At 72.2% G+C, this 56,920-nt stretch carries 43 protein-coding genes, 1 tRNA gene and 1 riboswitch (1 of these 45 running past the window's edge); of the genes, 16 read left to right on the forward strand and 28 right to left on the reverse strand.

From position 1 onward, the window contains the following. From NLX94_RS36670 to hutU, 5 genes are all read right to left on the reverse strand, one after another. Nucleotides 1-626, reverse strand: partial view of an LPXTG cell wall anchor domain-containing protein gene (locus NLX94_RS36670; RefSeq protein ID WP_254387605.1) — the 5' portion only. It extends 52 nt beyond the left edge of the window; the window shows 626 of its 678 coding nt (coding positions 1-626); the start codon lies at nt 624-626; its stop codon lies off the left edge, out of view. A 177-nt stretch (nt 627-803) separates the two neighbouring features. Beyond that, nucleotides 804-1,982 carry an imidazolonepropionase gene (gene hutI / locus NLX94_RS36675; RefSeq protein WP_254387606.1) on the reverse strand — a complete coding sequence of 393 codons (1,179 nt, stop codon included), beginning with the start codon at nt 1,980-1,982 and terminating at the stop codon, nt 804-806. Between the two features lie 48 nt (nt 1,983-2,030). Next, nucleotides 2,031-3,404, reverse strand: a complete 1,374-nt coding sequence (locus NLX94_RS36680) for a formimidoylglutamate deiminase (RefSeq protein ID WP_254387607.1) — start codon at nt 3,402-3,404, stop codon at nt 2,031-2,033. Continuing rightward, entirely contained in the window at nt 3,395-4,585 is a 1,191-nt protein-coding gene (locus NLX94_RS36685; protein ID WP_254387608.1) for an allantoate amidohydrolase, read from the reverse strand. The genes NLX94_RS36680 and NLX94_RS36685 overlap by 10 nt, the downstream gene beginning before the upstream one ends. A 104-nt stretch (nt 4,586-4,689) precedes the next feature. Continuing rightward, entirely contained in the window at nt 4,690-6,354 is a 1,665-nt protein-coding gene (gene hutU / locus NLX94_RS36690) for a urocanate hydratase (RefSeq protein ID WP_254387609.1), read from the reverse strand. Nucleotides 6,355-6,458: 104 nt separating this feature from the next. On the opposite strand from hutU, the gene NLX94_RS36695 reads away from it, so the two are divergent. Further along, a complete protein-coding gene (locus tag NLX94_RS36695; protein ID WP_254387610.1) occupies nt 6,459-7,823 on the forward strand; it encodes a diaminopimelate decarboxylase in 1,365 nt (454 codons plus the stop codon). A 433-nt stretch (nt 7,824-8,256) separates the two neighbouring features. On the opposite strand, the gene NLX94_RS36700 is transcribed toward NLX94_RS36695, so the two are convergent. Continuing rightward, nucleotides 8,257-9,099 carry a MurR/RpiR family transcriptional regulator gene (locus NLX94_RS36700; protein WP_254387611.1) on the reverse strand — a complete coding sequence of 281 codons (843 nt, stop codon included), beginning with the start codon at nt 9,097-9,099 and terminating at the stop codon, nt 8,257-8,259. A gap of 289 nt (nt 9,100-9,388) precedes the next feature. Here NLX94_RS36700 and NLX94_RS36705 point away from each other — a divergent pair, with 289 nt between their 5' ends. Next, entirely contained in the window at nt 9,389-10,720 is a 1,332-nt protein-coding gene (locus NLX94_RS36705) for an MFS transporter (RefSeq protein ID WP_374684066.1), read from the forward strand. 9 nt (nt 10,721-10,729) lie between these two features. Then, nucleotides 10,730-11,119, forward strand: coding sequence for a hypothetical protein (locus NLX94_RS36710; protein ID WP_254387613.1), 390 nt, complete (start codon nt 10,730-10,732; stop codon nt 11,117-11,119). Between the two features lie 325 nt (nt 11,120-11,444). Here NLX94_RS36710 and NLX94_RS36715 read toward each other — a convergent pair whose 3' ends face one another. Continuing rightward, entirely contained in the window at nt 11,445-12,830 is a 1,386-nt protein-coding gene (locus NLX94_RS36715; protein WP_254387646.1) for a cystathionine beta-synthase, read from the reverse strand. 168 nt (nt 12,831-12,998) lie between these two features. Between NLX94_RS36715 and NLX94_RS36720 the strand changes: the two genes are divergently transcribed. The 3 genes from NLX94_RS36720 (at nt 12,999) to NLX94_RS36730 (ending at nt 16,508) form a co-directional block, all read left to right on the forward strand. Then, on the forward strand, nt 12,999-14,096 hold the full coding sequence (locus tag NLX94_RS36720) for an SGNH/GDSL hydrolase family protein (RefSeq protein ID WP_254387614.1): 1,098 nt from the start codon (nt 12,999-13,001) through the stop codon (nt 14,094-14,096). A gap of 67 nt (nt 14,097-14,163) precedes the next feature. Then, nucleotides 14,164-15,384, forward strand: coding sequence for an acetyl-CoA C-acetyltransferase (locus NLX94_RS36725; RefSeq protein WP_254387615.1), 1,221 nt, complete (start codon nt 14,164-14,166; stop codon nt 15,382-15,384). 314 nt (nt 15,385-15,698) lie between these two features. Further along, the gene (locus tag NLX94_RS36730) at nt 15,699-16,508 is read left to right on the forward strand and encodes a hypothetical protein (protein WP_254387616.1); all 810 of its coding nucleotides are present in this window, start codon (nt 15,699-15,701) and stop codon (nt 16,506-16,508) included. A 19-nt stretch (nt 16,509-16,527) separates the two neighbouring features. Here the strand turns inward: NLX94_RS36730 and NLX94_RS36735 are convergent, their stop codons facing one another. Then, on the reverse strand, nt 16,528-16,974 hold the full coding sequence (locus tag NLX94_RS36735; protein ID WP_254387617.1) for a hypothetical protein: 447 nt from the start codon (nt 16,972-16,974) through the stop codon (nt 16,528-16,530). 101 nt (nt 16,975-17,075) lie between these two features. On the opposite strand from NLX94_RS36735, the gene NLX94_RS36740 reads away from it, so the two are divergent. Beyond that, nucleotides 17,076-17,306 (forward strand): DUF4287 domain-containing protein, encoded by a 231-nt coding sequence (locus NLX94_RS36740; protein ID WP_254387618.1) that lies wholly within the window; start codon nt 17,076-17,078, stop codon nt 17,304-17,306. A gap of 141 nt (nt 17,307-17,447) precedes the next feature. Here the strand turns inward: NLX94_RS36740 and NLX94_RS36745 are convergent, their stop codons facing one another. Next, nucleotides 17,448-18,305, reverse strand: coding sequence for a Bax inhibitor-1/YccA family protein (locus NLX94_RS36745; protein ID WP_254387619.1), 858 nt, complete (start codon nt 18,303-18,305; stop codon nt 17,448-17,450). Between the two features lie 190 nt (nt 18,306-18,495). After that, a tRNA-Leu gene (locus tag NLX94_RS36750) sits at nt 18,496-18,577 on the reverse strand. Nucleotides 18,578-19,134: 557 nt separating this feature from the next. On the opposite strand from NLX94_RS36750, the gene NLX94_RS36755 reads away from it, so the two are divergent. Both NLX94_RS36755 and NLX94_RS36760 read left to right on the forward strand, forming a co-directional pair. Next, nucleotides 19,135-19,899, forward strand: coding sequence for an ABC transporter ATP-binding protein (locus tag NLX94_RS36755; protein WP_254387647.1), 765 nt, complete (start codon nt 19,135-19,137; stop codon nt 19,897-19,899). 54 nt (nt 19,900-19,953) lie between these two features. Further along, nucleotides 19,954-22,506, forward strand: coding sequence for an ABC transporter permease (locus NLX94_RS36760; RefSeq protein ID WP_254387620.1), 2,553 nt, complete (start codon nt 19,954-19,956; stop codon nt 22,504-22,506). 65 nt (nt 22,507-22,571) lie between these two features. Here the strand turns inward: NLX94_RS36760 and NLX94_RS36765 are convergent, their stop codons facing one another. Together NLX94_RS36765 and NLX94_RS36770 are read right to left on the reverse strand one after the other, a co-directional pair. Next, a complete protein-coding gene (locus NLX94_RS36765; RefSeq protein WP_254387621.1) occupies nt 22,572-23,924 on the reverse strand; it encodes a cyclopropane-fatty-acyl-phospholipid synthase family protein in 1,353 nt (450 codons plus the stop codon). 237 nt (nt 23,925-24,161) lie between these two features. After that, nucleotides 24,162-25,547, reverse strand: coding sequence for an NAD(P)/FAD-dependent oxidoreductase (locus NLX94_RS36770; RefSeq protein ID WP_254387622.1), 1,386 nt, complete (start codon nt 25,545-25,547; stop codon nt 24,162-24,164). A 465-nt stretch (nt 25,548-26,012) separates the two neighbouring features. Here NLX94_RS36770 and NLX94_RS36775 point away from each other — a divergent pair, with 465 nt between their 5' ends. After that, nucleotides 26,013-27,113 (forward strand): MerR family transcriptional regulator, encoded by a 1,101-nt coding sequence (locus NLX94_RS36775; protein WP_254387623.1) that lies wholly within the window; start codon nt 26,013-26,015, stop codon nt 27,111-27,113. Between the two features lie 74 nt (nt 27,114-27,187). On the opposite strand, the gene NLX94_RS36780 is transcribed toward NLX94_RS36775, so the two are convergent. The 7 genes from NLX94_RS36780 to NLX94_RS36810 all read right to left on the reverse strand — a co-directional run bounded on the left by NLX94_RS36780 (nt 27,188) and on the right by NLX94_RS36810 (nt 34,730). After that, the gene (locus tag NLX94_RS36780; protein ID WP_254387624.1) at nt 27,188-28,129 is read right to left on the reverse strand and encodes a Ppx/GppA phosphatase family protein; all 942 of its coding nucleotides are present in this window, start codon (nt 28,127-28,129) and stop codon (nt 27,188-27,190) included. Beyond that, the gene (locus tag NLX94_RS36785; protein WP_254387625.1) at nt 28,126-28,683 is read right to left on the reverse strand and encodes a DUF501 domain-containing protein; all 558 of its coding nucleotides are present in this window, start codon (nt 28,681-28,683) and stop codon (nt 28,126-28,128) included. Before NLX94_RS36785 ends, NLX94_RS36780 begins: the two co-directional genes overlap by 4 nt. 40 nt (nt 28,684-28,723) lie before the next feature. Further along, nucleotides 28,724-29,212: a septum formation initiator family protein gene (locus NLX94_RS36790; protein ID WP_254387626.1), complete on the reverse strand. Its 489-nt coding sequence runs from the start codon at nt 29,210-29,212 to the stop codon at nt 28,724-28,726. A 100-nt stretch (nt 29,213-29,312) separates the two neighbouring features. Beyond that, nucleotides 29,313-30,599 carry a phosphopyruvate hydratase gene (eno, locus tag NLX94_RS36795; RefSeq protein ID WP_254387627.1) on the reverse strand — a complete coding sequence of 429 codons (1,287 nt, stop codon included), beginning with the start codon at nt 30,597-30,599 and terminating at the stop codon, nt 29,313-29,315. A 367-nt stretch (nt 30,600-30,966) separates the two neighbouring features. After that, nucleotides 30,967-31,671 (reverse strand): transglycosylase family protein, encoded by a 705-nt coding sequence (locus tag NLX94_RS36800; protein ID WP_254387628.1) that lies wholly within the window; start codon nt 31,669-31,671, stop codon nt 30,967-30,969. 2 nt (nt 31,672-31,673) lie between these two features. Continuing rightward, nucleotides 31,674-31,845: riboswitch (cyclic di-AMP (ydaO/yuaA leader) on the reverse strand. 276 nt (nt 31,846-32,121) lie between these two features. Beyond that, on the reverse strand, nt 32,122-33,282 hold the full coding sequence (locus NLX94_RS36805; RefSeq protein WP_308402635.1) for a transglycosylase family protein: 1,161 nt from the start codon (nt 33,280-33,282) through the stop codon (nt 32,122-32,124). Nucleotides 33,283-33,425: 143 nt separating this feature from the next. After that, a complete protein-coding gene (locus tag NLX94_RS36810; RefSeq protein ID WP_374684067.1) occupies nt 33,426-34,730 on the reverse strand; it encodes a cytochrome P450 in 1,305 nt (434 codons plus the stop codon). Between the two features lie 148 nt (nt 34,731-34,878). On the opposite strand from NLX94_RS36810, the gene NLX94_RS36815 reads away from it, so the two are divergent. Next, nucleotides 34,879-36,063 (forward strand): globin domain-containing protein, encoded by a 1,185-nt coding sequence (locus NLX94_RS36815; RefSeq protein ID WP_254387630.1) that lies wholly within the window; start codon nt 34,879-34,881, stop codon nt 36,061-36,063. A 32-nt stretch (nt 36,064-36,095) separates the two neighbouring features. Here NLX94_RS36815 and NLX94_RS36820 read toward each other — a convergent pair whose 3' ends face one another. Both NLX94_RS36820 and NLX94_RS36825 read right to left on the reverse strand, forming a co-directional pair. Further along, entirely contained in the window at nt 36,096-37,085 is a 990-nt protein-coding gene (locus NLX94_RS36820; protein WP_374684068.1) for a nucleoside triphosphate pyrophosphohydrolase, read from the reverse strand. A 30-nt stretch (nt 37,086-37,115) separates the two neighbouring features. Continuing rightward, nucleotides 37,116-37,736: a SurA N-terminal domain-containing protein gene (locus NLX94_RS36825; RefSeq protein ID WP_254387631.1), complete on the reverse strand. Its 621-nt coding sequence runs from the start codon at nt 37,734-37,736 to the stop codon at nt 37,116-37,118. 176 nt (nt 37,737-37,912) lie between these two features. Here NLX94_RS36825 and NLX94_RS36830 point away from each other — a divergent pair, with 176 nt between their 5' ends. Beyond that, nucleotides 37,913-40,264: a YfhO family protein gene (locus NLX94_RS36830; protein WP_254387632.1), complete on the forward strand. Its 2,352-nt coding sequence runs from the start codon at nt 37,913-37,915 to the stop codon at nt 40,262-40,264. Here the strand turns inward: NLX94_RS36830 and NLX94_RS36835 are convergent. The 3 genes from NLX94_RS36835 to NLX94_RS36845 all read right to left on the reverse strand — a co-directional run bounded on the left by NLX94_RS36835 (nt 40,252) and on the right by NLX94_RS36845 (nt 44,639). Next, on the reverse strand, nt 40,252-41,760 hold the full coding sequence (locus NLX94_RS36835; RefSeq protein ID WP_308402636.1) for a serine/threonine-protein kinase: 1,509 nt from the start codon (nt 41,758-41,760) through the stop codon (nt 40,252-40,254). The genes NLX94_RS36830 and NLX94_RS36835 overlap by 13 nt on opposite strands. Next, on the reverse strand, nt 41,757-42,386 hold the full coding sequence (locus tag NLX94_RS36840; protein ID WP_254387633.1) for a hypothetical protein: 630 nt from the start codon (nt 42,384-42,386) through the stop codon (nt 41,757-41,759). The genes NLX94_RS36835 and NLX94_RS36840 overlap by 4 nt, the downstream gene beginning before the upstream one ends. Nucleotides 42,387-42,527: 141 nt before the next feature. Next, on the reverse strand, nt 42,528-44,639 hold the full coding sequence (locus NLX94_RS36845; RefSeq protein ID WP_254387634.1) for an N-6 DNA methylase: 2,112 nt from the start codon (nt 44,637-44,639) through the stop codon (nt 42,528-42,530). 144 nt (nt 44,640-44,783) lie between these two features. On the opposite strand from NLX94_RS36845, the gene NLX94_RS36850 reads away from it, so the two are divergent. After that, a complete protein-coding gene (locus tag NLX94_RS36850; protein WP_254387635.1) occupies nt 44,784-45,470 on the forward strand; it encodes a hypothetical protein in 687 nt (228 codons plus the stop codon). 121 nt (nt 45,471-45,591) lie between these two features. On the opposite strand, the gene NLX94_RS36855 is transcribed toward NLX94_RS36850, so the two are convergent. Then, on the reverse strand, nt 45,592-46,308 hold the full coding sequence (locus NLX94_RS36855) for an HNH endonuclease family protein (protein WP_254387636.1): 717 nt from the start codon (nt 46,306-46,308) through the stop codon (nt 45,592-45,594). Nucleotides 46,309-46,419: 111 nt separating this feature from the next. Between NLX94_RS36855 and NLX94_RS36860 the strand changes: the two genes are divergently transcribed. Continuing rightward, nucleotides 46,420-46,593 carry an Rv0909 family putative TA system antitoxin gene (locus tag NLX94_RS36860; protein WP_254387637.1) on the forward strand — a complete coding sequence of 58 codons (174 nt, stop codon included), beginning with the start codon at nt 46,420-46,422 and terminating at the stop codon, nt 46,591-46,593. Nucleotides 46,594-46,683: 90 nt separating this feature from the next. On the opposite strand, the gene mfd is transcribed toward NLX94_RS36860, so the two are convergent. The 3 genes from mfd to NLX94_RS36875 form a co-directional block, all read right to left on the reverse strand. Next, nucleotides 46,684-50,226 carry a transcription-repair coupling factor gene (gene mfd, locus NLX94_RS36865; RefSeq protein ID WP_254387638.1) on the reverse strand — a complete coding sequence of 1,181 codons (3,543 nt, stop codon included), beginning with the start codon at nt 50,224-50,226 and terminating at the stop codon, nt 46,684-46,686. 211 nt (nt 50,227-50,437) lie between these two features. Then, nucleotides 50,438-53,011 (reverse strand): ABC transporter permease, encoded by a 2,574-nt coding sequence (locus NLX94_RS36870; protein WP_254387639.1) that lies wholly within the window; start codon nt 53,009-53,011, stop codon nt 50,438-50,440. After that, nucleotides 53,008-53,784 (reverse strand): ABC transporter ATP-binding protein, encoded by a 777-nt coding sequence (locus NLX94_RS36875; protein ID WP_284715691.1) that lies wholly within the window; start codon nt 53,782-53,784, stop codon nt 53,008-53,010. The genes NLX94_RS36870 and NLX94_RS36875 overlap by 4 nt, the downstream gene beginning before the upstream one ends. A gap of 344 nt (nt 53,785-54,128) precedes the next feature. On the opposite strand from NLX94_RS36875, the gene NLX94_RS36880 reads away from it, so the two are divergent. Both NLX94_RS36880 and NLX94_RS36885 read left to right on the forward strand, forming a co-directional pair. Continuing rightward, a complete protein-coding gene (locus NLX94_RS36880) occupies nt 54,129-55,751 on the forward strand; it encodes an MFS transporter (RefSeq protein WP_254387640.1) in 1,623 nt (540 codons plus the stop codon). A gap of 76 nt (nt 55,752-55,827) precedes the next feature. Continuing rightward, nucleotides 55,828-56,637 (forward strand): IPT/TIG domain-containing protein, encoded by an 810-nt coding sequence (locus tag NLX94_RS36885; RefSeq protein ID WP_254387641.1) that lies wholly within the window; start codon nt 55,828-55,830, stop codon nt 56,635-56,637. Nucleotides 56,638-56,920: the final 283 nt, after the last annotated feature.

Below are 56,920 nucleotides of genomic sequence, written 5' to 3' on the forward strand. Positions count from 1 at the left end.
CCGGAGAGGAGCACGGTGGCGCCGAGGGTGCCGAGGGCGATGGCGGAGTCCTCGGGGCCGGTCTGCGGGAGGCTTCCCCCGGTGGAGCCCGTGGAGCCGGTGGCGCTGCCGCCGCCGGGGGCCGCCACGTCGAGTTCGAGGGACGGCTTGGGGCTGTTGCCCGGGGTGCAGGTGGTGGTCGTACCCATCGCCTTGATCGTGAGCACGCCCGCGGTGAGCGTGACCTTGCCGGACTTCTTGGGCGTGTACGTGCCCGAGAGGTCGCTGATCTTGATGGGCGTGTTGGCCGGGACGGCCTCGGCGTTGGGGGCACCGGAGACCGGCACCGACACCTTCTCGGCGCCGTCGACCATGATCACGGCGCTGGGCGTCATCGCGCCTTTGCCGAGTTCGATGGGGCTGGAGGAGACGCCCTTCTGGAAGGACATCGTCAGCTTGTACCCGCTGCCCTCCTTGACTCCCTTGATCTCGATCGGCGAGACCGCCGACTTGTCCCCGATGGGGGTCTTGCAGTCGTACTGGACGTCGACAACGGCCGCATGGGCTGCGGGGGCGGCCAGCAGTACCGCCGCCCCCGCCAGCGCGGAGGCCAGTGCGAGCGCGGTGGAGCGTTTCCGGTCGGACACCTTCGTCTTCCCCTCGAACCTTGGGCCACAAGTTACTGACGGCACATCAGATGAGTGGCTCAAGGTAGCCCCGGGGCCCTACGGAGGGAAGACAAAGGACAGCGTCGTATCAACAGCCTGTCCACAGGCCGCGATCCGCGCCCGGGGGCGGTCTGCGGCGTCCGGATTGCGGCTGTTTCAGGCCGTCTTGCGGCCCCTCTGCCAGACGGCCGAGACCAGCGGAACGCCCGGCCGGTAGGCGAGGTGGACGTGGCTCGGGGCGTCGAGCAGGACCAGGTCGGCGCGGGCGCCGGCGGTCAGGGTGCCGATGTCGGTGCGGCGCAGGGCGCGGGCGCCGCCGGCGGTGGCGGACCACAGGGCCTCGTCCGGGGTCATCCCCATGTCGCGGACGGCGAGGGCGATGCAGAAGGGCATCGAACTCGTGTAGGAGGAGCCGGGGTTGCAGTCCGTGGACAGTGCGACGGTGGCGCCGGCGTCGAGCAGACGGCGGGCGTCGGGCCACTGGGCGCGGGTGGAGAACTCGGCGCCGGGCAGCAGGGTGGCCACGGTCGTGCCGGCCGCCTGCGCGAGGGCGTCCACGTCGGCGTCGGTGAGGTGGGTGCAGTGGTCGGCGGAGGCCGCCTCCAGCTCCACGGCCAGCTGCACGCCGGGGCCGTAGGAGAGCTGGTTGGCGTGGACGCGCGGGATCAGCCCGGCGGCGGCCCCGGCCGTGAGGATCGCACGGGCCTGGTCGCCGTCGAAGGCGCCCTTCTCGCAGAACACGTCAACCCAGCGGGCGTACGGGGCGCAGGCGGTCAGCATCTCGCCGGTGACCAGGGCCACGTAGCCGGCCGGATCGTCGGCGTAGTCCGGGGAGACGATGTGCGCGCCGAGGTAGGTGACCTCCTCGGTGTGCGCGGCGGCGATGCGGAGGGCTCGGGCCTCGTCCTGGACGGTGAGGCCGTAGCCGGACTTGGTCTCGAAGGTGGTGGTGCCCTGGCGGCGGGCCTCGTCGAGGTGGCGCACCAGGTTCGCTTCGAGCGCGGCGTCGGAGGCGGCGCGGGTGGCGGCGACGGTGGTGCGGATGCCTCCGGCGGAGTAGGCGCGGCCGGACATGCGGGCGTTGAACTCGGCGGTGCGGTCGCCCGCGAAGACTAGGTGGGAGTGGGAGTCGACGAAGCCGGGGATGGCGGCGCGGCCCTGGGCGTCGTACGCCTCGTCCGCTGCCGGGGCCTTGTCGGCGGGGCCGACCCAGGCGACGGTCTCGTTCTCGATGACGACCGTCGCGTTCTGGATGAGGCCGAGGGGGGTGCCGTCGCCCAGGGCGGGGTCGTTGGTGACGAGGCTGCCGATGTTGGTGATGGCTGTGGTGGTCATGCGTTGCCGTCCTCGGGGTGAGGGAAAGGCCCGCCGCAGGCGGGGTGGTCAGCCGCGGAGGGCGGCGATGGTCGTGGCGAGGGCCGACGGGACGTCGGCGACCAGGGTGTGGGCGCCGTCGCGGACCACGTGGCGGCCGCCGACCACCGTGTGGCGGACATCGGCGGCGGAGGCCGCGAAGACCGCCGTCTCCGCGCCGAGGCGGGGCAGCGGTCCCGCCGTGCGGACGGAGTCCAGGGCGATGGTGGTGAAGTCCGCGAGCGCGCCCGCCTCCAGCCGTCCCGCGTCGGGCAGGCCGAGGGCCGCGTGGCCGTCGGCGGTGGCGGCGGTGAGGAGGGCGTTCGCCGTCCAGTGCCCCCGGGTCCGGCTGCTCAGGCGCTCGTTGAGCTCCATCGCACGGGCCTCTTCGAGCAGGTCGATCACCGCGTGGCTGTCGCTGCCGAGCGAGAGCGGGCTGCCCGCGCGCTGGAGGCGTACGGCCGGGCCGATACCGTCGGCGAGGTCGCGTTCGGTGGTGGGGCACATGCAGGTGCCGGTGGTGGTCGCGCCCAGCAGCGCGATGTCCGCGTCGGTGAGGTGCGTGTTGTGCACCCCGGTGGTGCGCGGGCCGAGCACCCCGTGGTCGGCGAGCAGCTGGGTCGGGGTGCGGCCGTGGGCGGCGAGGCAGGCGTCGTTCTCGGCGGTCTGCTCCGAGAGGTGGACGTGCAGCGGGGCCCGGCGTTCCGCGGCCCAGTCGGCGACGGTGGCCAGCTGCCCGGCCGGTACGGCGCGGACCGAGTGGATCGCGGCGCCGATCAAGGCGTGTTCGCGGGGCTTGAGGGCGGAGACCCGCTCGGCCCAGGCTTCCGCGGTGGAGTCGGAGAAGCGCAGCTGGTGGAGGTTGGGTGCTTCCCCGAAGCCCGCCGACAGGTACGCCGTGTCCAGCAGCGTGATGCGGATGCCCGCCTCGGCGGCGGCCTCGATCAGGGCCTCGCCCATGGCGTTGGGGTCGGCGTACGGGACTCCGCCCGGGGCGTGGTGGACGTAGTGGAACTCGCCGACGTTGGTGATGCCGGCCAGCGCCATCTCGGCGTAGACGGCGCGGGCGAGCGCGAAGTAGCTGTCGGGGGTGAGGTTCTGGGCGACCTTGTACATGAAGTCGCGCCAGGTCCAGAAGGTCCCGGAGCCGACCTGCACGGTCCCGCGCAGGGCCCGGTGGAAGGCGTGGCTGTGCGCGTTGGCGAGGCCGGGGAGGGTCAGGCCGCGCAGCACCTCCGCGCCCGGGGGCGGGGTCTCGTACCCGGGACCGGTGCGCAGGGCGGCGATCCGCCCGTCCTGCGCCACCTCCAGGACGACGCCCGGCTCGACATGGGTGCCGAGCCAGGCGTGCTCCAGCCAGTACGTCTTCGGCACGTGCCCCTTCACCTGCATGTTCACCGGCATGCGAGGCCTTCCAGTACGTCGGCGAGGGCGAGGACGCCTGCGACGCAGTCGTCCTCTGCGGCGAACTCCCGCGGGGAGTGGGAGACCCCGGTGGGGTTGCGCACGAACAGCATGGCGGTCGGGACGGCCGCCGAGAGGATCCCGGCGTCGTGTCCCGCGCCCGTGCCGAGCACGGGGACGGAGCCGCCGAGGATCCGGTTCATCTCGTCGCGCAGGGCGTGCTCGAACTCGACGACCGGGGTGAAGGACTCCCGGACGATGTCCAGGTCGATCCCGTCCCGGTCGGCGTGCTCGCGGGCGGCCTTCTCGATCGCGGTCACGACCGTGTCGAGGGTTCCCTGGTCGGCGGCGCGGGAGTCGAGCCAACCGCGGACGAGGGAGGGGATGGCGTTGACCCCGTTGGGCTCCACGGCGATCTTCCCGAAGGTGGCCACGGCCCCGGCGAGGGCAGCCTCGGCGCGGGCCGCGAGCACGGTCTGCGCGTACGTGAGCATCGGGTCGCGGCGGTCCACCAGCCGGGTGGTGCCGGCGTGGTTGGCCTCGCCGCGGAAGTCGAAGCGCCAGCGGCCGTGCGGCCAGATCGCCGAGGCGATGCCGACCCGGTCGCCGGAGAGGTCGAGGGCGCGGCCCTGTTCCACGTGGAGTTCGACGAAGGCGCCGATGCGGGCGAGGCGTTCGGGGTCGGCGCCGATGGTGGCGGAGTCGTAGCCCGCCGCCTCCATGGCCTGCGGGAGGGAGATCCCGTCCGCGTCGCGCAGCTCGTACGCCTTCTCCTTGGTCAGCTGTCCGGCGCTGAGCCGGGAGCCGACGCAGGCGAGCCCGAAGCGGGCCCCTTCCTCGTCACCGAAGTTGGTGATGGCCAGCGGCCTGGAGAACTCCACTCCCCTCCCGCGGAGTTCGTCCAGGGCCGCGAAGGAGGACACCACCCCGAGGGGGCCGTCGAAGGCCCCGCCGTCGGGGACGGAGTCCAGGTGGGAGCCGGTGACGACGGCGTCACCGGCCAGTGGGTCGCCGAGCCAGGCCCACTGGTTGCCGTTGCGGTCGGTCTCGTACGCGAGCCCGCGCTTGTCGGCTTCCGCCTGGAACCAGGTCCGGCAGTCGGCGTCGGCGCCGGTCCAGGCGTAGCGGCGGTAGCCGCCGGAGTCGGCGTGGCGGCCGATGGGTGCGAGGTCCGCCCACATGCTGTGGAAGCTGGATTCTCCCCGCCCCGCCCTTCCACCGTTCCCCGGGGCTGCGCCCCGGACCCCGTTCGCCTCAAACGCCGGCGAGGCTGAGTTTCCCTCGCTCACGCGTCGTCGCCTTCGCGCATCGGGACGCGGACGCCGCGCTCGTCGGCGACGGTCTCGGCGATGTCGTAGCCGGCGTCGACGTGGCGGATGACGCCCATGCCGGGGTCGTTCGTGAGCACGCGGCGGATCTTCTCGCCCGCGAGCTTCGTGCCGTCGGCGACCGTGACCTGGCCCGCGTGGATGGAGCGGCCCATGCCGACGCCGCCGCCGTGGTGGATGGAGACCCAGGAGGCGCCGGAGGCCACGTTGACCATGGCGTTGAGCAGCGGCCAGTCGGCGATCGCGTCGGAGCCGTCGAGCATGGCCTCGGTCTCGCGGTACGGGGAGGCCACCGAGCCGCAGTCCAGGTGGTCGCGGCCGATGACGAGCGGCGCGGCGAGGGTGCCGTCGGCGACCATCTCGTTGAAGCGCTCGCCGGCCTTGTCGCGCTCGCCGTAGCCGAGCCAGCAGATGCGGGCGGGCAGTCCCTGGAAGTGGACGCGCTCGCCGGCCATCTTGATCCAGCGGTGCAGGGACTCGTTCTCGGGGAAGAGCTCCAGCATCGCCTTGTCGGTCTTGTGGATGTCCGAGGCCTCGCCGGACAGGGCCGCCCAGCGGAAGGGGCCCTTGCCCTCGCAGAAGAGGGGGCGGATGTAGGCCGGGACGAAGCCGGGGAAGGCGAAGGCGCGGTCGTAGCCGGCCAGCTGGGCCTCGCCGCGGATGGAGTTGCCGTAGTCGAAGACCTCGGCGCCGGCGTCCATGAAGCCGACCATGGCCTCGACGTGCGTGGCCATGGACTCGCGGGCGCGGGTGGTGAACCCGGCCGGGTCCTTGGCCGCGTAGGCCGCCATGTCGTCGAAGTCGACGCCGACGGGCAGGTACGCGAGCGGGTCGTGGGCCGAGGTCTGGTCGGTCACGATGTCGATCGGGGCGCCCTCGGCGAGCATCTGCGGGAGCAGCTCGGCGGCGTTGCCCAGCAGGCCGATGGAGAGCGGCTTGCGGGCGTCGCGGGCCTCGACGGCGAGCTGCAGCGCGTGGCGCAGGTCGTTCGCCTTGACGTCGAGGTAGCGGTGCTCGATGCGGCGGTCGATGGCGCGCGGGTCGACGTCGATGCAGATGGCGACGCCGTCGTTCATCGTCACGGCCAGCGGCTGGGCGCCGCCCATGCCGCCGAGGCCGGCGGTGAGGGTGATGGTGCCGGCGAGGGTCCCGTTGAACTTCTTCGCGGCAACAGCGGCGAAGGTCTCATACGTACCCTGCAGGATGCCCTGGGTGCCGATGTAGATCCACGAACCGGCCGTCATCTGGCCGTACATGGTCAGGCCCAGGTTCTCCAGGCGGCGAAACTCCTCCCAGTTGGCCCAGTCGCCGACCAGGTTGGAGTTGGCGAGCAGGACGCGCGGCGCCCACTCGTGCGTCTGCATCACGCCGACGGGGCGGCCGGACTGGACGAGCATCGTCTCGTCCTGCTTGAGGGTCTGGAGGGTGCGGACCATCGCGTCGTACGAGCGCCAGTCGCGGGCGGCCTTGCCGGTGCCGCCGTAGACGACGAGCTTGTCGGGGTGCTCGGCGACCTCGGGGTCGAGGTTGTTCTGGAGCATCCGCAGCGCGGCCTCCTGCTGCCATCCCAGGGTGCTCAGCTCGGTACCTCGCGCGGCACGTACGGGGCGGGGTCCTGACATGGCGGTGCCTCCTCCATTGTTGGGCTATCTATTCACATCCTGTCCTCCTGAATAGATTCAGTCAACAGCTGCGGGCGGACGCGCCGGATGATGGGATGACAGACATGGCAGTCGACGCACACGCGCAAGCCGAAGGCGGCTCCGCCGAGGAGACCGTCCGGCGGCGGGACCTGGCTGTACGGGCCGCCGTCGAGCAGGGGCTGCTCAACGAGGAGACCCCCCTCCTGTGCCTGCTCGACACCGCCGGCATCCGCGCCTCCGCCGCCGCCCTGACCAGTGCCTTCGACCGGGCCCTCGCCCCCGGCACCCCCGTCCTGCACGCCTTCGCGGTCAAGGCCGCCCCGCTCGTCCCGGTCCTGCGGCTGCTCGCCGACGCCGGGCTCGGCTGCGAGGTGGCCAGCCCCGGGGAGCTGGCCCTGGCCCGCGCGGCCGGGGTCCCGCCGGAGCGCATCGTCCTCGACTCCCCCGCGAAGACGGCCGCCGAACTGCGGGAGGCCCTCGCCCTGGGCGTCGCGGTGAACGCGGACAACCGCCAGGAACTGGAACGCCTCGACGCCCTCGTGGCAGCGGCGGCACCTGCCTCCCCGATCGGCGTACGGATCAACCCGCAGACCGGCGCGGGCACCATCGGCGCGCTCTCCACCGCCACCGCCACCTCGAAGTTCGGGATCGCGCTGCGCGATCCGGGTGCGCGCGCATGGCTCGTACGGGCCTACCTGGACCGGCCGTGGCTCACCCGGCTGCACACCCACTCGGGCTCCCAGGGGGTGCCGCTGGCACTGATCGCCGAAGGAGTGCGGGAGCTGTACGCACTGGCCGAGGAGATCAACACCGCGGCCGGGCGGCGGCAGGTCGACACCCTGGACATCGGCGGCGGGCTGCCGGTCAACTTCGCCTCGGACGCGGCCACCCCCACCTGGACGGAGTACGTGGGCGAGCTGCGCTCGGCCGTACCCGGGCTCTTCTCCGGGGCGTACGGGCTGGTCACGGAGTTCGGGCGGGCCCTGACGGCCAAGCACGGGCTGGTGCTCTCGCGGGTGGAGTACACGAAGTCCACCGGCGGCCGGGCGATCGCGCTCACGCACGCGGGAGTCCAGCTGCTCACCCGCACGGTGTACGCCCCGGCGGCCTGGCCGGTACGCATCCTCCCGTACTCCGCGAAGGGGACTCCGCTGACGGGGCCCCTCATCCCCCAGGACATCGCCGGCCCGGCATGCTTCGCGGGCGACCTGCTGGCAGCGGCCCGCGAGCTCCCGCCCCTCTCCCCCGGAGACCTCGTCTGTGTCCCCGACACGGGGGCGTACGCCTTCACGGCCCACTACGGCTACAACAGCCTCCCCCGCCCACCCGTCCACGGCTTCACCGTGACCCCCTCCGACGAAGTCCGCTTCCGCTTGGCCCGCGCGGCCCAGTCCCCCTCCGCGATTCCGCCGGAAGCGGGCGCAGCCACCCCGGACGCCCTCCTCTGAGACCCCGCCGGGGGCTGCGCCCCCGACACCCGCTGCGCGGGGCCGTCCCCTACCCGCCCTTCGCCCGTTCCCCGGGCTCCGCCCGGACCCGGTCCTCAAACGCCGGACGGGCTGAAAGACCCTGGGGCTCCGCCCCAGACCCCGGTCCTCAAACGCCGGACGGCTGAAAAGACAAACCCCGGCCCGGGGGCTGCGTGCGGCCGGGGCGGGGACGGGGGCGGGGTGGGGTGTTGGCCGGGACGTAAAGCGTGATTTGTGGCGCTAGAGGGAGCCACAACTGTCGAACGTTGCGGACGGGGCGCCTAAATCATGCAGTCCCGGCCAACACCCCACCCCGCCCCCGGCACCGACCCACCCGCAGCCAGCCCCACACGCAACCGGACCCCAGCCAACATCCAGCCCCGCCCGCCGCAGCGCCCCCGGCAACAGCGGGCTACTCCACGAAGAGGCCTCGGGCCGCGGCTCGGGTGTCGAAGGCTTCCAGGCGGGCCTGGGCGTCAGGAAGGGCGTCCGCCATGGCCTCCAGCAGGACCCGCCCCAGCAGCATCGGCGCGCACGCCGTGTCGAAGGCGAGCCCGGTGCCGACAGGCGCAGGGATCAGCAGGTCGGAGTGGCGGGCCACCGGCGCGAAGGCGGAGTCGGCGACCGTGATCACGGTCAGGCCGGCGCCCCGCGCGTGCTGCAGGGCCTCCGCGACCTCCTTCGGGTGCCGGGGCAGCGCGAAGCAGAGCAGCGCCGAGGCCCCCGCCCCCGCAGCCGCATCGATCCGGTCGGCGAGCATCGAGCCGCCCTCGTCGAGCAGCCGGACGTCCGGATGGACCTTGGCGGCGAAGTACGCGAACCCGCGCGCCTGCGAGGACGCCGCGCGCAGCCCCAGGACGGGCAGCGGCCGCGAAGCGGCCAGCAGCCGCCCGGCTTCCCGTACCGGCGCCGGGTCGGCGAGCATCGCCGAGAGCCGGCGCAGGTTCTCGATCTCGCCCTGGACGGCCTGCTGGTACTCGTTGTACGCGTCCTCTTCCCCGCCCCCGGCCCGCTCGGCGGGGGCCACCTCGCGCAGGTGTCGGCGCAGCGCGGGATAGCCGTCGAAGCCCAGCGCCACCGCAAACCGGGTCACCGACGGCTGGCTCACCCCGGCCAGTTCGGCGAGCTCCACGCTCGACAGGAACGGCACCTCGGCCGCCCCGCGCACCATGCAGTGCGCGATGCGCCGCTGGGTCGGCGTCAGCCGGTGCCCCTCGAACAGCTTCTGCAGCCGGGCCGCAGGGCTCTCGCTCATCCCGTTCCCCTCCGTCCCGTCCACCGGCGGCCGGGCGGCCACCGACGGGATATTCAGTCACCGAGCACTCTGCATGCGGCTATGCAGGACGGCAACCCGGTCCCGTCATCCGAGACCTTCCCGGGGCCTTCCCCGGGGCCTTCCCGGGGCCTTCCCGAAGCCCGCGCGGCTCCGGCCGCCCCGCCCCCTCAATTCGGTTGACCGACCCCCGCCCCCCGCTTGATCCTCAAGAGCCGGCCGCCGGACCCCACCCGGTCAACCCCCACCACATTCAAGCGAATTGGCCCTCATGACGTCTTCGCCCGCCTCCGCCCCACCGCTGCCCGGACCACCGCCCGGACCGCCACCCGGAGCCCGCCTGTGGACCAGGAACTTCGGCTTGTTCTTCACCGCCCGCGTCGTGTCGATGCTGGGCGACACGATGATGCCGGTCGCCCTGGCGGTCGCCATGATCTCCCTCGGCTACGGGGTGAGCGGCATCGGGTACGCGCTGGGCGCCTGGATGGGGTCCTTCGCCCTCTTCGTCGTCTTCGGCGGGGTGATCGCGGACCGCTTCCACCCCCTGCCGCAGATGATCGGCGCCGACGCGGTCCGGTGCGCGGCGCAGGGCTCCCTCGCCGTCTACCTCTGGCTCGGCCACCCCACCCTGTGGTTCGTGATCGGCGGATCCGTCCTCGGCGGCATCGCGACCGCGATGTTCCAGCCGGGCACCTCCAGCCTCGTCCCCCAGGTCTCCACCGACCCCACCCAGGCCAACGGGGTGCTGCGGGTGAGCCAGGGGGTGGCCACGATGGCCGGGCCGGCGGTGGCCGGCGTCCTCGTCGCCGCGACCTCGACGGCCTGGGTGTTCGTGATCGACGCCGCCACCTTCGCCGTCAGCGGGGTCTGCCTGCTCGCCCTGCGCCTCCCCCGCCTCCCGCCCGACCGCTCGCAGTCCACCCTGACGAACCTGCGGGAGGGCTGGGACGAGTTCCGCTCCAGGTCCTGGCTGTGGTCGGTGATCCTGATCTGGTGGGTGCTCGGGGTCTTCGTCTGGGGGCCGCTCACCCCGCTGGGCGCGTCCTCGATCATCGCCGAGCACGGCAAGGCCGCCTTCGGGTACGCGGAGGGCGCCTTCGGGGCCGGCTGCGTCCTCGGCGGGCTCGTCGCGATCCGGCTCCGCCCGGCCCGCCCGCTGCTCGGCGGCGGCTTCGCGATGTTCCTGTTCCCGATGATGCCGCTGGCCGCGGCCCTGGTCCCGGCCGTGCCGCTGCTCATGCTCGGCTACGCGGTCAGCGGGGTGGGCTGGGCGTTCTGGGGCGTGCAGTGGTCCACCACGGTGCAGACCCAGATCCCCGAGGACCGGCTCAACCGCGTGACCGCGTACGAGGTGGGCGGTTCGATCCTCGCCATCCCCCTCGGCCAGGTCCTCTCGGGCCCGGCGAGCGGCCTGTTCGGGGTACGCCCGCTGCTGCTGGCCGGCGCCGCGATCAGCCTGGGCTGCGCCCTCGCCCTCGTCGTGGTCCGCCCGGTCCGCGGGCTCGTACGGCGCGATGCGAAGGCCGTCGTTGCGAAGGCCGTCGTTGCGAAGGCCTGCGATACGGGGGTTAGCCCCAGTGCCGGCGGGAAGGGCGGCTCCTAGGGTGACGGAATGGAGTCGCAAGAGCTGAAGAAGGAACTCTCCGCCACGCTCGACGCCCGGCGGGAGTTGGGCCCGGAGTACGAGGCCGCGCTGGTGGACTCGTTCGTGGAGAAGGTCGACACGCAGGTGCGCCGGCGCCTCGCGGAGGAGCGGCTCGCCGCGGCCCGCGGCACCGCGCCGGGGGCGCCGGACTCCCCCGACGGCAATTTCGGCGAGCGGTTCGGCTTCGCGATCATCACCCTGGTGCTGGCGATCCCGCTCTCCGCGATCGGCGCCGCGCAGGCGAATCTCAGCGGCCTGATCGTGGCCTGGATCGGCATCCTGGGCGTCAACTACGTCCACGCGACGAAGTTCCGCCGCCGCCACCGCGACGGACGCGCCGCAGGCCAACTGGACTGACGGGCCCGGCGAGCCGCGCACACATGGTGGTGCGCGGGGACCGCCGCACCCCGGTTGCCCGGGGGCGGGACGACGGCGGTCCCCGCGCAGGACACGGGCCGGGTCAGGGCCGTCCGCGCGTCCGTGGCGTCCTACGCGGTCCGGGAGCCGCTCCGGAAGTGCGCCGACGCCGTGCGTGGTGCCGGCCGGGTCCCGGTTCCCCGGGCTTCCCTGCCGACAACCACCACTGTGCCGGAGCCGTGTTAAGCCGGTGCTGCCGTCACGTGTCGGGCCCGTACCGTTTGCGCGTCGCCCGCGCGCACGGACCCGTACAGGCGCCTACGGGCTACTTTGCGCCCTTGGCCAGGAACGCCAGCAGGTCCTGACGGCTCACCACGTCGGTCGGCTTGCCCTCGACCAGCACGATCGCCGCGTCGGCCTCTCCGAGCACCGCCATCAGCTCGGAGACCGGCTCGCCCGAGCCGACCTGCGGCAGCGGCGGGCTCATGTGCTTCTCCAGCGGGTCGCCGAGGGAGGCGCGCTGGGCGAACAGCGCCGCCAGCAGCTCCTTCTCGACCACGGAGCCGATGACCTCGGCCGCCATCACGTCGGGGTGACCGGCGCCCGGCTTCACGATGGGCATCTGCGAGACGCCGTACTCGCGCAGCACCTCGATGGCCTGGCCGACGGTCTCCTCGGGGTGCATGTGGACCAGGGAGGGGATGCCGCCCGTCTTGTCCGCGAGCACGTCCCGGATGCGGGCCGAGGGGCCCGTGTCCTCCAGGAAGCCGTGTCCGGCCATCCACTCGTCGTTGAAGATCTTGCTGATGTAGCCGCGCCCGCTGTCCGGGAGCAGGACGACGACCACGTCGTCCGGGCCGAGGCCCTCGGCCGCCTTCAGCGCGGCGACGACCGCCATGCCGCAGGAGCCGCCGACGAGCAGGCCCTCCTCCTTCGCGAGGCGGCGGGTCATCTGGAAGGAGTCCTTGTCGGACACCGCGATGATCTCGTCGGCCACTTCCGCGTCGTAGGCCGTCGGCCAGAAGTCCTCGCCGACGCCCTCGACGAGGTACGGACGGCCGGAGCCTCCGGAGTAGACCGAGCCCTCGGGGTCGGCGCCGATGACCTTCACGCTGCCGCCGGACACCTCCTTGAGGTACCGGCCGGTGCCCGAGATCGTGCCGCCCGTGCCGACGCCCGCGACGAAGTGGGTGATCTTCCCGTCCGTCTGCTCCCAGAGCTCGGGGCCGGTGGTCTCGTAGTGCGAGCGCGGGTTGTTCGGGTTGCTGTACTGGTCGGGCTTCCAGGCTCCCGGGGTCTCGCGCACGAGGCGGTCGGACACGTTGTAGTACGAGTCCGGGTGCTCGGGGTCGACGGCGGTCGGGCAGACCACGACCTCGGCGCCGTACGCGCGCATGACGTTGATCTTGTCAGCGGAGACCTTGTCGGGGCAGACGAAGATGCACTTGTAGCCCTTCTGCTGGGCCACGATGGCGAGTCCTACACCCGTGTTGCCGCTCGTGGGCTCCACGATGGTGCCGCCGGGCTTGAGTGCTCCGCTCTGTTCGGCGGCCTCGATCATCCGTACGGCGATCCGGTCCTTCGCGGATCCGCCGGGATTGAAGTACTCGACCTTGGCAAGGACGGTGGCCTGCAGGCCTTCGGTCACACGGTTGAGCTTCACCAGCGGGGTGTTGCCGACGAGGCTGATCATCGAGTCGTGGAATTGCACCATGTTCTCCAAGGAGGGGACTCCACGGGTTCTCCGGGAGGCACCGCCAGACTATGCGGAAAGGGATTGACCGACCGTCCGTACGGGGCAGGAAGGTCAACAGGACGGCGGGGTCTGCAAGGACGGCGCAGGGATCCGGCCAACGGGACCGAGAAGGTGGCTTGAAGGGTGTCCAGGGCGAGGACGGCCCGCCGCATCGCGGCGGGAGCGGCGTACGGCGGTGGCGGGCTCGGACTCGTCGGGGCCGCCGCGGTCGGGCTGGTGGTCGCGGAGATGCAGTTCGCGAAGCGGACGGTCGGCACCGGCCTGCCGGATCCGCCGCGCGCGGACGGGCTGTACGGGAGCGAGTTCGGCGGCCCGGAGCTGAGCCCGGGCCCGCTGCGGTTCGGCGTACTGGGCGATTCCACGGCGGCCGGGCTGGGGGTGCGGCGGGCCCGGCAGACCCCGGGCGCCCTGCTGGCCTCGGGGCTGGCGGCGGTGGCCGAGCGGCCGGTCGAGCTGCGCAACGTAGCCCTTTCGGGTGCCATGTCGGACGACCTGGACCGCCAGACGGGGCTGCTGCTGGACGGGGACGGACCGCCCCCCGACGTGTGCGTGATCATGATCGGCGCCAATGACGTGACCCGCCGGATGCCGCCCACCCAGTCGGTGCGGCTGCTGACCGCGGCCGTACGCCGGCTGCGGCTCGCGGGCTCCGAGGTGGTGGTCGGCACCTGCCCGGACCTCGGCACCATCGAGCCCGTCTACCAGCCGCTGCGGTGGCTGGCCCGCCGGGTCTCGCGCCAGCTGGCGGCCGCCCAGACGATCGGGGTGCTCGCGCTGGGCGCCCGTACGGTCTCGATCGGCGACCTGATGGGGACGGAGTTCGCGGCGAACCCCCGCGAGATGTTCGGACCGGACTCCTACCACCCCTCGGCCGAGGGGTACGCGACCGCCGCGATGGCCATACTGCCGACCCTGTGCGCGGCCCTGGGCGTCTGGCCCGAGTCGGACCGGCTGGACGTGTCGCGCAACGAGGACATGCTCCCGCTGGCCAAGGCCGCCTCGGCGGCGGCGGGACAGGCCGGTACCGAGGTGACCGGGGCCCGCGGCGCCTGGGCCCTGCTCAAGTACCGGCGCAGGCGCCGGGTTCCGGGCGAGGACCTCACGGGGGAGCAGACGGGAGAGGCCTCGGCCGACGGCGCGCCGGACGGCGCGGGGGGCGATGCCGCCACCGGCGCGCCGGACGCGTCCAGAGCGACCGGAGTCACATCGCAAGGGCAGTGACCTCGACGGTACGGGGCGGTAACTTCGCATGCGGTCCCGGTACGACACCACCTCCCTTGGAGCCCCGATGCCCGAAGCCGTCATCGTTTCCACCGCCCGCTCCCCGATCGGGCGCGCTTTCAAGGGATCCCTCAAGGACGTCCGCCCGGACGACCTGACGGCCACGGTCATCCAGGCCGCCCTCGCCAAGGTCCCCGGGCTGGACCCGCGCGAGATCGACGACCTGATGCTGGGCTGCGGCCTCCCGGGCGGCGAGCAGGGCCACAACCTCGGCCGGATCGTCGCGGTGCAGATGGGCATGGACCACCTGCCCGCCACCACGATCACCCGCTACTGCGCCTCCTCCCTGCAGACCTCCCGGATGGCGCTGCACGCCATCAAGGCGGGCGAGGGCGACGTCTTCATCTCCGCGGGCGTCGAGATGGTCTCCCGGTCCGTGAACGGCTCCTCCGACGGCATCCCGGGCACCCACAACCCGCTCTTCGCCGAGTCCGAGGCCCGTACCAAGGAGGTGGCCGAGTCCACCGGCTCCACCTGGCACGACCCGCGCGAGGACGGCCGCACCCCCGACGCGTACATCGGGATGGGGCAGACCGCGGAGAACCTGGCCCGGCTCAAGGGCGTGACCCGCGCCGACATGGACGAGTTCGGCGTGCGTTCGCAGAACCTGGCCGAGGAAGCCATCAAGAACGGCTTCTGGGCCCGCGAGATCACCCCGGTCACCACCCCGGACGGCACGGTCGTCTCGCAGGACGACGGCCCGCGCGCCGGGGTCACCCTGGAGGCCGTCCAGGGCCTGAAGCCGGTCTTCCGCCCCGACGGCCTGATCACGGCCGGCAACTGCTGCCCGCTCAACGACGGCGCCGCGGCGCTGGTCGTCATGAGCGACACCAAGGCGCGCGAGCTGGGCCTGACCCCGCTGGCCCGGATCGTCTCCACCGGCGTCACCGGCCTCTCCCCCGAGATCATGGGCCTGGGCCCGGTCGAGGCCTCCAAGCAGGCGCTGAAGCGGGCGGGCCTGACCGTCGGCGACATCGACCTGTTCGAGATCAACGAGGCCTTCGCGGCCCAGGTGATCCCCTCCTACCGGGACCTGGAGATCCCGCTGGAGAAGCTGAACGTCAACGGCGGGGCCATCGCCATCGGTCACCCCTTCGGGATGACCGGCGCGCGCATCACCGGCACGCTGATCAACAGCCTGCAGTTCCACGACAAGCAGTTCGGTCTCGAAACCATGTGCGTCGGCGGCGGCCAGGGCATGGCCATGATCATCGAGCGCCTCAGCTAGGTCACGATCCGGCACGGCCGACGGGATCAAGAGCCGAGGCCAGACGCCGTAAGGGATTCGCTTGATCCCCTGCGCCGTACTGACACCGAATCTAATCCTGTCGCGGCCATTCTGTGACCAAATGTCCCCCAGGATGTGACCTAAGTCCTGGGGGATCATTGTTTCTGCAGGTCAGGCAGGGTTCGAGCGGGCGCCTCGGGACGAAAGGCCTGTCCAATTCATGACGTAATGCACTGCAAGCCATTCCCAGGTCAGGACAAGCTGATGTAGGAAGTCGGGGGATCGAATCAATCAGGAGTTAGTCAGTGAGCGCCATGTCTCTTGCCCTACTGCTGACCACGGCCGCTGCCACGGCCGTCGGCGCTGCTGCGCTGCACGCCGTCCACGGCCTGCGCAAGCAGGTCACCGCACTGCGCGGTGAGCTGACGGTTTCGCAGCCCCGCGGCACCACCGTCCCGCACGCCCGCAGCGCCGTGGAGTCCCCCGCCGCCGAGATACGAGCCGCCGTGGCCGAGGCCCTCGCCGAGGAGCGCGAGCGCGAGCTCGCCGAGGCGCGTGCCTTCTGGGCCGCCCAGGAGGCGCGCGACGCCGCCGACGCCCCCTCGCTGCTGGGCGGCCTGTCCGGCCTCGGCGAGGAGAGCCCGGTCTTCCTGCCCCGGCAGGCGGACATGGTGGGCCTGGAGCCGCTCCTGGGCGACGACGCCGAGGACTACCAGACCTACCCGGAGGACTCGGCCGAGCTGGCCGCCGCCCGCCGGCGCCACCCCTCGCACCCCGACTTCGTCCCCGTGCAGGCCTCGCACCCCGGCGCCGACCACGAGCGCACGGTCAACCGCCTGGAGGAGCTCGCGGAGGCCCGTACGGCCCTCGCGGACGTCCGCCCCGGCCCGCTGGGCACCCTGGACGTGTACGTCTTCACCGACGGCACCACGCTCTGCATGACCCCGGGCCACCGGGAGACCGCCGAGCGGCTCGCCGACGCCCTGCGCTCGGGCAGCGCACCGGTCCTGCTGGGCGGCTCGGGCATCTCCGGCGCCTACGCCCTGACCTTCTCCTGCGGAGACTCCGAGGACCCGGACAGCAACGTCTACATCCTCGCCGACCGCGTCATCGCCTCGCTCTGACCCCGGGCCTCGACCCGCGTCACCGCAGCGCCCCGGCTTCCGCCTGATCCACCAGCCGAACGGCCTCGTCCAGCATCTCGGACGGGGCCTTCGCCGCGTCCGGGGCCCCGGGGGCGTCCTGGGCCTCCCGGGCCTCCGTGCCGTCCTGGGCGCCCCGGGTGCCCGCCCGGCCCGCCGCGCCCGCCTCCGCGCCGTGCAGGGCCTCGGCGAGGTCCAGCCCGGCCACGGCCAGCTGGTCGCCCACGACGAAGATCCCGGCGTCGGGCATGGTGCGCGCCGGAGCCGCCCCCGCGCCGTCCCCCGCGCCCGCGGCGGCTGCCTCCAGCCGCTGCGCCCGCAGCGAGAGCTCCCGGGCCAGGTCCAGCGCCACCTCGGCGGCGCCCTGCTGGAGCCGGCTCTGCGGAGCCGCCCGCAGCCGGTCGGCGAAACGTTCCACGGCGGCGGTCAAGGGTGAGGTATCGAGCACCCGGCCGACCTTACGCGCCGTCGCGGCGCCATTGCCAACAGGCGAACTCTCCGGCACGGTGGCGTGAAGAGAGCAGCACGGCGATACCTCCGGAGGCGCCCATGTCCGTCGAGTTCTCCGAGCAGACCCACCGCAACATGATCGACAGAATCCCCCGCTCCACCGGTCGTGAACTCTCCGACTGGCTCCGCACCGTGGACGAAGGTCCCTCCCTCGTCCGGTTCGAAGAGAAGGTCAGCTGGCTGCTCGGCGCGCACGAGCTGTCGTACGGCCAGGCCAAGGCGATCATCCACGAGTACGACCTGCGCAGGGCCGCCCGCAGGTTCGGCTGAGCCGGCCCCTGCCCCCGTCCACGGTCCCCGACTCCGACTCCACGACCACCCGGTCCAGTGACCCCCGACATGCGGGAAGGCCCCGCGAGCGTGTGCTCGCGGGGCCTTCCTCAGCTCAGTGCGGGGGTACCGGGAAGGTACTCAGTCGCCCTTGAGGATGGAGATCAGGCGCAGCATCTCCATGTAGATCCACACCAGGGTCATGGTGAGGCCGAAGGCCGCCAGCCAGGACTCCTCGCGGGGGGCGCCGTAGGCCACGCCGTCCTCGACCATCTTGAAGTCCATGGCGAGGAACGCGGCACCGAGCAGGATGCCGATGACGCCGAAGAGGATGCCGAGGCCGCCGCTGCGGAAGCCGAGGCCGTCGCCGCCCGCGAAGATCGAGAACAGCATGTTGACGACCATCAGGAGCATGAAGCCCATGGCCGCGGCCATCACGAAACCGACGAAGCGCCGGTTCACCCTGATCCAGCGCATCTTGTAGGCGATCAGTACGCCGGCGAAGACGCACATGGTGCCCATGACGGCCTGGACGACCGTACCGGGGCCCACGTAGGTGCTGACGGCCGAGCTGATGACGCCGAGGAAGACACCCTCGAAGGCCGCGTACGCCAGGATCAGGGCCGGGACGGGCTTGGCCTTGAAGGACTGGATCATCGCGAAGACGAACGCGATGAGCGCGGCGACGACGGCGATGCCGTACGACTTGTTGATGTTGGCCGGGTCAACCGGAAGCGCGATCCAGGAGAGGGCCGCCGTCAGGACGACCGTGCCGAGCGTCATGGCCGTACGGCTCACGACGTCGTCGATGGTCATCGCGTTGCCGCGGACCGGCGCCTGCGGCATACCCGTGGCCGGGTCGGTCGCGTAGGGGTTGGTCGCGTACGGGTTGGTGGCGGTCCCGGCCTGGGCCTGGGGCTGCTGCGTGCCGAAGCCCGCATAAGCACCGTTGTCGCGGCTGAATCCCCGTCGCGAGAAGACCGGGTTGCTGCTCCTCATCTCACTCCTCCATGGCCACCGTGCGCGGCCTTGGAATCAAGAGTAATGCGGACGCAAAGAAATCGCCCTACTGCTGGAGGAGGATCTTTCCCCGCGGGTACGCGCCCGCGCGCGGGGCCGGCGGGGGTACTCGTGGTGCCCCCGCCGTCCACGTGTTCCGGCCTGAAACGGAACGTCCTCAACATCATCGTGCCCGAAGCCGGACTTGAACCGGCACGACCCGAGGGTCAGCGAGGTTTAAGCTCGCCGTGTCTGCATTCCACCATCCGGGCAGGGCGTAGCGGCCCCTGTAGGAAAAGCCTTGAACGCTACGCCGAGCCTATCCGCAACACTTGTGCCCTCACCTGGGCGTCTCGCCGATGTTGTCTGATTTTATTGGCGATTGATGACTCGTCAGGGGACAGAAGGCGCGGTCGGCACGTTCCGGGCGTCGATCATGGCCACCACGGGATTGACGGGATTTCGACGGCCCGCGCCACCCCGCCCGCCACCCCGTGCGCCACCCCCTCCGACCGGCCCCGCTCCGGGTTCCGCATCGGGCTCCGTTTCCCGGTCGGCTTCTTGATCATCTCCCTGGTCCCACGCCGGTCCCGCCGCCGGTCCCGGCGCCGCCGCCGGGCGGCCTCCCCCGCACTTCCGCCGGACCCCACGAGCGCCCCTGTCATACCAGAGGAGGAGGCGCGTCCCTCCGCGGTCAGACTCCGGTGGCCCGGAGAACGGGCATCACGGCTGATCCGGAGCCGGACGGGCGCCGCGAGGATGGAGGAGTCCCGCCAACCGCGGACCGTGAGCCCGGTCCGCCCCCCGAGGAGCCGCCCCCGTGACCACCATGAACTACGCCCCGCACACCGCCCAGGCCGTCGCCGCACGCGCTACCGGCCTCTCCAAGGTGTACGGCCAGGGCGAGACCCAGGTGGTCGCTCTGGACAACGTCTCCGTCGACTTCGCGCAGGGGCAGTTCACCGCGATCATGGGCCCCTCGGGCTCCGGCAAGTCCACGCTGATGCACTGCGTCGCCGGCCTGGACACCTTCTCCGCCGGATCCGTCCGCATCGGCGAGACCGAGCTGTCCACCCTGAAGGACAAGCAGCTCACGCAGCTGCGCCGGGACAAGATCGGCTTCATCTTCCAGGCCTTCAACCTGCTGCCGACCCTGACGGCCCTGGAGAACATCACGCTCCCCATGGACATCGCCGGCCGCAAGCCCGACCAGCAGTGGCTCGACGCGGTGATCAGCATGGTCGGCCTCTCCGAGCGCCTCTCCCACCGCCCCACCCAGCTCTCCGGCGGCCAGCAGCAGCGCGTGGCGGTCGCCCGCGCCCTGGCCTCCCGCCCCGAGATCATCTTCGGTGACGAGCCCACCGGAAACCTCGACTCGCGCTCCGGCGCCGAGGTCCTCGGCTTCCTGCGCAACTCCGTGCGCGAGCTCGGCCAGACCGTCGTCATGGTCACCCACGACCCGGTCGCCGCCTCCTACGCGGACCGCGTCATCTTCCTCGCCGACGGCCGCATCGTCGACGAGATGATCCAGCCCACCGCGGACGGCGTGCTCGACCGCATGAAGGCCTTCGACGCCAAGGGCCGCACCAGCTGAGGGACGCCCCTCGACCCCGTCCCCGCTGACCCCACAGACCTGGATTCCTCCACCATGTTCCGTACCGCCCTGCGCAACGTGCTCGCGCACAAGGCCCGGCTGCTGATGACGGTGCTCGCCGTCGTCCTCGGCGTCGCCTTCGTCTCCGGCACGCTCGTCTTCACCGACACCGTCGGCAAGGCGATGTCGAACCAGTCCGCCAAGAGCTTCGACGGCGTCGCCGTCTCCGTCACCTCCTACGGCGCCCCCCGCAACGAGGAGGGCGTCAAGGAGGGCGAGCCGGGGATCAGCCAGCAGACCCTCGACAAGGTCAAGGCCCTGAGCGGCGTCGAGGCCGCCTCCGGCCGCGTCCACGGCTTCGCCGCCGTCGGCGACCAGGACGGCAAGCTGATCGGCACCGGCTGGGCCAACACCGGCGCCAACTTCGTCCCCCTCAAGGACGGCAAGGACCCCCGCTACACCTTCACCGAGGGCAACGGACCGGCCAAGGCCGACCAGATCGCCCTCGACAAGGAGACGGCCAAGCGCGGCAAGTACAAGGTGGGCGACAAGGTCCGGGTGGCCGACAACGGCCCGGCCAAGGAGTACACCCTCACCGGCGTCTTCACCACCGAGGACGGCGCGGTCAACGCGGGCGGCTCGCTCGTCCTGTTCGACACCCCGACCGCCCAGCAGCTCTACCTGGAGCCGGGCTACTACGACGAGCTCGCGGTCAGCGCCAAGGCCGGCGCCTCCGCCGACCAGCTCCTCTCCGAGATCAAGCCGATCGTCGGCAAGGACGCCAAGGCCCAGACCGGCGCGCAGCTCGCCGCGCAGCAGGCCAAGGACATCGAAGCCGGCATGAACAGCATGAACCAGATGCTGCTGACCTTCGCCCTGATCTCGCTCTTCGTCGGCGTCTTCCTGATCTACAACACCTTCACCATGCTGGTCGCCCAGCGCACGAAGGAACTGGCCCTGCTGCGCGCCGTCGGCGCCAACCGCGGCCAGGTCAAGCGCTCGGTCCTGGCCGAGGCCATGGTCGTCGGCGTGATCTCCTCCGCCATCGGCCTGATCGCCGGCGTCGGGCTCGCCATCGGCATGCGCTCCGCGATGAACGCCTTCGACGTCAAGATCCCGGCCGGCCCGCTGGTCGTCGCCCCCGTCACCATCGCCGCCGCGATCGTCATCGGCATCGTCGTCACGATGCTCGCCGCCTGGCTGCCCGCGCGCCGCACCGCCAAGATCTCCCCGGTCGCCGCCATGGGCAGCGCCCACCTGCCGGCCTCCGCCAAGTCCCTGGTGCTGCGCAACAGCATCGGCGGCGCCGTCACCCTGCTCGGTCTGCTGGGCATCCTCGGCGGTGCGATGAGCGGGAAGGACGGCAAGATGCTCATCGGCGCAGGCGCCTTCCTGACCATGATCGGCATCATCATCCTGCTGCCGGCCCTCTCCCGCCCGGTCATCGCGGCGGTCCGCCCGCTGCTGGAGAAGGTCTTCGGCGTCGCCGGCAAGCTGGCCGCGCAGAACGCGGTGCGCAACCCGCGCCGCACCGCCGTCACCGCCGCCTCGCTGGCCATCGGCCTGACCCTGGTCACCGCCCTGTCGGTGCTCGGCATCACGATGGGCAAGGCCATCGACAAGATGACCACGGACAACCTCAAGGCCGACTACAAGGTCTCCATGGGCGAGACCTTCGGCAGCCTGGACCCCTCCGTGATCCCGGCCCTGGAGAAGGCCCCCGGCGTCAAGGCGGTCTCCCCGCAGCAGGCCGGTGACTTCAAGGTCGGCGACGGCGACACCTACCGCTCGGTCTCCGGGGTCAACCCGGCGACCATCGGCCAGCTCCTCAACTTCGACGTGGTCAGCGGCCGGCTGACCAGCCTCGCCAACGGCGAGGTGGCCGTCTCGGAGAAGACCGCGAAGTCGGACGGCCTATCGGTCGGCTCCCCCCTGAAGGTCACCTTCCCGGACAAGAAGCAGGAGAACCTGAAGGTCGGCGCGGTCTACAAGGACATGGAGGGCATGCTCTCCCCCTACGTGATCGACTCCCGGATCCTCGACCGGCACGAGGAGAAGCCGTACCTGCGCGAGGTCCTCGTCAAGATGGACGGCGGCCCCTCGGCCAAGGGCGAGCAGGCCCTGGTCGACGCCCTCGGCAAGAACCCGGCGATCACCTTCGCCACCCAGCAGGACATCCGCAACGAGATGGGCGGCATGATCAACACCGCCCTGAACATCATGTACGGCCTGCTGGCCATGGCCCTGATCATCTCGGTGCTCGGCGTCGTCAACACCCTGGCGATGTCCGTCTACGAGCGGACCCAGGAGATCGGCATGCTGCGGGCCATCGGCCTGGACCGCGGCCGGGTCAAGAACATGATCCGCCTGGAGGCCATCGTGATCTCGCTCTTCGGCGCGGTGATCGGCGTGGCCCTCGGCACCTTCATCGCCTGGGCCGTCGGCGAGACCATCAAGGGCTCGATCCCGAACTACGCCCTGGTGATCCCCTTCGACCGGATCGCGATCTTCATGCTGCTGGCCGGCATCGTCGGCGCCCTGGCGGCCATGTGGCCCGCCCGCAGCGCGGCCCGGCTGAACATGCTGACCGCGATCAAGACGGAGTAGCCGTACGCAGGTGAAGGGCCCCGCGACCTCCCGGTCGCGGGGCCCTTCGCCGTTCCTGCGCCGTCCTACGCCGGCCACTCCCGGGCGCGCAGCGGCATCCCCGAGGCGGACCGGGTCCCGGTCCGCACCGCGAGCACCTGGTTGACCCCGAGCCGGTTGTGCTCGAAGGCGAGCGCCGAGGCGGCCATGTACAGCTGCCAGACCCGGGCCCGCCCGGGCGAGGTCAGCCGTACCGCCTCCTCCCAGTGGTCCCCCAGCCGGGCCACCCAGGCCCGCAGGGTGAGCGCGTAGTGCTCGCGCAGCGCCTCCACGTCGCGGACCTCGAAGCCGGCCCGCTCCAGCTCGCCGACGGTGGTGCCCAGCGGGGAGAGCTCGCCGTCGGGGAAGACGTAGGCGTCTATGAAGGCGTCGATCCGGTAGGCCTCCTCGTCCGGCTCGGGGCGCCGCGCGATCTGGTGGTTCAGCAGCCTCCCGCCCGGGCGCAGCAGTCCGTACAGGCTCCGGGCGTACGTGCGGTAGCGCGCGGCGCCGACGTGTTCGGCCATCCCGATGGAGGAGACGGCGTCGTACGGGCCGTCCGCGACGTCCCGGTAGTCCTGGACCCGGATCTCGACGAGGTCGGCCAGGCCCTCCTCCGCGATCCGCTTGCGGGCGTAGGCGGCCTGTTCCCGCGAGAGGGTGATCCCGGTGACCCTGGCCCCGTACTCCCGGGCCGCATGCAGGGCCATCGAGCCCCAGCCGCAGCCGACGTCCAGGAGCCGGTCCCCGGGGCCCAGGGCGAGCTTGCGGCAGACCAGGTCCAGCTTGTCCCGCTGGGCGTCCTCCAGGCTGCCGCCGGGGCTCCAGTAGGCGCAGGAGTACACCATCGACGGGCCGAGCACCCGCTCGTAGAAGGTGTTGCCGACGTCGTAGTGGTGGCTGATGGCCCGCCGGTCGCTGGCCTTGGTGTGCCGGGGCCGCCCGGACGGCCCGGACTGCCGGGAGCCGCCGCGGCGGGCGGCCTCCTCGGGCGGCGGGGCCGGCCTGGTCCACGGCCGCGCCAGGCCCGCGAGGCTCCGTACGGCGGCCCGGGTGCGGGGATCGCGCAGCAGGGCGGCGGGCCCGGTGTCCCGCTCGGCCTTGTCCTTCTCCTGCGCCCCGGGCTCGCGGTCCCGCTCCCAGAGCAGCCCGCCGACCCGGTCCAGCAGCTCGAACAGGTCCCCGTCGACGGTGAGGTCACCGGCCACCCAGGCGCGGGCCAGGCCGAGCTCGCCCGGCTTCCACAGGATCCGGCGCAGGGCCCGCCGGTTGTTCAGGACCAGGACGGGACCGCCGGGCGGGCCGGCCTCGCTGCCGTCCCAGGCCCGGATCCGGACCGGGAGCGGGGCTCCCAGCAGGGTTTCGGCCGAAGCGGCCAGCCGCGGCGCGGCGTCGTTCATGCGGGACCCTCCAACAAGCGCCGACAAGATCGGACCACCTCGGACTCGGACAAGTTCCGACCGCACGGCATACCCGGATCCGGCCCCGAATATGCCGAAGGGGCCGCCCGCACCACGGATGGCGGGCGGCCCCTCGGGGCCGTACTGGTCGTACGCCTCGTGCCGGTCGCACGCGTCGTACTGGTCCTGCTGGGTCCTACGGGTCCTGCACTCCTACGGTCCTGCGGCCCCGAGGGGTCAGGAGGCCTTGGCCTTCTCGGCCGGGGCCGAGACGGCGGCCGGAGCCGGCGCCGGCTTGGCGGCCTCGTAGAACTCCTCGCGGGGGGTCTCCAGGGCACCGAGGGAGACGACCTCGCGCTTGAGGAACATGCCGAGGGTCCAGTCGGCGAAGACGCGGATCTTGCGGTTCCAGGTCGGCATGGCCATGCCGTGGTAGCCACGGTGCATGTACCAGGCGAGCCGGCCCTTGAGCTTGATCTTCATCTTGCCCATGACGATCATCGCCACGCCCTTGTGGAGGCCGAGGCCCGCCACCGCGCCCTTGTTGGAGTGCGCGTACTCCTTCTGCGGGAAGCCGCGCATCCCGGAGATGACGTTGTCGCCGAGGACCTTGGCCTGGCGCAGCGCGTGCTGGGCGTTCGGCGGGCACCAGGCATTCTCCACGCCGGCCTTGCGGGCGGCGAGGTCCGGCACCTGGGCGTTGTCGCCGGCGGTCCAGATGTAGTCCGTGCCCTTGACCTGGAGGGTCGGCTCGGCGTCCACGTGGCCGCGGGGGCCGAGCGGCAGGCCGTAGCGGGCCAGCACCGGGTTGGGCTTGACGCCGGCGGTCCACACGAGGGTGTTGGAGTCGACCTCGAGGCCGTTCTTCAGCACCACGTGGCCGTCCACGCAGGAGTCCATGGAGGTGTTCAGGTAGATCTCGATGCCGCGCGACTCGAGGTGCTCCTTGCCCCAGGTGCCGAGCTTGGGCCCGACCTCGGGAAGGATCTTGTCGGCCGCGTCGACCAGGATGAAGCGCATGTCCTCGCGCTTGATGCTGGTGTAGTACTTCGCGGCGTCGCGGGCCATGTCCTCGACCTCGCCGATCGTCTCGGCGCCGGCGAAACCGCCGCCGACGAAGACGAAGGTGAGGGCCTTGCGGCGGACGTCCTCGTCCGTCGTGGACTCGGCCTTGTCGAGCTGCTCGAGTACGTGGTTGCGCAGGCCGATGCCCTCTTCCACGCCCTTCATGCCGATGCCCTGTTCGGCGAGGCCGGGGATCGGGAAGGTGCGGGAGATGGCGCCGAGCGCGATCACCAGGTAGTCGAAGGGCAGCTCGTACGCCTCGCCGACCAGCGGCGTGACGACGGCGACCTTGCGGTCCTGGTCGATGTTCGTGACCCGGCCGGTGAGGACCTCAGCCTTCGGAAGCACGCGTCGCAGAGGTACGACGACGTGCCGAGGCGAGATGCTGCCTGCGGCCACTTCGGGGAGGAAGGGCTGGTAGGTCATGTACGAGCGCGGGTCGACGACCGTGACGGTCGCCTCGCCGTAACGCATCTTCTTCATGATGCGCTTGGCTGCGTACAGGCCTACGTACCCACCTCCTACAACGAGGATCCTGGGACGCTCCGTGGTGCTCATGGAACGAGTATCCAGCACCCTCAGGGGTGACGCTCGTGAGCCCCTTCACAAGGACCTGAGGGCCCTCTGCTACACTCCGCCGCCCACGTGACCGAGGTCATGGCGCGAAGCGGGAACCAGGGTGTAACGGGAGTCGTTGAACACCAGTCCTGAACTGGCCTCCAGGCCCACAACCGGAGTAGACCACCGGCTTCGTGGATACCTACCGCCAGACCCTCGCGGCGTCCGCCGATCGCACGAACACGAGCAAAAAGAAGGCCCGGGCGGCCCTGGACTCGCCCAAAAGGCTCCTCCGGAGCCCTCACAGGCACCTTTTCCTTGTGAAGAACTTCACGAACTTCATGTGGACGACGGGACCTAAGACCCCCGAACGACCCTCCTGGACCCCTGTCGGCCCCTGCTGTCGCCCCCGCTGTTGACCCTCGACCTGGTCGAGGGCCCAGGGTTCGGGGCGTGGAGAACGAGATGCGCAGTATCGGCGAGACCGCCCGCGACAGCGGCCTGAGCGTGAGTGCCCTGCGGTTCTACGACGGGGCCGGCGTGCTGGTCCCCGTCCTGGTCGACCCGGCGAGCGGGTACCGCTGGTACGGGCCCGAGCAGGTCGGGGAGGCCCGGCTGCTGGCCCGGCTCCGGCGGGCCGGCATGCCCCTGGCGGACATCCGGCTCGTACTGGCCGGCTGGGCCGGCACGGACACCGAGCTGGTCCGCGGCCTGCTCCGGGCACACCTGCACCGGCTCGAACAGGACTTCGCCGATGCCAGCAGCGAGCTCTCCGCGATCCGCGCCCTACTCGACCGCAGGGAGAACCCCATGATCACGTCCGTCGGCACCGCCGCCGCCCCCGCGCCCGCCCGGCTCACCCTCTCCGGGCCGGAGCTGGCCGCCGCCCTGGACGCCGTCCGGTTCGCCGTCGGCTCCGACCCCGAGCTGCCGGTGCTCGGCGGCATCCTCTTCGACATCGAGGGCGGGGCGGTGCGCGTGGTGGCCACCGACCGGTACCGGCTGGCCGTCGCCCGCGCCGCGGCCACCGGACACACCGGACCCCGCCTCCAGCTCCTCGTACCCGCCCCGCTCGCCGACGCGATGCGGGCCCTGCTGACCGACGACGCCCCCGTCCTGCTCACCGTGGACGGCGACCGCGTGGCCCTGGAGACGCGGACGGCGGACCGCCAGGCGGCCGGCCGCTGCCTGGACCACGAGTTCCCCGACTACCGCCGCCTCGTCACCCTTCCCGCGGGGCGCCGCGCCCTCGTCGACGTACCGGCCTTCCGCGAGGCCCTGGAAACCGGCCCGGTCCGCCCGGCCGAGCGCGAGCAGGACGGTGCGACCGGCGAGGTCAGCGTGGTCAAGGTGACCGGGGGAGGTGCGGTGTCCGTCTGCGACGAGGGGGACGACGACCCGGCCGCCGTCGGCCTGAACCGCGCGTTCCTGCTGGACGCCCTCGCCGCCGGGGACCGTGACCGGCTGATCCTGGAACTCGGCGCCCCCAAGGCCCCCGCGGCGGTCCGCCGCCCCGACGACGAGGAGACCTTCTCGCTGCTGATGCCGGTCCGGCTGGACGGGTAGGGGCCCGCGGACATGACGGTGCCCCCGGCGGGATGGATCCGCCGGGGGCACCCGTCGTGCGTTCGCGCCGGCCGTCAGGCGATGGACCAGGCGATGCCGTCGAGGATGTCGTGTTCCGAGACCACGACTTCCCCGGCGCCGATGCGCTCCATGATCGCCAGCAGGACCAGTGCGCCCGCGCCGATCACATCGACCCGGCCCGGGTGCATCACGGGGATGGCCGCGCGCTCGGCGTGGGTCAGCGTCAGCATCCGCTCGCTGACCTCGCGGACCGTCTCGTACGGGATCCGGGAGTGATGGATCCGCGCCGAGTCGTACGCCTCCAGGCCCAGGGCGATCGCGGCGACCGTGGTCACCGAACCGGCCAGGCCCACCAGGGTGCGGGCCTCCGCCAGCGGGACCGTCTCCGCGGCCAGGTCCAGGGCCGCCTCGATGTCGGCCCGTATCGCGGCGACCTGCTCCGCGGTCGGCGGGTCCGTGACGACCCCGTCCACCGTGAGGTGGCGCTCGGTCATCCGGACGCAGCCGACGTCCACGGAACGGGCCGCCACCACGTGTTCGGCGCCGACCACGAACTCCGTGGAGCCGCCGCCGATGTCCACCACCAGGAACGGCCGCTCCAGGTCGGTCCGGCCGGTCAGCTCACCGGTGGCGCCGGTGAAGGAGAACTCCGCCTCCTGGTCCCCGCTGATCACCTCGGGCTCGACGCCCAGGATGTCCAGGACGCCCCGGACGAACTCGTCGCGGTTCTCTGCGTCCCGGGAGGCCGAGGTCGCCACGAAGCGCACCCGCTCGGCGCCGAGCTCCTTGATGACCGCCGCGTACTCGCGGCAGGCCGCGAAGGTGCGCTCCAGCGCCTCCGGCGCCAGCCGGCCGGTCTTGTCGACGCCCTGGCCGAGCCGGACGACGATCATCCGGCGGTCCAGCTCGATCAGCTCGCCGGTGGCGGGGTCGAGGTCCGCGACGAGGAGCCGGATGGAGTTCGTACCGCAGTCGACGGCGGCGACCCGGGTCACGCGCCCGCCTCGGCAGCGTCGTCGGCGGTCTTCTTCTCGCCGCACGGGGTGACGCAGGCGCCCTTGGCCCACCACTCGGGCAGCATCGCCAGCGCCTCGTCGCCGAACGGGTTCACGCCCGGGCCCGCGGCCAGGGAGTGGCCGACCAGCACGTGCAGGCACTTCACCCGGTCCGGCATGCCGCCGGCGCTCGGGAAGCCCTGGAGCACCTCGATGGCGTCGCGGCGGGTGATGTAGTCCTCGTGCGCGGCCCGGTAGGCGTCGGCCAGCTCCGGGTCCACGGCGAGGCGGGCCTGCATCTCCTTCATCACGCCGTTGGCCTCCAGCGTGCCGATCGCACCGGCGGCCCGCGGGCAGGTCAGGTAGTACAGCGTCGGGAAGGGGGTGCCGTCGGGGAGCCGCGGGGCGGTCTCCACCACGTCCGGCTGCCCGCAGGGGCAGCGGTGCGCGATGGCGCGGAGCCCGCGCGGGGGGCGGCCGAGCTGCTGTTCGAACGCCTCGATGTCGGCGGCGGTCGGCTCGGTCCGGTCGGTCTGGGGCGGGGGCGTCTGCATGCCTGGAGGAAGTCTTTTCGTTCTCGTGGATGGGTGGGACTCAGTCGCCCGGACGGTCGGCCTTGTCGACGCCGTCCCAGACGTTGGAGTACCAGGGCCGGTCGGTGGCGGCCTGTCCGGCGCGGCGCTGCTCGCCCGCGGCGGCCCCGGGGTCGGTCATGATGTAGCTGATCTCCCCCGGCCGGACGAAGTGCAGGTGCTTGCGCGCCTGCTGTTCGGCGTACGCGTTGTCCTGCCAGCGGGCCTTCTCGTCGCGCAGCCGCTCCAGCCGTTCCCGCGCGGAGACGGCGTCCTTCTGCTGCTTCGCGATCTCCGAACGCTGGGACACGTACTGCCGCATCGGATACGCGAGGGCGACGACCAGGGTACAGAGGACGAGGACGAGCAGGGCGGCCCGGCCGGTGAGCCGGCTGCGGCGGACCTGCCGGCGGGACTGCGAGCGGTACACGTGCGCCGCGGTCCGCTCGCCGAGCTGCTTGAGCCTGGTCGCGGTCGAGAACGTGGCGAACCGGTCCCGGTTCCCGGCCATTGATCCGCCTCCCCTTTTGCGCGCACGACGCACTACGTCCCCGCACACGGTACGGGACCGAGTGCGGGGACGTAGGGAGGCTTGCGCCCTGAAGGGGTGATCAGCCCTTGAAGCGCGGGAAGGCGGAGCGGCCCGCGTACACCGCGGCGTCGTCGAGGATCTCCTCGATGCGCAGCAGCTGGTTGTACTTGGCGACGCGGTCCGAACGGGCCGGGGCGCCGGTCTTGATCTGGCCGCAGTTCACGGCGACCGCGAGGTCGGCGATGGTGACGTCCTCGGTCTCACCGGAGCGGTGCGACATCATGCACTTGAAGCCGTTGCGCTGAGCCATCTCGACGGCGTCCAGGGTCTCGGTCAGCGAACCGATCTGGTTCACCTTGACGAGCAGGGCGTTCGCCGAGCCCTCTTCGATGCCGCGGGCGAGACGCTCGGGGTTGGTGACGAAGAGGTCGTCGCCGACGATCTGGACCTTGGAGCCCAGCTTGTCGGTGAGGACCTTCCAGCCCGCCCAGTCGTCTTCGTACAGCGGGTCCTCGATGGACACGAGCGGGAACGCGGAGACGAGCTCCTCGTAGTACTCGGTCATCTCGGCGGCCGAGCGGGACTGGCCCTCGAACTCGTACTTGCCGTCCTTGTAGAACTCGGACGCGGCGACGTCGAGCGCGAGCGCGATGTCCTTGCCCGGGACGTAGCCGGCCTGCTTGATGGCCTCGACGATGAGGTCCAGCGCGGCGCGGTTCGACTCGAGGTTCGGCGCGAAGCCGCCCTCGTCGCCCAGACCGGTGGAGAGGCCCTTGGTGTGCAGGACCTTCTTGAGGGTGTGGTAGACCTCGGCACCCCAGCGAAGGGCCTCGGAGAAGGACTCCGCGCCGATCGGGGCGATCATGAACTCCTGGATGTCGACGTTGGAGTCGGCGTGCGACCCACCGTTCAGGATGTTCATCATCGGAACGGGCAGCAGGTGCGCGTTCGGACCGCCGAGGTAGCGGAAGAGCGGGAGGTCGGAGGCCTCGGACGCGGCGTGCGCGACGGCGAGGGAGACACCGAGGATGGCGTTGGCGCCGAGGGAGCCCTTGTTCTCGGTGGCGTCCAGGTCGATCATCGCCTGGTCGATCAGGCGCTGCTCGGTGGCGTCGTAGCCGACGAGCTCCGGGCCGAGCTGCTCGATGACGGCGAGGACGGCCTTCTCGACGCCCTTGCCGAGGTAGCGGTTGGGGTCACCGTCACGGAGCTCTACGGCTTCGAACGCTCCGGTGGAGGCGCCGGACGGAACTGCAGCACGGCCGGTGCTGCCATCGTCGAGGCCCACCTCGACCTCGACCGTGGGGTTGCCTCGGGAGTCCAGGATTTCCCGGGCTACGACGACGTCGATGGACGGCACGAGCATCTCCTTCTGGGATGTGACGCTGGGTGTGCGGTGGCATGTCAGGCCGTGGGATGGCCTTGCCGCTTAGAGCCTAACCGCCTCGGGGCACTCGGCCAGCCGACCGCCCGGGTCCTGGGACGAAAAAGGGCCTGAATGCCCCCCTTACGGGACATAGGACCCTTGATCATCGGGAGTTCGGAGGCCCCGTCAGGCCGGACGCACCCGCACGCAGCACCGCCCGGCGCGAAGGGGGTTGCGCGCCGGGCGGTGGATTTGCGTGGTGGAACTACTGCGTGTCGCGAAAGCGGCCGCGACCGTTCCCGCAAGTTTCAGCCGGGGTTCAGCTGGAGCCTGGGCTCCGGATCCGGACCCTGCTTCAGCTTCAGCTTCAGCTGAGCTTGAGCTTCTGACCCGGGAAGATCAGGTTGGCGTCCGAGACGATGTCCTTGTTGAGCTCGTGGAGCTTCTCCCAGCCACCGGCCACGTTGTTCGCGTCGGCGATCGCACCCAGCGTGTCGCCGGACTTGACCTCGTAGGAGCCGTTGCCCGTCTTGGGGGCTTCGGTCTTCGGCGCGGCGGCAGCGGGACGGTCCGAGCGCGTGGTCGGAGCCTCGACGCGCTTGGTCTCCTTCTTCGGCTCGGTCTTCTTCTCCTGCTTCGGCGCGGGCTTCGGCTGCGTCTTCGGCTTGGAGGGGGTCTCGGCCGAGCCGCCGGTGTAGGAGGAGTTCGACAGGCCGACGCCGCAGGACGGCCAGGCGCCCTTGCCCTGGCCCTTGAGGACCTTCTCGGCGATGGCTATCTGCTGCGACTTGGAGGCCTGGTTGGCCTGCGCGGCGTACGCCTTGCCGCCGTAGGCGGCCCAGGTGGAGGACGAGAACTGCAGGCCGCCGTAGTAGCCGTTGCCCGTGTTGATGGACCAGTTGCCGCCGGACTCGCACGAGGCGACGCGGTCCCACTCGGAAGCGGTCGCGGCGGAAGCGGTACCGGCGGCCATCAGCGGAGCGGCGATGGCGGCACCGGTGACACCGGCGAGCGTGACGATGCGGACGGCCTTGCTGCCGCGACGGTGCTTGCCCTTGCCGGAAATCAGCATGGAGTTCTCCTCACCGACGCCTACGAGGTGAGCTGTCGGGTTCGGGCGAGTGAGTGCCCGGCCGAGCGTCCTAGCGCCCGTCTTAACCCCTAGCCGGTTCCGTGACCGTCTCTCAACGGCCGGTTCCGGCGCCTACCTTGGTTCCCCCGCTCCTGCCTTCGGCGCTTTACGCGACGAGTGTTCCCTCCGTCCGCCGGCAGGATTCGGCGATGCGGTCGAAGGAGCCCGCGGTGGCGAGCGATTCAGAAGGTAGACAGGTCTCCCCCCGATGTTCAACGAGGGACATCGGGGGGAAACGGTGCCTACTTGCGCTCTCCGGAAGGGCGTTTGCGCAGGTGAGGGCGGGGTTTGCGGAACCCTCCGGACCGGACACGCCAGTTGACCTGAAGAGACACATGTCTCACTTACAGAAAACGGACAATCAGCTGGTTCCGGACGCCTTAAGTGCCCCTATTGGTGCGTTAGATCCAGGTTCTGGCCCGGCTTGATCAGGTCCGCATCGTCGCCGATGACCTGCTCGTTGGCCTCGTAGAGACCCTTCCAGCCACCCTTCACACCGTTGGCGTCCGCGATGGCGACGAGGCTGTCGCCCTCCTTCACGGTGTACGTGGGATCCGACGCGGCATCAGGCGCCCCGGGCGTCTCGACCGCAGCCTGGCCGCGGTGCTTGCCGCCGCCTCCGGTCGCGCCGGGGGTCTCCGAGGTGCTCGGCGCGGCGGATCCGCCGGGTGCGGCCGGAGTCGTCGGGCCTGTGGAATCAGACGGGTTGACCGGGTTTGCCGGGTTCGCCGGGTTCCCCGTGCCCGACGGGTCCACGGGGCTCGTCGGCCCCACCGGCACGGTCGGGTCCGCGGACGGCGGCGTCACCGGAGCGGGGCTCACCGGCGCGGTCGGGTCGACCGGCAGGGTCGGGGCGATCGGCGCGGTCGGGTCGACCGGAGTCGTGGGCCCGACCGGAGCGGTGGGGTCCACCGGAGCCGTGGGGTCCACCGGGCCCACCGGAGGCGTCGGGTCGCCCGGGAGTCCCGGAGGCGGCGTCTGGAGGTCCGGGGCGGGCATGACGGGCAGTTCGCCGGGCACGCCGACCGGGTAGTCGGGCAGCGGCGTGGCCGACGGGGCCTGCGGGGCCGGGCTCTTCGGCGTGGGCGCCCCGAAGTCCGTGGACGGCTTGCCCGTGCCGGTGTGCGGTACGGAGTCGTCCGGCCGGGAGGGGGCCGGGGTGGCGGTGGATCCGGAACCGCCGGGCAGGCCCGGGTCCACCGCGGCGGCGGGCGCGTCCTGCGTCAGGCCGGCCCGCACCCCGCACAGCGGCCAGGCCTCGGGCCCCTGGGAGGCCAGGACCCGCTCGGCCACGGCGATCTGCTGGGAGCGGCTGGCGAGGTCGGCGCGCTCGGCGAAGTCGAGCCCGCCGGCGCTGCGCCACTCCTCCTGGGTGAACTGCAGCCCGCCGTACGCGCCGCCGCCGAAGTTGGCACTCCAGGTGCCGCCGCTCTCGCACTCGGCGACCTTGTCCCACGTCGAGGTCTCCGCGGCGCTCGCGCCCGTGGCGGCGAGCAGGGGCAGGGCGAGTGCGGTGCCGGTGACTCCGGCGGTGACGACAAGTGCGGGCACTTGTCGGGGGCGTCTGTGGCGGCCGTTCCCGGAACGCATGAGGCTGCACCTTTCGCATAACGGCGGGGTAACGGCAGAACCTAGCGGCCCTCGAACGCCTGTCACAAGTTCGGCCGGCCAACTGACTTCAGGTCAGGATGGTTTCAGGTGTTTTGGGGTGCGAGTTCGGCCGAGAAGCGGACCGGAAGCGTCCGCAGCCCGCGCATGATGAGCCCGCCGCGCCAGCGCAGCTCCTCGGGGGCCACCGCGAGTTCCAGATCGGGCAGCCGCGTCAGCAGGGTCGCGAGCGCGGTCTGCCCTTCGAGCCGGGCGAGCGGGGCGCCCAGGCAGTAGTGGATGCCGTGCCCGTACCCGAGGTGCTGGTTGTCGGTCCGGGAGAGGTCGAGGGTGTCCGGGTCGGCGAACCGCTCGGGGTCCCGGTCGGCGGCCGCCAGCACCACCAGCACCGGATCCCCCGCCGCGATGTCCTGGCCGCCGAGGACGAAGGACTCGGTGGCGAACCGCCAGGTGGCCAGCTCCACGGGGCCGTCGTAGCGCAGCAGCTCCTCCACACCGGTGGCCAGCAGAGCGGTCTCGCCGGCGGCGAGGGAGAGCTGGAGGCGCTCGCGCTGCTCCGGGTTCATGAAGAGGGAGTGGATCCCGTTGCCGATGAGGTTGACCGTGGTCTCGAACCCCGCGAACAGCAGGATGAAGGCCATCGCGGTGGCCTCGGCCTCCGTCAGGTGGTCGCCGTGGTCGCTGGCCCGGATCAGATCGGAGATCAGGTCGTCGCCGAGGTCGTCGCGCTTGCGGTGGATGAGCTCCCCGAGATAGGTGCGCATCTGCTTCACCGACCGGGCCACCCCGCCGCGCGGTCCGCCGCCGTGCCGGATCATCATGCCCGCCCAGTCGCGGAAGTCGTCCTGGTCCTCCCGCGGTACACCGAGCATCTCGCAGATGGCGTAGATGGGGAGCGGGAAGGCGAACTCGTGGATGAGGTCGGCCTCCCCCTTCTCACTGAACTGATCGATGAGGTGGTCGGTCAGCTCCTGCACCCGCGGCGTGAACTCGGCGACCCTGCGCGGGGTGAACGCCTTCGACACCAGCCGGCGCAGCCGGGTGTGGTCCGGCGGGTCGATGTTGAGGAGGTGGGTCATCAGCTCCGCCTTGCGCTCCCCCGGGATCCCGGTCCTGCCCTTGGCGTGCGCGGAGCCCTCGTGGTGGGCCGGGTTCTTGCTGAGCCGCTGGTCGGCGAGGGCCTGGCGGGCGTCGGCGTACCGGGTGACGAGCCAGGCCTCGACCCCGCTCGGGAGCGTGGTGCGGTGCACGGGCGCGTGCTCGCGCAGCCAGGCGTACGCCGGGTACGGGTCGGTCGCGAACTCCCAGTCGAACAGGGTCGGCGGGGAGGACTCGTCGACGGACGGGTCGGCGGTGGGCTCTTCGGGGGCTGCGGGGGTCTGCTCGTGCACCCGGAGACCGTATCCCGCCCACCACCCATCACCCCATATGGCCCATTTATCGCGGCTGTCCGTAGATGGACCGTGGCTTGACCTCACGTTCTCCTGCGTTCCTACTTTCGGTTTTGTGGATGTGAGGATCTTGAAAAGCAGCTTCGCGGTGGTGGAGAGACGGGCCGAGCACGCGGTCAAGTTCTTCTACTCCCACCTCTTCTGGCACAACCCCGGAGTCCGTGATCTCTTCCCGGCCTCCTTCGAAGACATGGAACGACAGCGGGACCGGCTCTTCGCCGCGCTCACCCATGTGATCGCCCATCTGGAGAACGAGACGCTCGTCCCCTATCTGCGCGACCTCGGCCGCGACCACCGCAAGTTCCTGGCGGGCCCCGAGCACTACGCGGCCGTGGGCACCAGCCTCATCGCCGCGCTCGCCGAGGCCTCCGGGTCCGCCTGGCATCCCCAGGCGGAAAAGGCCTGGTCGGAGGCGTACCAGGTGATCGCCGACGCGATGATGGCCGGCGCCGCCGCCAGCGAGGACCCGCCCTGGTGGGACGCGGAAGTCGTACGCCACCTGCTGTACGGGGAGGACATCGGCGTCCTGACCCTCAGCCCGCACGCCCCTTTCCCCCATCTCCCCGGCCAGTACACGAGCGTGAGCAGCGACCGGGTGCCGACGACCTGGCGCACGTACTCCGTGGGGAACGCCCCGCGCGCCGACGGGACGATCGACCTGCACGTCAGCCGGATCGAGGGCGGCCGCCTCAGCACCGCCCTGATCCGCGAGAGCCGGCCCGGGGACGTGCTGCGGCTCGGCGCGGCCGGCGGGCAGATGGCCTTCCGCCGCGAGGACCGCCCGGTCAGCTTCATCGCCGCCGGCACCGGCTGGGCCCCGGTCCGCGCGATGCTGGAGGACCTGGCGGAACACCCTCCCGATCAGGACGTGCGGCTCTTCGTGGTCGCACGGGACGCCGCCCACCTCTACGACCGCCCGCTCATCGACGCGTGGGCGGCCTCCTTCGGCTGGCTGAGCGTCACCTACATCACCCCCGCCCCCGGCCAGCACCGCAACCAGGCCACCGACCGCCTGGCGACGGCGCTGAGCAACCGCGGGCTCTGGCCCGACCAGGACGTCTACCTGAGCGGTCCGCCGCAGTTCATCCGGGAGACCGCGTACCTCCTGGAGGAACTCGGCACACGCCCCGACCGGCTCTTCTACGACTCCGTACCCGCCAGTGGCAAGGGCCACGACCAGGGAAACCGCCCGATGGGCTTCGGCGAGTGGTTCCTGAACCGCCCCGATCCGCACTGGCACAACCCGTCCGGCCGCGCTCCCCGGGAGTATTGACGCCGGCGCGGGACGATTCCCGCCGCTGAGGGCTACTCGCCGACGCCCTCGGCCGCACGGATCGCGTCCCGGTAGGTCCGGGCCGCCGCGCGCAGCGCGGTCTCGGGGTCGGTCCCCGCCGCCTCGGCGCGCGCCGCCAGTTCCAGCAGTTCGTACCCGACCCCCTCCCCGCGGGGCAGGTCCACGGGCACCGCCCCCGCACGGGCGCGGCCCGCCAGCTTGGCCGCCAGCGCGAGACCCGGCTGGCCCAGCGGAATCCCGTCGGTCACCGACTCCCGCTGCTTCTCCACCTGCTTGGTGCGCTGCCAGTGCGCGTGCACGTCCTCCGGGGTCTTCGCCGTCGCGTCGCCGAAGACGTGCGGGTGCCGGTGGATCAGCTTCTCGACCAGGGCTCCGGCGACGTCGTCGATGGAGAACGGCTCGTCCTCCTCACCGGATCCGCCCTCCTCCGCGATCCGCGCGTGGAAGACCACCTGGAGCAGGACGTCCCCGAGCTCCTCGCGCAGTTCCGCGCGGTCCCCGGCCTCGATGGCCTCGACCAGCTCGTAGGCCTCTTCGATGGCGTACTTCGCCAGTCCCTCGTGCGTCTGCTCCGAGGTCCAGGGGCATTCGCGCCGGACCCGGTCCATGACCTGCACGAGGTCGAGCAGGCGTGCGCCGGGCAGGTCGTACGAGCCCGGCAGCAGCTCCAGGTCCGGTACGGCGACCCGGCCCGAGCCGGCGAAGCGGGCCAGCCCGTCGGTGAGCCGCCGGTCCCCCTCGCCGCTGAGCAGGACGACGACCGTCCGCCCCCCGGCGCACTCCTCGATCAGCGCCTGGGCGTCGGGGGTCTCCAGGGCGACGCCGACGCCCGCCTCGCGGAGGTAGGGGAGCTGGACGTGGCCCGGGTCGGCGCACAGCACCCGGTCGGCGGCGTGCAGGGTCTGCCAGGCCGGCCAGGACAGCATGCCGGGGGCCACCCGGTGGCTCGTGGTCAGCAGCACGATGCGGCCGGTGGGCTCGGAGGACACGTCGTCAGTCACCCTCCGAACCTACCTCCCCCGGGAGACGGCCTAGGCGCCGGCCGGGGGCTGCTCGGGCCGGGTGACCTGGGTGATCCACGGGGTCACGTGCTCGCCGAGGGTGACCCGCTGGGGGTCCCAGACGCCGTAGCGCGGGTTGACCTCGATGCCGAGCCCGGCCGCCGCCTTCGAGGCGGGTTCGGCGAGCTTGCCCTCGCCGTACTTGGCGTTCAGCTTCTCGAAGAGCACCTGGTCCCGGACCCAGCGCTCGATCTGGTCGGGGGCGACGGCGGCCTTCTGCAGGATCGCCTCCTCGAAGGCGGCGGCCCCCCGGTTGCCCTCGTCGTAGGCCTTGCGGGCCTCTTGGAGCTCCTTGGGGGTGACGGTGATCCCCGCGTCCTTCGCCATCCGGTCGAGGATCCGGCTCTGCAGCATCGTGCTGAGCTTGACCCGGTCGAGCTGCGGAACGGCCGCGATGAGCTCGGCCGCGTGTTCGGAGCGGTTCTGTGCGGTGCGGACGTCGTTCACCTGGGCCTGGAGCGCGGAGGTGGTGATCCGTTCGCCGCCGATCACGGCCGCGGTGCCGGGGCGTGCTTCGCCCGAGCACGCGGACAGCAGAGGGGCCGCCAGGAGCAGGGCGGCGGAAACGGAGAGCGCTGTGCGACGGTGCAAAGGAGCCTCCAGGGCCGGGAGATTGTGCTTCGGTGCACAAGGGCCGTGCGGTGATCGATGTTATGCAGTCGAGGTGATCAGAGCCACTGGTTCGACCAACGATTCCGGGGGTGTTGGGGTTAGCGTCCACCGATGGCCATCCTTCGGCCCACCGGGGGTGCCACGGTCGGCCCACCATGTCGACACCGCACAGCTCCCCGCGCCGCCCCGCTCTGTTCGGCTCGGCGCTCGCCGCCCTGGTCACGGTGGTGGCCGTGGGCGCCGGAGACGCCGTGGCGCGCGTCTTCCCGTACGGGCCCCGCCACCGCAGCATCAACGACCTCGGCAATCAGTTCGTGCCCTTCCACGCGCACCTGTGGGACCTGCTGCACGGGCGGGCCGGGGGCGGGCTGCTGCTGAACTGGCAGTCCGGGTACGGGACCAGCTTCCTGCCCGACTTCGGGACCTACCTGACCAGCCCGTTCGCGGTCCTGGTGGGGCTGTTCCCGCGCCAGGACATCGACCTCGCGGTGTACGTGGTCACCGTGCTCAAGACGGCGGCCGCGGCGGCGGCGATGGCCTGGCTGCTGCGCACCCAGCGGCGCGGGCCGGCCTGGGCGGCGGGGCTGCTCGGGGCCTCGTACGCGCTGTGCGGCTGGTCGGTGATCGAGGCCTCGTACAACCCGATGTGGCTGGACGGGCTGATCGCCCTCCCGCTCCTGTGTCTGACGGGTGAGTGGGCGCTGCGCTCGCGCCGGCCGGTGGCGGCCGTCGTGGTGGTGGCGCTCTGCTGGACCGCGAACTTCTACACCGCCTACATGGCGACGCTGGGCGCGGTCCTGGTGCTGCTGGTCCGGCTGCTCCTGACCCGGGAGGGCGCGCGGGACCGGCTACGGGTCCTCGCGCGGGCGGCCCTGACCACCACCCTCGGCGTCGCCCTGTCGGCCCCGGTGCTGCTGCCCCTCTTCCTCAGCTCGAAGCAGGCCTACCCGGGGTGGTTCAAGCCCTTCGTGCCGGTGCCGACCGGGGACCTGCTGGCCCGGCTGCTGCCCGCCACCTACTCCTTCTCCACCCCCGCCCTGTTCATCGGCACCGGGACCCTGCTCCTCGCGGCGGCCCTGCCCTTCCACCGGGCCGTGGCCGGGCGGGAGCGGCTGGTGTGGACGGTGCTCGTCCTGCTGGTGCTGCTGTCCTTCCAGTGGAAGGCGACCCACCTGGCCTGGCACCTCTTCGCGACCCCCAACGGCAGCCCGTACCGGCAGACCTTCGTGCTGGCCGGGATCGTGGTGATGGCCGCCTGGGCGGGGCTGTCGGCCGGCCCGCCCGGGCCGTGGGCGCTGGCGGGCGGCGCGGCGGTGCTGGCCGTCGTCCTGCTCGCGGCGAGCGGGAGCGCGCTTGCCACCGGGTGGGGGCTCGCCCTCTTCGGCGGCGGGCTGGTCCTGGCGGGCGCCGCCTGGTGGGCGCTGCGCCACCGGCGCCTCGTGCTGCCCGCGGCGGCCGTGCTGGCGCTGGTACTGCTGGCCCAGGCGGCGGCGACCACCGCCCACGGGGAGCGCGGCAAGCTGGCCGGGCTGGACGACTACCCGGCGTGGGGCGCGGCGCACACCGCGCGGGCCGGGGCCCTGGCGGGAGCCGGTGGCTGGCCCGCGTACCGCACGGACGCCGGGCGGCCCGCGCTGACCGGCAACGACCCGATGCTGCTGGGCGGGGAGGGCGGTGCGTACTACAGCAGCCACACCCCGGACCTGTTCACCCGGACCATGGTGGCCCTGGGGGCGGGCTGGACCTCGCGCGGCCGCAACGTGCAGAGCCTGGACAACCCGGTGACGGACGCCGTCTTCTCGGTCGGCGCCCGCCTGCGGCCGGACGGCACCGTCGCCCGCGCCGAGGTCCCGCCGCTGGTCACCGTCCGCCCGCCGGGCCCGGAAACGGCGTACGGGGCCTCGCCCTTCGCCAACCAGGAGCTGCTGCTCGGCACGCGCGTGTACGAGGATCCGCTCTCCCCCGGGGTCTGCCGGGCGGGCACGGAGGCCTTCCTGTGGGCCCCGGAGTACAACGCGACGGCCCGCCTCGCCGACGGGCCGGCCTTCCGGCTGAACGCCAACCCGCCGCGCAACAGGGCCGCCCTGCAGCCGCTGGGGCCCTCCCGGGGCCCGGCCTCGGCGCTGGTCTTCGAGCAGGCGGCGCCGGCGCACTGGCAGCTGTCCTGCCTGGACCGCTCCCTGCTGACCGCGGCCGTCGCCCGGCTGCGGGCCACGGCCGCGGTCTCGGTACGGGTCGGCTCCTCGGGCGTCCGCGCGGAGCTCCCGCCGGGAAGCACGGGCACGGCGGTGCTCTCCGCCCCCGCGATCGCGGGCTGGAGCTGCAACGGCCGCCCGGCCGCGGCCCGTCTGGGGCTGGTCGCGGTCCCGCTGGACGGCCGCACCACCAGCCTCACCTGCACCTTCCGGCCCCCGGGCCTCATCCCGGGCGCAGCGGTCGCGGCGACGGCCCTGCTGGCCCTGGCGGGCCTGCTGGGGCTGCGCCGGTGGCGGCGTCAGCGGACCTGACCGAGCCAGAGCAGGGTGCGGCGGACCTCCTCGGAGAAGGGGTGGTTCGGCCCGTGCAGGCGTTCCGCGTCGAAGAGGAGGCGGGCCAGGGTGTCGTGGGCCGCCGGACGGTCGCCGAGGGAGAGCAGCAAGTGCGCTATCCGGCGGCGGACCTCCAGCGGGAGCCCCGGGTCCGGGTTCGCGTAGTGGTTCTCGAAGAGCGGCAGCAGCGCCCGGTACTCGGCGAGGGCGGCCGCCGGTTCGCCGAGCTGTTCCAGGCACTGGGCCGCGTCGTAGCGGAAGCGCAGGGACTGCGGGTCGCCGGCCGGGAACTCCTCCGCGAGCCGCCGCAGTTCGGGCAGGGCACGGCGGTACTGGCCGTCGTCCATCAGCGTGGCCGCGTACTGCTTGCGCAGGGAGCGGACCACCGGCGAGTGCGCGCCGTGCTGCTCGGCCGCCGCCGGGAGGATCCCGCCGAGGATGTCCACCGCCTGCGTGAGCATGCCCTGGTCCAGGAGCTTCTTGGCCTCCTCCACGGCCGCCGGGACGTCCGGCCTCGGCGGCGGGGGCGGGGTGGCGGGCCGGGGCGGGATCACGGTGGCGCGGTCGGGCCAGGGGGCCTGCGGGCGCAGGAAGGGCCGGGTCGGGTCCAGGGGACCGGTGGGGGCGCCCGAGCCGTGGTGGGGCAGCAGCGGCGCGAGGGCCGCGTACACCGCCTGCGCGGAAGCCGGCCGCTCCTGCGGGTCCTTGGCCAGCAGGCTCAGGAGTACGGCCTCCAGCTGCTGCGGGACCTCGGGGCGCAACTGGCGCACCGGGAGCGGGGGTTCGTACAGGTGCCGGTGGAGCACCCCGAGGGCCGTGGAGCCGGCGAAGGGGACGTTGCCGGACAGCAGCTCGTACAGGACCACGCCGAGCGCGTACAGGTCGGTGTGCGGGCCGACGGCCCCGCCCATGGCCTGCTCGGGGGCCATGTACGCGGGACTGCCGATGGGCGAACCGGTGCTGGTGAGGCGGGTGGTGTCGGTGTCCATCACGGAGGCGACACCGAGGTCCAGGACCAGCACGGTGCCGTCGGGGCGGACCATGACGTTGCGCGGCTTCAGGTCCCGGTGCACGATCGGCACCGCGTGCACGGCCGACAGCACCGAGCACAGCTGCGCGATCACCGAGACCGCCCACGGCCAGGGGTAGGGGTCGTGCTCGGCGAGGTGGTCGGCGAGGTCGGCGCCCTCGACGTATCCCATGACGAGGTACAGCTCGTCCCCGTCGCTGCCCGCGTCGTGCACGGTGACCAGCCCGGGGTGGTCCACCTGCGCGGTGACCCGGCATTCGCGCACGAAGCGGCGGCGCAGCTCCTCGGCCACCGAGCCGGGGCCGGCCACCTTGTCGGGGCGCAGCAGTTTGACCGCGACGCGGCGGTCCAGGCGCCGGTCGTACGCCGTCCACACCTGGCCCATGCCGCCCTGACCCAGGATGGTGGCGAGCTGGTAGCGGTCCCCGATGATCCGGTCCGTCACGGGCGGGGGCCCTCGTCCCGGGGCGGCTGCTGGCGCAGGAGCTCGCTGAGCTCGTCGAGTTCGGCGCGGACCTGCCCGATGCGCGGGGGCGGCGCCGGGGCGGGCGCGGGCTCGGGGGCCGGCTGCCGCGGGGGCTGCGGGGGCTGGTGCGGGGCCTGCGGGGACTGGTGCTGCGCGGGCTGGGCCGCCGGCGGGTATCCGTAGGCGGGTCCGGTCTGCTGCTGGGGCGGTACGTAGGGAGAGGCGGGCGGCGGGTACCAGCCGGCCGCGGCGGGCCCGGCCTTGAGCGCCTCGAAGTGCCGGATCTCGGCGACGAGGTAGTACACGCACACCGCGAGACCGGTCGCCAGCGTGCCGAAGGCCCCGACGTTGCCCTGCCAGCCGCTGGTGTCGGGGGTGGGGTCCGCGCCGATGAACCCGAGCCACAGGATCAGGGCGGCGCCGGACGCCCCCATCAGCCACCAGTCGCGGGTCTTGCGGGTGACCAGCGCGAGCCGCAGCATCGTCCCCCAGGCGAGGAACCCGCAGCTCAGGATCGGCAGCAGCGCGAACAGCACGCGCAGCGCCACCACGCCCCCGGTGCTGGGCTGGTGACCGTGGGGCGGCGGGGTGCCGGGGCCGTGCATCGCTGCTCCTGACGGGCCGTGCGGAGGAAGGGTGAAGGATTCGGGGTCCGAAGGGTATGAGGGTATACAGCCTTCCCGGCCGGGAGTGAGGGGATGCGCTCAACCGTTGTACGGTCGCAGCCCGGCCCGACGGCCTAGCACTCAGTCCGGCCGGACCGTGCCGTCCGACAGCCCGTCGTACAGCCCCTGTACGAGCTGCTCCCCGAGCCGGGCGGCCAGCCGCAGGGCGTCCTCGAACTCGGCCAGCGCCCGGAACCGCGCCCCGTAGACCTCCTGCTCGGTCCGCGGCAGCCGGGGCAGTTCGAGGCGGCGCACGTCGAGCCGGGTCGTGGTCGAGGCGTGGCTGCTGGCGCGGCGGTTGTTGGCGGTGGCCCGCAGGAACCCGGCCAGGAACCAGGGGTCCAGCGCGGCCGTGTCGGGCCGCAGCAGCTGCAGGCCCCGGCCGAGCGCCGCCCCGGCGGTGGCCGCGTCGACCACGCGGGCCACGCCGGCGCCTCCCGTCAGGGGGACGACCACGTCACCGGGTGCGGTGAGCAGCGGCTGCTCCAGGGCGTCGGCCAGGGTGCCGGAGGGTCCGGTGCCGGCGCTCACGTCGTACTCGGTCAGGACGGGGGCCCCGCCCGCGCCGCTGCCGGTGCCCGTGTACAGGAGCAGGGCTCCGGCGCGGGCGAGTTCGCCGACGGTGGTCAGCGGCAGCCGGGCGGGCGTACCGGCGGGCCGGTCCTTCGCGTCGGCGGGCGGGGCGGGCGGGGTGAGCCGGGCCGCGCGGGTCAGCGTCGAGTCCAGCCGGTCCCGTACGGCGGTCAGCTCGGCCACGCCGCCGCCCGCGGCGGGCGGCGGCAGGTGGCGGGCCGGGGTCAGGTCCACATCGTCGTCGAGCAGGTCCACGACGGGCACCACGCGGCGCACGCCCGGGACGTCCGGTGCCGTGCCGCCGCGCTCGTACGCCGTCCAGGCCTCCTCCACCGCGCTGTGGACGGCGGCCCACCCGGCCCGCCCCGACCCCGGTCCGGGCCCGTCGGCGAGTGCGGCGGTGTCCACGAGGAGCAGCCCGGAGGGGGGCGCCGCCTGCGGGGCGGGCCTGCGCAGCACCCACAGGTGCAGCGGGATCCCGTACGGCGGGGCGGCGCCGGCCGGGAGGGCGACGACGGCCCGCAGCGCGCCCCGGCGCAGCAGGTCGGCCCGGATGCGGCGGCCGGAGCGGCGGGCGGCGGCGGCGGGCGGCATGAGCAGGACGGCGGTGCCGCCGTCGCGCAGGTGGGCCAGGGCGTGCTGGACCCAGGCGAGTTCGGATTCCGCGCGGGCCGGCAGCCCGTACTCCCAGCGCGGGTCGTAGGCGAGCTCCTCGTGGCCCCAGTTGCGTTCGTTGAACGGCGGGTGGCAGAGCACGGCGTCGACCGCTTCGGCGGCGGGGCGCGCGAAGGCGTCGGCGCGCAGGCTGTCGGCGGCGGCCGCGCGGACGGGGGCGTCCGACTGCAGGGCGAGCCGCAGCGCGGCGAGTGCGGCGAGCTCGGGCGAACTGTCCTGCGCGTAGCGGGCGGTGGCTCCGGAGACGGCCCGCAGCAGGGTGCCGGTGCCGCAGGCGGGGTCCAGGACGGTCCGGACGGCCGGCCCGGCGAGGGCGGCCATGAGGGTGGCGAGCCCGTCCGGGGTGAGCGTGTACTGGCGGGGGTTGGCCTCCAGGTGGCGGCCGAGCAGGAACTCGAAGGCCCCCCGGGTGCCGAGCTCGGCGGCGAGCTCGGCGGCGGCCCGCAGGAAGGGCACCGCGGCCGGCCGCAGGGGCTCGGCGGCGCCGAGCGGGTGGGCGGGCCCGAACCGCAGGGTGAGCACCCGGTCGAGGGCGGGCACCAGCAGGGCGGCCATCCGCTCGTCGGAGACGGCCGAGGCCTCCAGCCACTCCATGGGCCGGTCGCGTACGAGGAGCAGCGCGCTCCCGGCTTTGACGAGCGCGGCCACGGAGCCGCCGGGGTGGGAGGCCACGTACTGCCAGACGCGCTCGCGCAGCGGCACTTCGGCGAGTTTCCCCTGGGCCCGGAGCCAGTCGGTCACCGCGGCCAGCGCGAAGGACGGGCTGGTCTCGGTGCCGCCGACGGGGCGGGGGAAGTCGGCATGGCGGCGGCGCCAGTTGCTCACGGCGGCGCGGCCGACTCCCGCCAGGCGGGCGATCTCGGCGGCGGTGACTTCGGGGGCTGCGGCGGCTTCGGGGGCGGCAGGGACGGCTGGGGCCTCGGTGGGGGGCTTCTGCTCCGGCATGTGCGCGAGCATACAGCTGCAAAGGCGAGAGACCCCTTCACAGTGTGAATTTAACAATCTCTCAGAAACACGTTGACTCGGTTCACAGGCTCTGCTGTGATGATCGCACCGAACAGGACGTCAGATCAGGCAGGAGCCACCCACATGTCCCACACCACCCGCACCACCCGCACCAAGGCCCTGGCGGGCCTCGGCACGGCCATCGCCCTCGTCACCCTCAGCGCGTGCAGCGGCGCCGACAGCACCGCCGACAAGGGTTCCGACGCGGCCGCCTCGAAGCCGGCGCAGGCGAGCAGCGCCCCGGCCCCCGACGCGGGCAAGGCGAAGTCCTCCATCAAGGGCAGCGGCACCTTCCAGGTCGGCTCCGACGTGCAGCCGGGCCTCTACCGCTCGACGGGCAACACGGCCGACGGCAACTGCTACTGGGAGCGCCTCAAGGACGACAAGGACGAGCCCGAGTCGCTCCTCGACAACGACAACGTCGTGGGCTCCTCGTACGTGGCCATCGCCGCCACCGACAAGATCTTCAAGACCGACAGCTGCAAGGGCTGGGAGCTCGTCGACCCGAAGGCCACCGGCACCCCGAAGGCCGAGATCTCCGGCAAGGGCGGCGTGCTCAAGGTCGGCCTCGACGTCGCCCCGGGCACCTACAAGTCGGCCGGCTCCACCGAGGACGGCTCCGGCTGCTACTGGGAGCGGGCCAAGGACGCGTCCGGCACCGTCGACTCGATCATCGCCAACGAGAACCCCGAGGGTCAGACCGTCGTGACGATCGCCGCCGGGGACGCCTTCTTCAAGACGGTCGACTGCCAGGACTGGAAGAAGTCCTGATCAAGGCCTGATCAGGGCCTGCTCCAGACGGCCCGGTCAAGGCGTGATCGAGGCCTGGTGCAGGCCTGAGGAGGGGGTCCGGCCCAGGAGGGCCGGTCCAGGGGGTGGATCCAGGGGGTGGTCAGCGCAGCCGCTCCGGCGGGCGGGTGGAATTGCCCCCGGTCGGCAGGCGCTCCCCCGGGCACCCGGTCAGCACGCGCTTCATCGCGTCGCGCTCGCCGGCCGTGACCCACAGACCGTACTTCTTCTTGACCGCGATCTGGGCCGCGACGTAGTGGCAGCGGTACCCGCGGTCGGGCGGGAGCCAGGTGGCCGCGTCGCCGTCCCCCTTCTTGCGGTTGGCCGCGGCGTCGACCGCGAGCAGGTTCAGCGGATCATTGGCGAAGGCGATCCGCTTGCCCTTGTCCCAACTCCCGGCCCCCTTCTGCCAGGCGTCGGAGAGGGCCACGATGTGGTCGATGTCCACTCCGGTGCGGCCCCGCTCGTGCGTGATGCGGGCACCGGTGTAGGGGTCCCTCTCCAGCACCCCGGTCAGCACCTTGCAGCCGTCCTTGAAGGTGGTCCGCGCCAGGTCCCGCTTGAGGATGTCCTCGCGGGTCCCGCAGCCGCTGCCGTCCGTATCGAGCCAGCCCTTGCCGAACTGCTCGCGCGCGTACCCCGTCTTCGGCGCCCGCCCCTTGACCGTGAGACCGTCCACCGAGGTCAGGGCCACCGGCCCGTTGGCCTGGCCGGAAACGTTCGCACCCGCACCGCCGCCGGGCTCCGGGGGCACCGTACAGCCGGGGACGGCGACGGCCGCGGAGAGCAGGAGGACGGGAAACAGCAGGCGGGGACGCATAGGACAAGATCATAAACTCCCTGCCCTATCGGGACGTTCCGACCCTCCAGCGAGCGAATCACCACAAACGCGCGTAGCGTCGCAGACGGGATTACGGAAGGAGCCCGAGTCATGGGGATCTTTGACAGGTTCAAGGACCAGGCCAAGACCAAGGCCAAGGACATCTCCGACAACGTCGAGGCCGAGGCCAACGAGAAGACCGGCGGCAAGTACTCCGAGCAGATCGACAAGGCCCAGCAGCAGATGGAAGACAAGCTCGGCATCGACGACGACCCGATGAAGTAGCCCCACCAGCGCGAACGCCGACGGCCGCGGCCGGGGACCGGGAAGGTCCCCCACCGCGGCCGTCGCTGCGTCCGGCCGGCCGGTACGCGCCTACGAGCCGAGGATCGTTGCCAGGAACTCCCCGGTCCAGCCCAGCAGTTCCCGTCCGACCAGCGGCTTCCCGCCCACCCGGGCGGTCTTCGGCCGCGGCACCAGCACCTGCGAGGCTGCCGGCTTGATCACCGAACCCGGGTAGAGCCGCTTCAGCCGCAGCTCCTGCGACTCCCTCAACTCCACCGGCCCGAAGCGGATGTTGGGCCCCTGGAGGGTGATGTCGCCGACCCCGCAGGCCCGGGCGAGCATCCGCAGTCCGGCCACCAGCAGCAGGTTCTCCACCGGCTCCGGCAGCTTGCCGTAGCGGTCGGTCAGCTCCTCGCGGACCGCCTTGACGTCCTCCTCGGAGTTGGCAGCCGCGATGGACCGGTACGCCTGGAGGCGCAGCCGCTCGCCCGGCGCGTAGTCGTGCGGGACGTGCGCGTCGACCGGCAGCTCGATCTTGACCTCCAGCGGCGGCTCCTCCACCGTCCCGTCGCCGCCGTCCGCGATCGCGGCCCGGTAGTCGGCCACGGCCTCGCCGACCATCCGGATGTAGAGGTCGAAGCCGACGCCCGCGATGTGGCCGGACTGCTCGCCGCCGAGCAGATTGCCCGCACCGCGGATCTCCAGGTCCTTCATCGCCACGTACATGCCGGCGCCCATCTCGGTGTGCTGGGCGATCGTCGCGAGCCGCTCGTGCGCGGTCTCGGTCAGCGGCTTCTCCGGCGGGTACAGGAAGTACGCGTACCCGCGCTCGCGGCCACGGCCCACGCGGCCGCGCAGCTGGTGGAGCTGGGAGAGGCCGAAGTTGTCGCCGCGCTCGACGATGAGGGTGTTGGCGTTGGAGATGTCGATGCCGGACTCGACGATCGTCGTGGAGACGAGGACGTCGAACTTCTTCTCCCAGAAGTCCACCACGACCTGCTCCAGGGCCTGTTCGGACATCTGGCCGTGCGCCGTCGCGATGCGCGCCTCGGGCACGATCTCGCGGAGCTTGGCGGCCGCCCGGTCGATGGACTCGACCCGGTTGTGGATGTAGAAGCACTGGCCCTCGCGGAGCAGCTCGCGGCGGACCGCGGCGCCGATCTGCTTCTCCTCGTAGGGGCCGACGAAGGTCAGGACCGGGTGGCGCTCCTCGGGCGGGGTGGTGATCGTGGACATCTCGCGGATGCCGGTCACCGCCATCTCCAGGGTGCGCGGGATCGGGGTCGCGGACATCGTCAGCACGTCGACGTTGGCGCGCAGCTTCTTCAGCTGCTCCTTGTGCTCGACGCCGAACCGCTGCTCCTCGTCGACGATGACCAGGCCCAGGTCCTTGAACTTGGTCTCCTGCGAGAACAGGCGGTGCGTGCCGATGACGATGTCGACGGAGCCCTCGCGCAGACCCTCCAGCGTCGCCTTGGACTCGGTGTCGCTCTGGAAGCGGGACAGCGCCCGCACCTTGACCGGGAACTGCGCGTACCGCTCGGAGAAGGTCCCGAAGTGCTGCTGCACCAGCAGCGTGGTCGGGACGAGGACGGCGACCTGCTTGCCGTCCTGGACCGCCTTGAAGGCGGCGCGCACCGCGATCTCGGTCTTGCCGTAGCCGACGTCGCCGCAGATCAGGCGGTCCATGGGGACCGACTTCTCCATGTCCTCCTTGACCTCGGCGATGGTGGTGAGCTGGTCGGGGGTCTCCGCGTACGGGAAGGCGTCCTCCAGCTCCCGCTGCCAGGGGGTGTCCGGGCCGAAGGTGTGGCCGGGGGCCGCCATGCGGGCGCTGTAGAGCTTGATGAGGTCGGCGGCGATCTCCTTGACCGCCTTCTTCGCGCGCGCCTTGGTCTTGGTCCAGTCGGCGCCGCCGAGCCGGTGCAGGGTCGGGGCCTCGCCGCCGACGTACTTGGTGACCTGCTCCAGCTGGTCGGTGGGGATGTAGAGGCGGTCGCCGGGCTGGCCGCGCTTGGCCGGCGCGTACTCCACGAGCAGGTACTCGCGGGTGGCGCCCTGCACGGTGCGCTGCACCATCTCGATGTAGCGGCCGACGCCGTGCTGCTCGTGGACGATGTAGTCGCCGACCTCCAGGGTGAGGGGGTCGATCGTCTTGCGGCGCCGGGTCGGCATCCGGCCGAGGTCCTTGGTGGCGGTGCGCTGGCCGGTCAGGTCGGTCTCGGTGAGGACGGCGAGCTTGAGGGCCGGGTCGACGAAGCCGTTGTCGAGGGAGCCGCACGATACGTGGACCAGCGAGGGCTCCAGGACGGTGACGTCCGCCTCCAGGCGGGCCGCGATGCCCTCGCCGCCGAGCACCTCGACGGTACGGGCGGCCGGCCCGTGGCCCTCGGTGAGGTAGACGGTGCGCCAGCCGTCGGCGATCCAGGCCTTGGTGTCGGCGAGCGCGCGGGCGGTGTCCCCGCGGTAGGCCTCGGGGGCGTGCATGCCGAGCTTGAGAGTGTCCCCGCCGGGCGTCTCGTCGTCCGCGGCGAAGGGGGAGACCGACCACCACATCATGCCGAGCTCGCGCGCGTGCTCCCGTACGTCGGCGATCCCGCGGAGCGAGGCCGCGCCCACGTCGATGGGGGCCTCGCCGCCGCCGGCGGTGGCCGCCCAGGAGGCCATCAGGAACTCCTGCGAGGTCGCCACCAGGTCGGAGGCGCGCGTGCGGACCCGCTCCGGGTCGCACACCACGGCCATCGACCCGGCGGGCAGTACGTCGATCAGCAGCTCCATGTCGTCGACCAGGACCGGGGCCAGGGACTCCATGCCCTCGACGGCGATCCCCTCGGCGATCTTGTGGAGCAGTTCGCCGAGCTCGGGGTGGAGCTCGGCCAGGGCCGCGGCGCGCTCGCGCACCTCGTCGGTGAGCAGCAGCTCCCTGCAGGGCGGGGCCCACAGGCCGTGCTCGGCGATCTCCAGGGAACGCTGGTCGGCGACCTTGAAGTAACGGATCTCCTCGACCTCGTCGCCCCAGAACTCCACGCGCAGCGGGTGCTCCTCGGTCGGCGGGAACACGTCGAGGATGCCGCCGCGCACCGCGAACTCGCCGCGCTTCTCCACGAGCTCCACGCGGGCGTACGCGGCCGCGGCGAGGGCCTGCGTCACCGCGCCCAGATCCACGCTCTCGCCCTGCCGCAGGCTCACCGGGACCAGGTCACCGAGCCCCTTGACCTGCGGCTGGAGCACGGAGCGGATCGGCGCCACGACCACCGAGACCGGGCCGGCGGCGGGATCGTCCTTGCTCGGGTGCGCGAGGCGGCGCAGGACCGCGATCCGGCGGCCCACGGTGTCGCTGCGCGGGCTCAGCCGTTCGTGCGGGAGCGTCTCCCAGGACGGGTACTCGGCGACCTCGTCGGGGTTGAGCATCGAGCGCAGCGCGGCGGCCAGGTCCTCGGCCTCCCGCCCGGTGGCGGTCACCGCGAGCACGGTGCGCCCGGTACGGGCGGCCAGCGCGGCGATGGCGAAGGGCCGCGCGGCGGCCGGGCCGACGAGGTCCACGTGCATGCGGTTGCCGTCCCCGGCCGCGGTGACCGCCTCGGCGAGTGCGGGGTCCCGGGTGACGGCGTCGAGCAGTCCGTGCAGGCTCATGAAGGCGGCTTTCCGTCCGGTGAGGTGCGGCGAGTTCCCGCGGGGCGGCAACGCGAAGGACCCGACACGTCGAACGGGCCGGGGGTTCCCACCCTACGACGCGGCTGCGACACCTGCGCGTGGGATTCGGGTCGTGGGAACGGCCCCGGCCCCGCCCCACCCGAACGGGTGCGGCGGGGCCGGAGCGCTCCCCCGTACGACCGGCCGGCGGCTACTCGCTGGCGATCGCGTTCAGGACGTTCATCCGGCCCGCCCGGAAGGCCGGGACCAGGGCGGCCAGCAGGCCGACCAGGGCGGAACCGGCGAACACGCCGAGGATGGTGGGCCACGGGATCTCGAGGATCTTCATGCCCTCCAGTGCGAGGAGCTGGTGGGCGGTGGCGCCCCAGCCCATGCCGAGGCCCAGGCCCAGCAGGGCGCCGAAGAGGGCGATGACCACCGACTCCAGGCGGATCATGCGGCGCAGCTGGCGGCGGGAGAGGCCGATGGCGCGCATCAGGCCTATCTCGCGGGTCCGCTCGACCACCGAGAGGGCCAGGGTGTTCACCACGCCCAGGACCGCGACGATGATCGCGAGGGCGAGGAGGGCGTAGACCACGTTCAGGAGCTGGCCGACCTGGTCCTTCAGCGCCTGCTTGTAGTCCGTCTGGTTGAGCACCTGGTACTGCGGGTACTCGGCCAGCGCCGACTTGACCGCCGCGTAGGCGGCGTCGTCCTGGCCGTCCTTCGCGGTGGCCAGCACCATGAAGGGCCGGGGCATCTTGTCGGCCGGCAGGTTGGCCTCGGCGACGGCGGTGCTGACGTACTTCATGCCCTTGTCGAGGTTGCCCTCGTCGCTGGTGATCGCCGCGACCTTCAGCTTGGCGGTCTTGCCGCCGGTGAAGGCGACCGTCAGCTCGTCACCCAGCTTCACCCCGTGCTTGGTGGCGTACTCGGAGCCCACCGACATCGAGCCCGGCTTGTACGCGTCCGCGTGCTGGCCCGCGGTCGTCTTGCGGCGGACGTCCTTGGCGTAGGTGGGGTCCTGGACCCCGAGGCCGTCGGTCTCGGTGGTGCCGTCCGGGGCGGTGATCTTGGCGTCGACCTCCCGGTAGGCGGTGACGTGCGCCAGGCCCTGGGTCCCGCGCAGCACCTCCTCGGCCTGCGGTACGACCGGCTGGCCCGTCATGGACTGGACGATGTAGTCCGCACCGACCGACTTGTCGAGCTCGTCGGTGGCCGAGGCCACCATCGAGGAGCCGACCACCGACAGGCAGGCGACCAGCGCCAGGCCGATCATCAGCGCGGCGGCGGTGGCACCGGTACGGCGCGGGTTGCGCAGCGCGTTGCGCTCGGCGAGGCGGCCTATGGAGCCGAAGGGCCGCAGCACCGGGGCCGACAGGGCCCGGACCACGACGCCCGCGAGGAGCGGGCCGATCACGATGAAGCCGATGAGGGTGAACAGGACGCCCAGCCCCAGCCACTGCGCCCCGGTGCCGGCGGCGTCGGCGGTGCCGGCGAGGTACAGGCCCGCGGCGCCGATGCCGGTGAGGCCCAGGCCCAGGGCGGCGCGGATCCGGCCGGCCTTCTTGTCGCCCGGGGTGCCGGACTCGCGCAGGGCGGCCATCGGCGAGACCTTGCCGGCCCGGCGGGCCGGTACGAAGGCGGAGACGACGGTGACGACGACGCCGAGCACGATGCCGATGACCGGGGTGGTCCAGGCGATGGTGAGGTCGTCGGTGGACAGGCTCATGCCGAGCATGCTCATGAGCTCCATCAGCCCGACGGCCAGGCCGACACCGGCGGCGACGCCGAGGAGCGAGCCGACCACACCGAGCAGCAGTGCCTCGATGACCACCGACTTCAGGACCTGGCCGCTGTCGGCGCCGATGGCCCGCATCAGGCCGATCTCGCGGGTGCGCTGGGCGACCAGCATCGAGAAGGTGTTGAAGATCAGGAAGATCCCGACGAGGAAGGCGATCCCGGCGAAGCCGAGCATCACCCACTTCATGATGCCGAGGAAGTCCATGTTCTTGCGGTTGGCGTCCGCGGCTTCCTTCGCGGTCTGCAGCTTGTAGACATCGGCGCCCACGACCGTGGCGACGTTCTGCTTGAGCTGCGCGTCGCTCACCCCGTCCTTGGCCACGACGTTCACGTGGGTGAAGGCGTCCGGGGCTCCGAGCAGCTTCTGCTGCGAGGTGGCGGTGTCGAAGTAGACGACGGTCGCGCCCGGGTTGGTCACGGTGAAGGCGGCGATGCCGGTGATCTTGGAGCGGATGTCGCCGGTGACGGTGATGGTGCGGATGTCGTCACCCAGTTTGAGGTGGTGCTTCTTCGCCGTGTCGCTGTCGATCATCACGTCGGTGGGGCCGCGCGGGGCCTGCCCCTCGATGATCTTCATCGACCTCAGTTCGTTCTCGGTCCAGTTGCCCGCGAAGGTCGGGGCTCCCGTGGACGAGCCGAGGTTCTCGTTCTTGGAGTTGACGACGGTGACCGCCATCGAGGCGACGCCGCCCTCGGCGGACTTCACGCCCTCGGCCTTCGTCACCTGCCCGACGACCGAGGCGGGCAGCGCCTGCGGCTTGCCGGTGTCGGGGGTCTCCCCGCTGTTCTCGGCCTCCTTCGGGGTGACCGTGACATTGGCGTTGGTGACCGCGAACAGCTTGTCGAAGGTCGTGTTCATGGTGTCCGTGAACACCAGCGTCCCGCAGACGAAGGCGACGGAGAGGAGCACCGCCACGGCGGAGAGCGCCATCCGCCCCTTGTGCGCGAGGAAGTTCCGCCGCGCGGTCTTCATGACGGTCATGACGTCCGCCCACGGGCGTCGAAGTCCTTCATGCGGTCCAGGACCTGGTCGGCGGTGGGCGTGTACATCTCGTCCACGATCCGGCCGTCCGCGAGGAAGATGACGCGGTCCGCGTAGGAGGCGGCGACCGGGTCGTGGGTGACCATGACGATGGTCTGGCCCAGCTCGTTCACCGAACGGCGCAGGAAGCCCAGGACCTCCGCGCCGGCCCGGGAGTCGAGGTTTCCGGTGGGCTCGTCACCGAAGATGATCTGCGGCCGGGAGGCCAGGGCGCGGGCCACCGCCACGCGCTGCTGCTGCCCGCCGGAGAGCTCGGTCGGACGGTGCTTGAGGCGGCCCGCCAGACCCACGGTCTCCACGACCCGGTTCAGCCACTCCGCGTCGGCCTTGCGGCCGGCGATGTCCATGGGGAGCGTGATGTTCTCCAGGGCGTTGAGCGTCGGCAGCAGGTTGAAGGCCTGGAAGATGAAGCCGATCCGGTCGCGGCGCAGCTGCGTGAGCTTCTTGTCCTTCAGCCCGGTGATCTCGGTGTCGTCCAGGAAGATCTGGCCGCTCGTGACCGTGTCCAGACCGGCCAGGCAGTGCATCAGCGTGGACTTCCCGGAGCCCGAGGGCCCCATGATCGCGGTGAACTGGCCGCGGTGGATGTCCACGTCCACCGCGTCGAGCGCGACGACCCGCGTCTCGCCCGAGCCGTAGGCCTTGACGACCTTCCGCGCCCGCGCCGCGACGGCCTCATGCCCTCCAGTACCCCCGTGCCTGGTTTCGGTCATAGCCGTTGTCACGGTGTTTCCCCTCGTTCTGATGCAGATGCGTACGGTCGTCGGTTCGTGCATTCGAAGTCTGCTGGGAGGGGTGCCGCGGCGCGCTGGTGCCAATCGCCGTATCCATAGGGGTGCTAGCCCTACCCCCCGGACTCCCGCCCTGTAGAGACCAGTTAAGAACCCCCGCGCGCTTTCCTCCTCCTCCCCTGGGACGAAGCACCCCTGGACCCTTGTGAGGACCAACCCCTAGGGGATCTCGCCCGTTGGGACGAGGAGCCCTGGGGGGATACCACCCCGTCATGCCGCAGTGAGAAGGTGTCCGCGCAGGTACGCACGGGGGAAGGGGTTGTTTCATGAGCTCAGGGGAGAGCACGGGCGCGAGTACCGACGGCAGTGCCGGAGGCATACCCGCAGAGGACTCGCCCGGATCCGGAGGTCAAGCCTCCGCCAAGCCGGGCGCCGGCACACCGGCGGCGTCCGCGCCCGGGCAGCCCCCTACGGCGGTCGTCGCCGCCCTGATGCTGACCATGGGCCTCGTCGCCCTCGACACCGCCATCGTCGCCACCGCCGTACCGCAGATCGTCGGCGACCTCGGCGGCTTCGCCGTCTTCTCCTGGATCTTCTCGGGCTACATCCTGGCCGGAACGGTCACCCTGCCCGTCTACGGCAAGCTCTCCGACACCTACGGCCGCAAGCCCGTCCTGCTCCTCGGCATCAGCCTCTTCCTCGTCGGCTCGCTGCTGTGCGCGGCCGCCTGGAACATGGCCGCCCTCATCGCCTTCCGGATCCTCCAGGGCCTGGGCGGCGGCGCCCTGCAGGGCACCGTGCAGACCCTGGCCGCCGACCTCTACCCGCTCAAGGACCGGCCGCACATCCAGGCCCGGATGTCCGCGGTCTGGGCCGGCTCGGCCCTGGCCGGCCCCGCGCTCGGCGGGCTGATCGCCACGTACACCGACTGGCGCTGGATCTTCCTGCTCAACCTGCCGCTGGCCGCCGCCGCCCTGTGGATCATCAGCCGCCACCTGGTCGAGCCCACCCGGCCCCCCGGCCGGACCGGCCCCGTCGACTGGCCCGGAGCCGTCGCCGTCTTCGCCTGCGGCGGACTCCTGCTCTTCGCCCTCGTCCAGGGCGGAGTCGCCTGGCCCTGGCTGTCACCGCCCTCACTGGGACTGTTCGCCGCCGCCACCGCGCTGGGCGTGCTCGTCGTCCGGATCGAACGCCGGGCCGAGCAGCCCATCCTCCCCGGCTGGGTGTGGCGCCGGCGCACCATCGCCGCCGTCAACCTCGCCATGGCCGGGCTCGGCCTGCTGATGGTCGCCCCGATGCTGTTCATGCCCACGTACGCCCAGTCCGTCCTCGGCCTCGGCCCCACCGGCGCCGGCCTGGTCACCTCCGCGATGACCCTGAGCTGGCCGATCAGCGCCGCCGTCGCCCAGCACGTCTACCGGCGCATCGGCTTCCGCAACACCGCCGCCACCGGGGTCACCCTGGCCGCCCTCATCCTCGGCTCCTTCACCCTGCTCCCCTACCCCGCCCCCGTCTGGCAACCCGTACTGATCATGCTCCTGCTGGGCGCCGCCCTCGGCCTCTTCCAGCTCCCGCTGATCGTCGGGGTCCAGTCCACCGTGGGCTGGGAGGAACGCGGCACCACGACGGCCTCGGTCCTGTTCTGCCGCAACGTCGGCCAGAGCGTCGGAGCCGCCCTGCTGGGCGCCGTGGCCAACGCCACCCTCGCCGGCCGGCTCTCACAGGCCCCGCTGCCCGGCCTCCCCACGAACCTGGACGAAGTCTCCAGAGCCCTGACCCACCCCGGCCTCCTCTCCCAGGAAGCCGCCGCCTACCTCCGCCAGGCGGTGGCCGCCGCCGGGGACCACATCTTCCTCGGCGCGACCCTGGCGGCGGCCGCGTCGGCACTCGTCCTTCTCCTGGTGGCACCACGCCGCTTCCCGGTCCTGCCGGAGCAGCGGGAGGGCTGAGGGGGGCGGGCGACTTGTCATGCGCAGGCAGACTCGGCCACCCTCTCCTCAGACGCCGCACTCCCGGGGGGACCACATGACGTCCGCACTCCTGTCACTCGTCTTACTCGCCGCCCTCGCGGGCCCGATCGTCCAGCGCCTGCTCCGCCACCCCGGCTTCGTCACCGGCCGCGACGGCCGCCTCTCCACCTCGACCACCCTCGCCCTGGCCTGGACGGTGATCCTGGTCTGGCTCCTCCTGGCAACCCTCGGCTACGGACTCACCGCGGGCGGCGGCCCCGACTGGTTCCAGGGCCCCGACGGCCCCCTCTCCTCCCTGACGACCGTCTACCTCCCCCTCCTCGGAGGCCCGTACGCCGCCCTGATCGCGGCGAAGGCGGTGGTCGGCATGCGGGTGGAGCGGGGCTCCCTGGCCAAACCGGCACCCAAGGGCACGGAGCGACGCCCGGTGCACGACCTGATCTCGAACGACGGCGGGCGGACCGACCTCGTCGACCTGCAGTACGTCGCCCTGAGCGCGGTCACCATGCTGTACGTGGTGGCGTTCTTCCTCACGGACGTGGGCGGGGGGCTGCCGAAGCTCCCGGCGGAGATGTGGGCGCTGACCGGGGCCCCGGCCGGGGCGTACCTCCTGAACAAGCTGGCGGTACGGGGCACCCCCGTAATCACCCGCGTCTCCTCAACCGATGGCCTCCTCACGATCGAAGGCGGCGGCTTCGGCGAAGCCCCCCAAATCGAACTGGACGGCACCCCCCTCCCCACCACCCTCACCCCGACGGGGACCCTGACGACCCCCCTCCCCCCGGCATCCCCACCCACCTTCACGGTGGTGGTCACCACCCGAGGCCTACGCAGCGACCCGTCGCCGTACCCCCCCACGCCCTGACCGCTCCGCTGCACGGGCCGGGATTCCCCTACCCACCCTTCCACCGTTCCCCGGGCTTAGCCCGGACCCCAGTCCTCAAACGCCGGACGGGCTGGGAAGGGGTCCCGGGCTGCGCCCGGACCCCCTGGGGCTCCGCCCCAGACCCCGGTCCTCAAACGCCGGACGGCTGAAAAGACAAACCCCGCCCCCGGCCGGGGCCGGATGCGGGGGGGCGCAGGCGGCCGGGGCGGGGACGGGGGCGGGGTGGGGTGTTGGCCGGGACGTAAAGCGTGATTTGTGGCGC

It is taken from the genome of Streptomyces sp. TBY4, from assembly GCF_024213195.1.
Classification (GTDB): domain Bacteria; phylum Actinomycetota; class Actinomycetes; order Streptomycetales; family Streptomycetaceae; genus Streptomyces.

Bases quoted from the DNA above. Each gene is read 5' to 3' on its own strand.
- eno (WP_254387627.1), bottom strand. From the start codon at position 30,599: ATGCTCGTGCCGTCCATCGACGTCGTCGTAGCCCGGGAAATCCTGGAC.
- NLX94_RS36845 (WP_254387634.1), bottom strand. From the start codon at position 44,639: ATGCCGGAGCAGAAGCCCCCCACCGAGGCCCCAGCCGTCCCTGCCGCC.
- NLX94_RS36840 (WP_254387633.1), bottom strand. From the start codon at position 42,386: ATGCACGGCCCCGGCACCCCGCCGCCCCACGGTCACCAGCCCAGCACC.
- NLX94_RS36700 (WP_254387611.1), bottom strand. From the start codon at position 9,099: ATGAGCGAGAGCCCTGCGGCCCGGCTGCAGAAGCTGTTCGAGGGGCAC.
- NLX94_RS36770 (WP_254387622.1), bottom strand. From the start codon at position 25,547: ATGAGCACCACGGAGCGTCCCAGGATCCTCGTTGTAGGAGGTGGGTAC.
- NLX94_RS36730 (WP_254387616.1), top strand. From the start codon at position 15,699: ATGTCTCTTGCCCTACTGCTGACCACGGCCGCTGCCACGGCCGTCGGC.
- NLX94_RS36785 (WP_254387625.1), bottom strand. From the start codon at position 28,683: ATGCAGACGCCCCCGCCCCAGACCGACCGGACCGAGCCGACCGCCGCC.
- NLX94_RS36830 (WP_254387632.1), top strand. From the start codon at position 37,913: ATGTCGACACCGCACAGCTCCCCGCGCCGCCCCGCTCTGTTCGGCTCG.
- NLX94_RS36850 (WP_254387635.1), top strand. From the start codon at position 44,784: ATGTCCCACACCACCCGCACCACCCGCACCAAGGCCCTGGCGGGCCTC.
- NLX94_RS36765 (WP_254387621.1), bottom strand. From the start codon at position 23,924: ATGAACGACGCCGCGCCGCGGCTGGCCGCTTCGGCCGAAACCCTGCTG.
- NLX94_RS36755 (WP_254387647.1), top strand. From the start codon at position 19,135: ATGAACTACGCCCCGCACACCGCCCAGGCCGTCGCCGCACGCGCTACC.
- NLX94_RS36695 (WP_254387610.1), top strand. From the start codon at position 6,459: ATGGCAGTCGACGCACACGCGCAAGCCGAAGGCGGCTCCGCCGAGGAG.
- NLX94_RS36760 (WP_254387620.1), top strand. From the start codon at position 19,954: ATGTTCCGTACCGCCCTGCGCAACGTGCTCGCGCACAAGGCCCGGCTG.
- NLX94_RS36870 (WP_254387639.1), bottom strand. From the start codon at position 53,011: ATGACCGTCATGAAGACCGCGCGGCGGAACTTCCTCGCGCACAAGGGG.
- NLX94_RS36745 (WP_254387619.1), bottom strand. From the start codon at position 18,305: ATGAGGAGCAGCAACCCGGTCTTCTCGCGACGGGGATTCAGCCGCGAC.
- NLX94_RS36855 (WP_254387636.1), bottom strand. From the start codon at position 46,308: ATGCGTCCCCGCCTGCTGTTTCCCGTCCTCCTGCTCTCCGCGGCCGTC.
- NLX94_RS36885 (WP_254387641.1), top strand. From the start codon at position 55,828: ATGACGTCCGCACTCCTGTCACTCGTCTTACTCGCCGCCCTCGCGGGC.
- NLX94_RS36775 (WP_254387623.1), top strand. From the start codon at position 26,013: ATGCGCAGTATCGGCGAGACCGCCCGCGACAGCGGCCTGAGCGTGAGT.
- NLX94_RS36790 (WP_254387626.1), bottom strand. From the start codon at position 29,212: ATGGCCGGGAACCGGGACCGGTTCGCCACGTTCTCGACCGCGACCAGG.
- NLX94_RS36705 (WP_374684066.1), top strand. From the start codon at position 9,389: ATGACGTCTTCGCCCGCCTCCGCCCCACCGCTGCCCGGACCACCGCCC.
- NLX94_RS36875 (WP_284715691.1), bottom strand. From the start codon at position 53,784: ATGACCGAAACCAGGCACGGGGGTACTGGAGGGCATGAGGCCGTCGCG.
- NLX94_RS36800 (WP_254387628.1), bottom strand. From the start codon at position 31,671: ATGCTGATTTCCGGCAAGGGCAAGCACCGTCGCGGCAGCAAGGCCGTC.
- NLX94_RS36740 (WP_254387618.1), top strand. From the start codon at position 17,076: ATGTCCGTCGAGTTCTCCGAGCAGACCCACCGCAACATGATCGACAGA.
- hutU (WP_254387609.1), bottom strand. From the start codon at position 6,354: ATGTCAGGACCCCGCCCCGTACGTGCCGCGCGAGGTACCGAGCTGAGC.
- hutI (WP_254387606.1), bottom strand. From the start codon at position 1,982: ATGACCACCACAGCCATCACCAACATCGGCAGCCTCGTCACCAACGAC.
- mfd (WP_254387638.1), bottom strand. From the start codon at position 50,226: ATGAGCCTGCACGGACTGCTCGACGCCGTCACCCGGGACCCCGCACTC.
- NLX94_RS36725 (WP_254387615.1), top strand. From the start codon at position 14,164: ATGCCCGAAGCCGTCATCGTTTCCACCGCCCGCTCCCCGATCGGGCGC.
- NLX94_RS36880 (WP_254387640.1), top strand. From the start codon at position 54,129: ATGAGCTCAGGGGAGAGCACGGGCGCGAGTACCGACGGCAGTGCCGGA.
- NLX94_RS36685 (WP_254387608.1), bottom strand. From the start codon at position 4,585: ATGTGGGCGGACCTCGCACCCATCGGCCGCCACGCCGACTCCGGCGGC.
- NLX94_RS36860 (WP_254387637.1), top strand. From the start codon at position 46,420: ATGGGGATCTTTGACAGGTTCAAGGACCAGGCCAAGACCAAGGCCAAG.
- NLX94_RS36710 (WP_254387613.1), top strand. From the start codon at position 10,730: ATGGAGTCGCAAGAGCTGAAGAAGGAACTCTCCGCCACGCTCGACGCC.
- NLX94_RS36680 (WP_254387607.1), bottom strand. From the start codon at position 3,404: ATGCCGGTGAACATGCAGGTGAAGGGGCACGTGCCGAAGACGTACTGG.